Genomic DNA, 57,671 nt, shown 5'->3' on the forward strand with positions numbered 1-57,671 from the left:
GAACCGCTCCATGTCGGCGTACGCGTCGTCGTCCGGCGGCTCCTCGCTCGCGCACATGTGGAGGTACGAGAGGAACGTCCGGTCGGTTCGGATCGGGTCGGTCGCGGCCGGATCACCCTCACGCGCGACGCCGTCGGGGCCGACCCCGTCCGCGACCCCCGCGATCAGTCCCGCGGCCGACAGCGCCGACAGGAACGCGGGCGACCACGGCTCGCCGGTGAAGGGGACGCCGGCCGCGGTCCCGCCGTGGACGCCCGGACGGTCGCCGACGACGTGGAAGTCGGCGTTGGCGTCGCCGTAGCCCGGGACGAACGACGGACAGTCGGGACGCATCCCGAACGGGTTCCGGATCTGGTCCGTGACGTTCTGCACGCAACGTGATAGGCGCGCACCCGGTTATATCGCGTTCGGTCCGACGCGGGAACGCTCCCCGGCCGGCGACCCGGATCCCGGCTCCGCAGCCAGGGAGCGGAACGAACCCCCGGAGTCGGCCCGATGCGAGGCGCACGAACCGTCGTGGATACGCATAAGTTACGCAGATACCGTGGGTCCGACTGACGTTGGATACGCGTCGGTCGCCGCGCCGGGGTCGTAATTTCAGGATCGTTAATTTACGACCGAGAATCGCACGACTGCGTCGGGGTACGTTCGGTCGACCGCGCGGAAGATACTTATACGTCCCCGCGCTCGGGTCGGGCAGAAGTTCAATGTTCGACCGCATCCGCAGGGCGGCCCTGTTCGGGCTCCACCAAGCGACCGTCGCCGCCGGTATCTCGCTGTTCCCGGTGGCGGTCTTCGCGCGCCGGCGTCTCGGCATCAACATCCCCGTCGGCCGGCTCGTCGAGACCACCACCGAGGCGTTCGAGACCGCGGACGAGGAGTGATCGACCGACCGTAACGGTCCGTTTTGGCGTCGACGAACGCAGATTCCCCCGAGCGACCGCGCCGGCGGCTTCTCCGGGCGTTCCGGCCGCTGACAGCTCCTACCCGCGGGACCGACGTTGCGCGGTCGTCCGGCGGTCGCGGCCCGTTCCGGTCGGGCGGGCGAGCGGTCGTCCCCCGGCGACGGATAGGTTCGTCGGAACCGGTCGGCGGCCCCCGAAGGGTTGCCTTTATCAGCGCGCCGAGCGAATGAAGGTGTAATGCGAACACCGACTGGCGACCTCTCAGACGGCCCGGCGGCGGACCTCGGCCGCGACCAGCCCGTCTTCGGACCGGAGCTCGGCGAGTTCGAACACAGCGAGCGCCGCGCCGCGAAGGCGGAAGGCGACGGCGAGATGAAGACCGGGACGACGACCGTCGGCATCAAGGCCGAGGACGGCGTCGTGATGGCGACCGACATGCGCGCCTCCCTCGGCGGCATGGTCTCCTCGAAGGACGTCCAGAAGGTCGAGGAGATTCACCCGCGCGGCGCGCTCACCATCGCCGGATCCGTCTCGGCGGCACAGAACCTCATCTCGACGCTCCGCGCCGAGACGAGCCTCTACGAGGCCCGCCGCGGCAAGGACATGTCCATGGAGGCGCTGTCGACGCTGACAGGGAACCTCCTCCGCTCGGGCGCGTTCTACATCGTCCAGCCGATCCTGGGCGGCGTCGACGACGAGGGCGCACACATCTACTCCATCGACGCCCTCGGCGGCACGACCGAGGAGGAGTACACCGTCACCGGCTCCGGGTCGCAGTACGCGCTCGGTGTCTTGGAACAGGAGTACGACGACGGCGTCACCATCGACGAGGCGAAGACAATCGCCGCGAAGGCGATCCAGTCCGCCGTCGAGCGCGACCTCGCGTCCGGCAACGGGATCAACGTCGCCGTCGTCACCGATGACGGCGTCGACATCACCCGGTACAAGGAGTTCGACGGCCTCCTGTAAGGCCGCCCGCACCGTCGACGCAGTTCCCTGACGCGGTTCGCCGACGACTCTCATCGCGATTTTTCCGATTCCCTCCCACTCGCGAGTACGTTCTCCGGGCTCTCCGGCCGTCACCGCCGCAGTCCCGGCGGCGCGCGGATCCCGTCGCCCCAGTAGAACCGGGGGCCGAAGAGGAGGTAGCCACAGGAGAGGAACAGCAGCGCGAACGCGAACCCCTCGCCGATCCACGCGGGGAGCGCGTCCGTCGCCATGTGGCCGGCGGGGGTGAGGATCACGGCGGCCTGGACGACGCCCATCACGAGCGCGTCCTGCGCGTGGAGGTCCGGGTACGTGACCGTCGATCCCATCAGCAGCGCGAACGTCCCCGTCGCCGCGACGAGGAGAATCGGAGCGGTGTAGCCCGCAATGACGGCGGCCGCGAGCACCGTCGCCGCCAGCGTCGTCGGGACGCCGACCGTCTCGCGGGAGCCGTCCTCGTCGGCGGTGTAGAGGCCGAGGCGGGCGACCGCGGCGGCGACGAACAGCGCGCCAGCGCCGACGCCGGCGGCGACGAGGACGGGATCGGCCGCGAACGAGCGGCCGTCGCCGACGACGGCGGCGACCAGCGCGGCGGGGGCGACGCCGAAGGAGGCGACGTCCGCCAGCGAGTCGAGGTACGGGCCGGCCGGCGTCGACCCGCGGTGGCGGGCGACGACGCCGTCGAGGCCGTCCGCGACCGCGGCGAGGAGGACGAGTCGGGCCGCGAGCGCGACGTCGACCGTCGCGGCGACGACGGCGAGAAAGCCGACGGCGGCGTTGGCCACGGTGACCGCGTCCGCGAGTCCGAGCCGCCGGGCGAACCGCAGAGGCATACCGTACCGGTCGACGAGACGGGTTTTAGGGCTTGTTATCTCGTCGACCGCCCGCACGCGACGCCGTCGAGGGAGCGTCGGGGCGCGAACCGGAGTCGGGCCGTGAGCCGACCGCCGTCAGGGCACGTGCCAGATGCCGCGCCCGAAGTCGAGCCACTCCCCGACGACGACGTGCGGGAGGGCGATGACGCAGACGAAGATGGTGTAGAAGGCGACCGCGCCGGAGAGCAGCGGGCCGCCGGCCAGCGGGTTCGGCGCGACGGTCCACAGGGTGACGGCGACGGTCGCCGTGGCCAGCGCGCCGACGACGAGGACGCCCCACGCCACGACGAGCGAGACGCCCTCGGTCCGGCTGGGGCGCTCGCGCTCGACGACCATGCTTCGGGCCGACTGGCGCATCGAGTACCACAGCGGGAAGTAGAGCCCGATGGCGACGACCACGGGCACGAGCGCGAAGTACGCGACGAGCAGCAGCGTCTCGGCGGCGTCGAGGAGCCACGATCGACTCACGCCGCCGGTCGAACGCCAACTGGTCGCGAGCCCGCCGCCGAGGTGCGCGAGCACCCCGACGCCGTACGCTGCGCCGAGCGCCGTGGTGACCGCCTCGGGCGAGGAGGCGGCGGGACCCGCTAACTGCCCGTCGAAGACGCCGAGCATGATACCGGTGAAGCCGTAGAAGGTGTCGGTCCAGAAGACGGCGGGGACGACCATCACGGCCCCGCCGCGGACGAGGGCGGCGAGCGCGCGCTGCGGCCGCGTGGGGAGGTGGTCGGTGCCGACCAGCGCGTCCATCACGCGCAGGTCGCCGTGCCCCCCCTTCGCGACCGCGGTCCCGAACGCGAGCGCGAGCGCCGGCAGCGGCGCGACGACGAACAGCGTCACGAACGCCGCGACGAAGCCGACGTACAGCCCCACGTACCGCGCGCCGAACGGGAGGCCCCGCCGGCGGAGGTTCGAGAAGTGTTCGTACCCCCCGTGCGGGAGGTTCAGCGCGACCATCCCGACGAGGTACGCGATCATCTGCGTTCGGAGCGATACCTCGGTGCCGGCGGCGGACAGCGCGCCGAACCCGACCGCGAGCAGGAGCAACGCGGCGCGCGACGCACCGATGGCCGTCCGCTCCGGTTCACCGAGGAGCCGCCGTACCGGACTCGCCGTCGACGTCGACATACCAGCACGTACGGCTCTTACGGGGTTAGGGCCTCGTCGTCATTATTGGGTATTTTATATGCCGTGCGCGCGCTCGCCGCGGTCGCCAGCCGGCCGCCCCGCCGAGGGAGTGAGACGCGCTCAGTACGTGTGGATCACTTCGCCGCAGCGCGTGCACTCGATCGTGTCCGACCTGAACAGGCGCTCCTTCTTCTCCGTCGGCCCGTTACACTCGGGACAGACGCCGAGGTTCCGCCCGTCCGCGACGCGTGCGGAAAGGTCCAAGAACTGGTTTTCGAGCGTCTCGATCTGTTCGGACTGCTCTTCGACGACCGACTGGAGCTCCTCGATCGTGTCCTCCCGCTCCTCGACCGCGGTGGACAGCTCCTCGATTCGCTGTTCGTACGCGTCGATCGCCTCGACGTCGATGGTGACGTCGTCGGCCGCCTCGGTTTCGGCCTCTCGTTCCGCGGTTGTTTCGACGGTCGATTCCGCTTCCGCTTCGGCGTCATCGTCTGCCATGCCCTATCCGTGGTGCCCCAGGCTCATTACTTTCGGGCCGACAAGGTTCCCCCCGAAGGGGTGTCCGACGCCGGCGACGGCGGCCCGGACGCTGCCGCGACCAAGCGGCCGACGGCGCGGATACCTAACTGGGATGGCATCGATCTCAATAGAGTATATACTGTATGAAGATGTGGGTATGGACCCGATAGCGCTACAGGCGGGATACGACCTCCTCGGGGACGGTCGCCCCGAGACGCTTTGGTTGGGTATCGGCACGCTACTAATGCTCATCGGGACCTTCTACTTCATCGCCCGCGGTTGGGGCGTGACGGACAAGAAGGCCCGTGAGTACTACGCGATCACGATCCTCGTGCCGGGGATCGCGTCGGCAGCGTATCTGTCGATGTTCTTCGGCATCGGGCTGACGACGGTCGAGGTGGCCGGGATGGCCGAGCCGCTCGAAATCTACTACGCCCGGTACGCGGACTGGCTGTTCACGACGCCGCTGCTGCTGCTTGACCTCGCGCTGCTCGCGAACGCGGACCGCACCACCATCGGGACGCTCATCGGCGTCGACGCGCTGATGATCGTCACCGGTCTCATCGGTGCGCTCTCGCACACGCCGCTCGCGCGGTACACCTGGTGGCTGTTCAGCACGATCGCGTTCCTGTTCGTGCTGTACTACCTCCTGACGGTGCTCCGCAGCGCGGCCGCGGAGCTCTCGGAGGACGTGCAGACCACCTTCAACACGCTAACGGCGCTCGTCGCCGTCCTCTGGACGGCGTACCCGATCCTGTGGATCATCGGGACCGAAGGCGCCGGCGTCGTCGGCCTGGGCGTCGAGACGCTCGCGTTCATGGTGCTCGACGTGACGGCGAAGGTCGGATTCGGGTTCGTCCTGCTCCGCAGCCGCGCCATCCTCGGCGAGACCGAGGCTCCGGAGCCCTCGGCGGGTGCCGAGGCGCAGGCCGCGGACTGACGGTCGCCCGTCGACCGTTCCGTGATCGCATCGCATCGACCGACTTTCCACCGTTCATTTTTGACATGACTGACACAACCACCGAACAGCCGCCAGTGCTGCGTACGCGGTCCGTGATCGGACTCGCCGTCTGCCTCGCGATCGCCCTCGGCGGGATTTTCGTGATCCCCGGGTTCGAGTCGCAAGCGGGGTTCGGCGTCACGTTCTGGACGATGGCGGCGCTGGAGCTGCTCGCCATGGTCGGGGTCGCCTACTTCGTCCTCAACCTCCACGAGGAGTAGCTCCGACCCCCGGTTTCGGCCGTCTCACTCCGCCGATCGATCGGGCCCCGACCGGCCGGGGTCGGCTCGCCCGTCGCGGGTCGACGGCGACGTCTCGGCGAGGGCGCGCTCGAAGTGGTCGCGACCGACGGTCGAGTCGGTCGCCGGGCCGTCGCCGACGATCGCGTCCTCGATCGCGAGCAGCCCGGCCTCTCGGACCAGCGCCGCGAGGTCGCCGCCGCTGTACCCGGCGGTGCGGTCGGCGACGGCGTCGAGGTCGACGTCGGCCCCGACGGGCATCTCCCGCGCGTGGATCCCGAGGATCTCGCGGCGCGCGTCCCGGTCGGGGAGCGGCGTCTCGACCGCCTTCTCGATCCGTCCCGGACGCAGCAGCGCCTCGTCGATGTTGTCGGGGCGGTTGGTCGCCGCGATCACCACGACGTCGGTGAGCGGCTCCAGTCCGTCCAGCTCCGTCAGCAGCTGCGACACGACGCGCTCGCCGGCACCCGTGTCATCGCCGCGGCGCTTCGGCGAGATGGCGTCGACCTCGTCGAAGAACACCACCGCCGGCGCGTTCTCGCGCGCGGTGGCGAACAGGTCGCGGACCGCCTGCTCGCTGGCCCCGACGTACTTGTCGAGCAGCTCCGGGCCGTTCACCGGGATGAAATTCGCGTCGCTGAGGCTCGCCGCGGCCCGCGCGAGCAGCGTCTTCCCGGTCCCCGGCGGCCCGTGTAACAGGACGCCGGACGGCGGGTCGATCCCCATCTCGGCGAAGCGGTCGGCGTACTCCAGCGGCCAGTACACCGCGCGCACGAGCTCGCGTTTGGCCGGCTCCAGCCCGCCGACGTCGTCCCAGCCGACCGCGGGGAACTCCACCGTGACCTCCCGGAGGCCGGTCGGCTCGGCCTCGTCGATCGCGGCGTCGAAGTCGGTCAGCCGGATCGCGGACCGGCCGTCGCGCCGGACCGCGCGCTCCAGCGCCGCGTCCACGAGGACGGCCAAGTCAGCGAACACGTACCCGTTGAGTCGCGCGGCGATCGACTCGAAGTCGACGTCCATCGCGAGCGACGCGCCCTCGCAGAGCGCTTCGAGCGCGGCCGAGCGCTCGGCGGTCGTCAGCGGCTCGACCGCCACCTCCCGGTCGAACCGCCCGCCGCGGCGCAGCGCCGACGGCACGGCGCTCGGGTCCGTCGTCGCGCCGATCACGACCGTCCGGTCGCCGGCGCGGAGCTCGTCGACGGTCGAGCGGAGCCGGTCGGCCAGCGCGGAGCCGCCGTCGTCGGCCCCGAGCGCCTCGAGGTCGTCGAGGAGGGCCACGGTCGGCTCCCCCGCCGTGACGCTCTCGACGACGCGGTCGAGGCGGTCCGTCCGGTCGCCGGCCCGTTCGCCGCGGAGCCTGGCCGCCGAGACGCGTATGAGCGTCGCGCCGGTCGCGGCCGCGACGCCCTCGACGAGCGTCGTCTTCCCCGAGCCGCGCGGCCCGTGGAGGAGCAGGCCCAGCGTCGGGTAGCCCGCCGACTCGAAGGTGTCCGCGGCGTCGAACCGCGCCGCGACCGCCTCGCGAAGGCGCTCGAACGTCGCCGTCGGGACGAGCTCGTCCCCGACGCCGACCCCGTCCGGCCGCTCGGCGACGACGGCCGGCGTCCCGTCGTCGGCCGCGACGGTGATCTCGGTCTCGTCCGTGACGACGGCCGGCGATGACGGGGCCACGTCGCGCACGTCGAACCGGAGCGTGAGGGCACCGCCGAGGCGGGTGACCTCGAACTCGTCGCCGAGGGCGACCGCCCGGCGGTCGAGCCGCCGGCGGATCGCGTCCTCGCTCCGCTCCAAGTCGACCGACTGGCGGAGCCGGAGGGTGACGGCCGACGCGACGGGGAGGTCCGACGCCGACACGGCCGCGGTCTCGCCGGGTTCGACCCCCGCGGTCCGACGGAGCCGTTCGGGGAGGAAGACGGCCCGCGCTCCGTCGTCGACCGCGACCGCAGGGGCGACGACCCGGTGTGCGCCCCCGACGGCGACGGAGTCGCCGAGCCCGATCCCCAGCTCGGCGAGGACGGACTCCGGGAGACCGACGCGGTCCCCGGGGACCGACGTGGGCGGCTCTCGGACCGGGATACGCACCGTCATCGGTCGTCGATGCGTACCGTCATCGTTCGTCGGTCGGATCGCGGGACGCCCCGCCGGCGGCGGTCGTCGACAGCATACACGGATCGGTACGCGCATCGACCACAAAGTACCCACGGCCTGACTGGACACCGTCGCGGCCGCCGACGCGACCGCGGCCCCGCGATTCGACTCGCTCGACGCGCCCGCCGACGCGACCCGGAGCCCCGATCCGACACGTCGGAAGACTGGCAAGCATTAACCCGTGTGACTACAAACGGCTACACATGGCGAACGCTCGGGCTCTGCTCGTCCATCCGGACGAGGGGAGCGATCGGATCGAGACGGCGCTCGACGCCGCGGGGTTCGACGTGACGCGCACGGAGACCGCGGCGTCCGCCGTCGCGAAGGCGACGACGGGCGAGTACGACTGCGTCGTCAGCGAGTACGCCCTGGATGGCGACGACGGCGTCGCGCTGGCGACCGCGATCGAGGAGTCCGACGCCGGCATCCCGGTCGTGATGTTCACCGAGACGGACGAGGACGGCGTCCCGGAGGCCGCCTACGAGAACGGCGTCGACCGGTTCCTCAAAAAGAACGGCGCGGCGTCGATCGACCGGCTCGTGTCCGACGTGTCGGCCGTCTCCTCCGGCGTGCCGGACTCGGAGCCGCGACAGGACGTGTCCGACCACGAGCCGACCGCGACGGAGGTGACGCGGGCCGTCGAGGACGCGCCGATCGGGATCAGCATCAGCGACCCGGACCTCCCCGACTACCCGCTCGTGTACGTCAACGACGCGTGGCGCGAACACACCGGCTACTCGGTCGAGGAGGTTCTCGGCCGGAACCCGCGGTTCCTCCAGGGCCCGGGGACGGACCCGGAGACCGTCGAGGAGATCGCGGAGGCGATCGGCAACGAGGAGGAGGTGACCGTCGAGATACGGAACTACCGGCGGGACGGAACCCCGTTCTGGAACGAGCTGACGGTGGCCCCCGTCTACGACGAGGAGGGCGAGCTCGCCCACTACGTCGGGTTCCAGAACGACGTGAGCGAGCGGAAGGCGGCCGAGCGGCTCGCGGAGGAGCGCGCCGAGAAGCTCGCGACGGAGCGCCGGGCGCTCGACAGGCTCCTCGGTCGGGTGAACGGACTCCTCAGCGACATCAGCCGGATCCTCGTCGAGAACTGGGACCCGGACGTGATCCCCGATCGGGTCTGTGAGGTCGTCGCCGACGAGCCGGGGTACGCCGGCGCGTGGATCGGCGAGGTCTCCTCGGCGACCGGGCGGTTCGAGGTGAACGCCGCGAGCGGCGTGGCGGTCGAGCCGGGAGCGACGTTCGACGTCGCCGAGACCCCGGCCGAGGTCCGGGAGGCGATCGAGACGGAGGAGCTCCGGGGCGGCTCGATAGAGGGCGACGGCGGCGGACCGCTCTCGCCGGCGTCCGCCGGCGGGACGCAGCTGCTCGTCGTCCCGCTCACCTACGGGAAGCGCCGGTACGGCGTGTTGGGTATCTACGGGAACGGCGCGAACGTCCTCGACCGGCGGGAGCGGAAGGTGTGCGAGTCCGTCGGGAAGATGATCGCAAACGGCCTCCACTCCGTCGAGACGACGCGGATCCTCACCACCGACCGGGTCTGCGAGATCGTCGTGGAGATCCGCGACCCCTCGTCGACGCTCTCGCAGATCGCCGACGCGGTCGGCGAGGAGGTCGAACACCTCGGGACGACGCGGCTCGACGACGACGCCGGCGAACTGTACTTCCGAGTCGACGGCAGCGACGTGGACCTCGACGAGGTCGCGGCGCTGTCGGTGGTCGAGTCGATGCGGCCGGTCTCGGAGACGACCGACGCCGTCAGCTTCGCCGTCACCGTCACCGAGTCGCCCCCCCTCGCGCGGCTGGCCGACCACGGCGGGATCGTCTCAGAGGCGACCGCGACCGCGGACGCGACGACGCTGACGGTCGAGGCACCGCCCGAGCGCGACGTGCGCTCGATCCTCGACGTGTTCCGCGACGAGTACGAGGGGGTCGAGCTCCGGTCGCGCGTCGAGCGCGAGAGCCGCGACCGCACCGTCGCGGAGTTCGCGGCGGCGGTCGACGAACAGCTCACCGAGCGGCAGCGCGCGGCGCTGAAGACCGCCGAGCTGAACGGCTACTTCGAGTGGCCGCGACCGGTCGACGGCTCGGAGATCGCGGAGCGGATGGGGATCACCCGGCAGACGTTCCACCAGCACCTCCGGGCCGCCGAGCGGAAGCTGGTCGAGGCGTACGTCGACCCGCGCTCGGACGAATGACTCGGCGACCGACGGGGGGATCCGAGGAGCGATGAGCGACGACCCGTTCGCCGCGAGCGACGCGATCCTCGTCGCGGCCGACCCCGAGACCGTCTTCGCGTTCCTCGACGACCCCGCGAACCACGCGGCGATCACGCCCGGCCTCGCCGACGTGCGGGACGTCGAGCCGCTGGAGAACGGCGGGAAGCGCCTCTCGTACACCTACCGGATGGCGGGGATGGGGATCGACGGCGAGATCGTCCAGACCGTCCACGACCCGCCCGAGCGCCACGTCTTCGACCTTCGGGGACGGCTCACCGGGACCATCGACCTGCGGCTCGCGCCCGCCGAGGGCGAGACGGAACTGACGTACGCCGCGACGTACGGCCTGCCGGAGAACGCGCTCACGAGGCTCGGCGCACCCGCGATCCGCCGGTTCAACGAGCGGCAGCTCCGGGCGGCGTTAGAGAACGTCGCGGGGCGGTTCGACGACGAGTAGGCGAACCGGGGAACACGACACCGGAGGGAGTCGGCCGCCGGCGCGCGTCGACCGGGAGATGGCGGGGCGACGGCCCCCGGCGTGCGAACTATTAAGCGTGCGATGTTCCAAGTGGGGGCATGGATCCGATACCCCTCCAACTCGGTTTCGAGCTCGTGAGCGTCGGCCTGCTCGCGCTGCTTCTCGTGGTCGTCACGCTCTGGCAGTCGTTCGAGATCGTCGACGCCTACGAGAAGAAGACGCTCACCGTCTTCGGCGAGTACCGGAAGCTGCTCGAACCGGGCATCAACCTCATTCCCCCGTTCGTCTCGCGGACGTACCCGTTCGACATGCGGACGCAGACGCTCGACGTTCCTCGCCAGGAAGCGATCACTCGGGACAACTCCCCGGTGACCGCCGACGCGGTGGTCTACATCAAGGTGATGGACGCAAAGAAGGCGTTCCTCGAAGTGGACGACTACAAGAAGGCGGTCTCGAACCTCGCGCAGACCACGCTCCGCGCGGTGCTGGGCGACATGGAGCTCGACGACACGCTGAACAAGCGCCAAGAGATCAACGCGAAGATCCGGAAGGAACTGGACGAACCCACAGACGAGTGGGGGATCCGCGTCGAGAGCGTCGAGGTCCGCGAGGTCAACCCCTCGAAGGACGTCCAGCAGGCGATGGAGCAGCAGACCTCCGCAGAGCGTCGCCGCCGCGCGATGATCCTCGAAGCGCAGGGTGAACGGCGCTCCGCGGTCGAGCAGGCGGAAGGTGACAAGCAGTCCAACATCATCCGCGCGCAGGGTGAAAAGCAGTCCCAGATCCTCGAAGCGCAGGGTGACGCGATCTCGACGGTCCTCCGCGCCCGCTCGGCCGAGTCGATGGGCGAGCGCGCCATCATCGAGCGCGGCATGGAGACATTAGAAGAGATCGGCAAGGGCGAGTCCACGACGTTCGTCCTCCCGCAGGAGCTGACCAGTCTCGTCGGCCGCTACGGCAAGGCGCTCTCCGGCTCCGACGTTCAGGAGATGGAGGGGCTCGACGGGAAGGAGTTCGACGCCGACACCCGGAAGATGCTCGGCCTCGACGACATCGACGAGATCCTCGGGCAGATCGAGGAGTCCGCGGAGATGGATGTCGAGGAGCTAGAGAAGGAGGCAGAGGCCGTGAAGGCCGGCGACGCCGGCGCGAGCATCAGGTCCGCCGACGAGGTCATCCAAGAGATGGACGACGAGGAGGTGGACGCCGGAGTGGAGGCGGACGGCGAAGTGGAGACGGAGAACTGACGCGGCGCGAGACGCCGCGAGCGCCGACTTTTCGGACCGAGGTCCCCGAACGAAGTGCTTTTGTCGAGGCGTAGTCTAACGTGTAGCGTGACAGAGGGGTTCGACGGCCGGAAGCGCGAGACGCTCCGGCGGTTCGCCGCGGTCGGGGCCGCCGCGCCGTTCGTCGGGACGGCGAGCGCGAGCGACGGCGACGACGCCAACGAGACGCGGGAGGCGATCCGCGGCTACGTGCCGACGACCCCCGGCGCGCACTTCTCGAAGCTCCGCGACGACCTCCGCCTCGGGACCGGGGAGGCGCAGTACCACCTCCGGAAACTGGAGGAGGCCGGCGCGATCGAGTCGGAGAAGGACGCCGACTACCGGCGCTTTTTCCCGGCGGACCGGTTCGACGAGACGGACAAGCGCGCGCTCGGCTACCTCCGCCGGGAGACGCCGCGCGGGATGATCCTCACGCTGTTGCGCGACCCGGAGGCGACCGGGGCCGACCTCGCGAGCGCGCTCGACGTCTCCCGGCCGACGATAAGCGCCGCGGCCGCCGACCTCGAGGCCGCGGGGCTGTTGGACCGGAGCGACGGCTACGCGCTGACGGAGCCGGAGCGACTGCTCACCCTCGTCGTCCGGTACGCGGACTCCTTCGACGCCGAGACGGTCGCGTTCGCCGACGACGCCGCGTCGCTGGTCGCGTACGACCCGTGACGCGCGCCGCGGGTGAAAGGGTCGACCGAACCGCGAGGGCGACCGCCGGTCAGGCGGTGACCATCCACGTCGTGCCCGACGAGTAGCCCCACTTCTCCACGTCGACATCGGTGGCCGCGTCGGCGACGGCTCCCATGTTCGCGCCGACCTCCTTCGCCGAGAGGTCGAGGTCGTCGGCGATCAGCCGCGACTTGAAGTACGTGCGGTCGGCCGCGTTCTCGCGGAGGTACCGCAGGATGCGGGCCTGCTTCGCGGAGAGGCCGGCCGATTCGGCTGCGACCGCGTCCGGGTGGGCAGTGCTCATACGCGGATCAGGTCCGCGTCCAGCATAAGGCGGTTGGTAGGTCGGGTTAACACGACGCGGTCGGGCGGTTTTGCCGAGATCCAAGGCGGGGAGCGACGGCCCGACCCCCGCGTTTAGGTACGGTCTTCGAACCCGTTCGGCCGGGGGTCGGGTCAGTACAACTCCGAGACGAACGGACCGAGCGCGCCGCTCACCGCGGCCGCGAGCGCCTCGGCGCGGTCGACGCGGCCGGCGGTGAGCGCGCCCGCCGCCCCGCCGCGCGTCGCGACGCCGTCCGTGCCGAGTCGGTCGTCGATCACGGGGCCGAGCTCCTCGCCGTCGTCGATCCGGGCGGCGACGTCCGCCGGGAGCGCGAGACTCGGCCCGGCGGCGCGCCCGACGCGGTCGCCGTCCGTCACCGCCGCCCACATGATCAGGTAGCGGCCGTCGGCCCCGTCGAAGCCGGCGACGCCGCCCTCGATCCCGACGCCGAGGTCGAACGCCGCGGGGTCGTCACCCCGCAGTCCCGCGGTTTCCTCCTCCGGTTCCGCTTCGAGGACCGCCGCGGCCCGGTTCTCCGCGCCGGCGACGGTCTCCGCGTGGCCGGTCGGCTGTTCGCTCACGCCGGAGTCGACGGGCACCGACTCGATCGCGACGCCCGTCGGGTCGCCCGGGAGGTCCGCGTCCGCCGCGGCTCCGAGCGCCAGTTCGACCGCGCGCCGCTTCACCGGGTTCCCGCTGCCGACGCCGACTCGCAGGGTCGTCATGCGCGGTCGTCGTCGCCGGGGGGCGAAAACGCCTCGGGATGGAGCAACCGCGCCAGCCGCTCGACGCCGTCGAGGAGGGCGGGGCTCGGCTGGTTGAGGAGCGAGTCGTCGATCACGCTGACGGGGGCGTCGATCCAGTCGCGCGACGCCACCGTCTCGGGGTCGACGCGGTCGCCGTGCCCGCAGACGTGGACCACGACCCGCTCGGGGTCGGCCCGCTCGACCGCGCCGGGGTCGACCTCGCGGGAGCGCTCGCCCGAGTCGACGAACGGGTAGCGCCCGCCCGCGGCGCGGACCGCGTCGGGGACCCAGTTGCCGGCGGCCATCGGCGGGTCGGACCACTCCTCGCAGTAGACGGTCGGGCGGGGGCGGTCGGCGACGGCGTCGGCGATCCGGTCGAGTCGGTCGCGCGCGTCGGCCGCGAGTCGCTCGCCCGCCTCGGGGCGGCCCACGTCGCTCCCGCGGGCGGCGAACCCGTCGACGGCGTCGTCGAGGGTGGCCGGCTCGCGGTGCGCGACGTCGAAGCCGCGGTCGCGGCAGTCGGCGGCGAGGTTCTCCTGAAGCGCGTCGCTCGTGAGGACGACGTCGGGGTCGAGGGCGGCGACGCGGTCGAGGTCTGGGTTCAGCCACCCGCCGACGACGGTCGCGGGATCGTCGCCGTGCGCGGAGCCGCCCGGCGCGTCGTCGGGGAGGTCGCAGTGGGCGGTGACGCCGACGAGCCGGTCGGCCGCGCCGAGCGCGGCGACCGTCGCGGTCGCGCTCGGGGCGAGCGAGACGACGCGGGGCGTAGACATGCCGTTCGCTCCGGCCGCGACCGTCTCAACGGTTTCGGTCCAGACGGGGGCGGGCGGCCCCGAGCGCGGACGCCGAAAACACGTGATAGATCGTGTCCTTTCGTCGGGTTTCGAGCGACACGTTCCGGTCGTTTTAAGTTGTGTTCCGTCGACGGTAAACTAAGATCGCTCTCGGGCAGTTTCAGTTTCCGGGGGCAACCGAGCTATGAGTGAACGACTACACACACGGGGGAGTCGCTCCCGAACGGAGACGAACGAGGAGGAATCGGAAGACACCGACGAGACGCTGAGCTGTCCGGAGTGCGGCGGGCACGTCATCAACGACGAGGAACACGGCGAGACGGTCTGTAGCGACTGCGGGCTCGTCGTCGAGGCGGACTCGGTCGACCGGGGGCCGGAGTGGCGCGCGTTCGACTCCCGCGAGAAGGACGAGAAGAGCCGCGTCGGGGCCCCGACTACCAACACGATGCACGACAAGGGGCTCTCGACGAACATCGACTGGCGCGACAAGGACGCGTACGGGCGCTCCCTCGGCGCGCGCCAGCGCCAGAAGATGCAGCGGCTCCGCAAGTGGAACGAGCGGTTCCGCACCCGCGACTCCAAGGAGCGCAACCTGAAACAGGCGCTCGGCGAGATCGACCGCATGGCCTCCGCGCAGGGGCTCCCGGACAACGTCCGCGAGACGGCCTCGGTCATCTACCGCCGCGCGCTCGACGAGGATCTGCTTCCCGGCCGCTCCATCGAGGGCGTCTCCACCTCCTGCGTGTACGCCGCCGCGCGGATGGCCGGCGTCCCGCGCTCGCTCGACGAGATCGCCGACGTGTCGCGCGTCGAGAAGGCCGAGATCGCCCGGACGTACCGCTACGTCGTCCGCGAGCTCAAGCTCGAAGTGAAGCCGGCCGACCCCGAGCAGTACGTCCCCCGGTTCGCCTCCGACCTCGAACTGTCGGAGGAGTCCGAGATGCGCGCGAAGAGCCTGCTCCGCAACGCGAAGGAGAAGGGCGTCCACTCGGGCAAGTCGCCGGTCGGACTCGCCGCGGCCGCCGTCTACGCCGCCGCGCTGCTGACGAACGAGAAGACGACGCAGGCCGCGGTGTCGGAGGTCGCCGACATCTCCGAGGTCACCATCCGGAACCGGTACCACGAGCTCCTCGAAGCCGAGGACGGCCTCGTCGCGTAAGTCGATCGCACTTTTCCGACCCGTTTCGACCCCGCCGACCGTTCCAACCCGACCAGCTAAGTCGCCGGCCGCGGAACGGCCGCGTATGTTCGAGGAGTTCGTTCTCGCCGCCAGCACGGCCGACCTCTCGGAGGAGCCGGCGGCCCGCGAACACGCCGACGCGGTGGAGTTCCGGATGGACCTGGCGGACGCGCCGCTCGACCAGCTGGCGGCCTACGACGGCGACCTCCCGCTGCTCGTCACGAACCGCGCGTCGTGGGAGGGCGGCGAGGCCGACGGGCTCGGTCGGTACGACGCGCTCTCGGACGCGATCGGGAACGGCGCGGTCGCCGCCGTCGACGTCGAACTCGCGGCGCTGCGCGGGACGCACCCGGACCCGGCCGAGGCGTCGCACGCGACCGCGCTGCGCGAGGCGGCCCGCGAGGCCGGCGTCGACGTGGTCGCCTCCGTCCACGACTTCGAGTCGACCCCCGAGCCGGCCGCGCTCGTCGACCTGCTGACAGAGGCCGCGAGCGAGGGCGACGTGGGGAAGTTGGCGACGACCGCGACCGCCCCGCGAGACGCGCTCGCCATGCTGGAGGCCACCCACGAGGCGACCGCCGCCGGCCACCGCGTCGCGACCATGTGTATGGGCGAGGCGGGTCGCCACACCCGCGCGGTCGCGCCCGTCTACGGCTCGAAAATCGGGTACGCGCCCGTCGACGCCGCGGACGCGACCGCGCCCGGCCAGTACCCCCTCGCGACGCTCCGGCGGCTCGTGGACGACCTGAGAGGTGGCGACGCGGAGATACCCGACGGCGACTGAACCGACTTCCGCGGTGGCGCGTGCCTGCGAGCGCCCGAAGGGCGCGAGGAGCACGCGCGAGGGAGTCGCGAGCGCGCGGGCGACCGAAGGGAGCCCCGAGCGAGCGACGAGGCTGGGGAGGCGTGAGGTGCGGGGCTGTGCCGGGTGGGACTCGAAGGGGCAGCCGCGAGGCGGGCGTAGACGACGCAAGGACCGCAACGAGGGAGCGACAGCGACCGAGTGAGGACCACAGCGAGTGTACGTCCGCCTCGCGGCTGGGGCTTCGGCGGTGTTCGCGCCGATCGGAGATTCACAACCGGTTACACTCTCTTACAGCTGATCGACTGGAGCTTCGGAGGCGTTCACGGGTGTGTTACCGGGGTTTTCTTTTCAGCCACCACGACGGCCGCTAACTGTCGCTCAGAAGACCGAGTAAAGAGCCAAACCGCTTTACGACCGCCCCCGTAAGAGTCGCCAATGGCGACGTGCGACGTGTGCGGGGAGTACGAGAACCTCCCGTACCAGTGTAAACGGTGCGGCCAGACGTTCTGCGCCGAACACCGACTGCCCGAGAACCACGACTGCCCGGGCCTCGCCGAGTGGGACGACCCCGGCGGCGTCTTCGACAGCGGCTTCGACGAGAGCGTCGAAGGCGACGACGGCGGCGGCACGGTGGGGGGAACCGGCCGTGCCGCCGGTGGCCGCGCTGGCGGCGTCGTGAGCCGGTTTAAACGGCGGGTCGACCGGGCGACCGGGACGGGCGGACTGGTGAGCTACTTCCGCAACAACGCGACGTACGCGATCCTGCTGGCGATGTGGGTCACCTTCGTCGCCCAGTTGGTCACGCTGTTCTTCGGCGGCCCCGCGCTCCATCAGACCCTGTTCGTCCTCCACACGGACGCGCTCGGCAACGTCTGGACGTGGGTCACGTCGGTGCTGTCGCACTCTCCGGTAAATCTGTTCCACATCATCGGCAACAGCATCGTAATCTTGTTCTTCGGCCCCCTCGTCGAGCGCGCGGTCGGGTCGAAGAAGTTCGTCGCGTTCTTCTTCGCGTCGGGGATCGTCGCCGGCCTCGGCCACATCCTGTTCGCGATCGGGATGGGCGCGTCCGCCGGCGTCCTCGGGGCCAGCGGTGCCGGCTTCGCGATCCTCGGCGTCCTCACCGTCTGGCGGCCGAACATGCAGGTGCTCCTCTTCTTCGTGATTCCGATGAAGATCAAGTACCTCACGTGGGGGATCGCGGTCGTCTCGGCGGTGCTGGTGATCCAGAGCGTCCTGAGCGGCGGAGCCGGAAGCGCCGGCGGTATCGCGCACTTCGCGCACCTGATCGGCTTCGCGATCGGACTCGCGTTCGGCAAGCGCAACGAGGGGCTGGCGCGCTCCGCGGGCGGCATGGGCGGCGTCTCGATGGGCGGCGCGAGCGGCCCGCGCGGCCCGGGCGGTCCCGGCGGCCCGGGCGGTCGGTTCTGATGGACCGCGCGCGGCCCGACCTCCGGCCGGACCCGTCGCTCTCGCGAGCGGAGATGGAGGATCTCCAGCGCGAGATCGCGGCGGCCGCGACGTTCGACGACGACCACGCGCTCGACCCGGCCGCGGTCGCGGTCGACGAGGCCCCCTCGCTCGCGGACGGACTGCCGCCGGCGCGCGACGGCCCGCAGGAGCGACTCGGAACGGGCTCCGGCGCGGGGGACGACCACGACCCGGAAGCCGGCGCGGGGGACGACCACGACCCGGACGCGCCCGTCGTGGTCGGGATCGATCAGGCGTTCCTGACCGACCGCGGCGACGCCCCCGACGCCGCCGTCTCCGCCGCGGTCGCGTTCCGCGACGGCGACGTGATCGAGTACGCGAGCGCGACGACGCCGCTGTCGATCCCGTACGTTCCCGGGCTGCTCGCGTTCCGGGAGGGCGACCCGATACTGGCCGCGCTCGACGCGCTCGCCGCCGACCCGGATCTCCTGATCTGCGACGGCTCCGGGCGGATCCACTTCCGCGAGGCCGGCCTCGCGACGCACGTCGGCGTCCTCCGCGACGCGCCGAGCGTCGGCGTCGCGAAGAACCTCCTCTGTGGCGAGCCGGACGAGCCGACCGAGGAGCGCCCCGAGGGCTGGCGGACGCCGGTCCGCGCCGACGGCGCGGTGACGACCGCGGAGCCGGGGACCGCGATCGGCCACGCGTTCCAGTCGCGGCAGTATCCGACGAGCAAGCGGGTGAACCCGCTGTACGTGAGTCCGGGCCACCGCGTGTCGGCGGAGACCGCGGTCGACCTCGTCGCGGCGCTTTGCGCGGGGTACAAGCTCCCCGAGCCGACGCGGTTCGCGGACGCGCACGCGGACGCCGCGAAGCGAGACGCGGACTGAACGCTCCGGGGCGAGACGGTCACCGAACGGTCGGACGAACCGCGGCGACGGATCCGTGTCAGGAGTTGTCACGGTCGGGCGGTTTTTAGACGGTCGGCGGCGAACGCGATCGCATGGGAGACGACGACGCGGAGAGTCCGATGTCCGCCGAGGAGTTCCGGTCGCTGACGGACGGCCTGGTGCGCCAGAGTTCCGGCGGCGGGACCACCGTCTACAAGAACGCGGCGGGGGTCGGCTGTCCGAACCCCGACTGCGACCGCGGCGTGTTCCAGACGCTGTTCGTCAGCGACCACGGCTGGCAGCAGATCGGCGCGACCCGCGACGGGATCGACCTCTGTTTAGTCAACACCGAGTCGAAGCGGCTCGTCTTCATCCACGACGAGTGAATCGAGATGCGGAGACGGCGGCGTCCGCAGTCAGTCGTCCGCCGCCGACGGCTCGTCCGGCTCGGCCGCACAGCGGTTCGGTCCCAGCTCCAGTTCGATCGCCGCGGTCTCGTCGGGCGGCGACTCGACGCCGCGGTTGGCCGCGATCACGGACTCGTAGTTCGGCGGCTTCTCCGGAAGCGTCCGCGTAATCTTCTCGACGAACGCCTCCCGGTCGAGTCCGAGGACGCCGATCCCGCGGCGGGCCTCGCCGATCGTCGTGACGACCGGCTCGCCCGGAACCACGTCGCCGGTCGTCCCGTCGTTCGCGACCGCGAAGTGACCGGGACAGGCGACGACGGCGTCGGGTTCCGCGAGCAGCGTGCCGTGGAGCGAGTCGTAGAGGTCGCGGGCCGCTTCCGCGGCGGGCGCGTCCGGTCCGACTTCGTCGCCGTCCCGGTCACCGGCAGAGAACTGGAGTTCCGTCCGCCCGACGCTGTCGGTGAAGAGGGTGTCTCCGGTGAGGACCGCGCTCCCGCCGACGAGGTAGCTCGCGCCGTCGGCGGTGTGGCCGGGCGTCGCGAGCGCCTTCAGGTCGACCCCGCCGACGTCGAGCGTCTCGTTGCGCTCGATCGGCTCGAACGCGTGGGCCACGTCGCGGTCGGCGGCCGCGGCGGGCAGGTAGTAGGGAACGCCGAGGTCGTCGGCGAGCGCCCGGCCGCCCGAGAGGTGGTCGGCGTGGACGTGCGTGTCGAGGACCGCCGCGATCGACGCGTCGCGCTCCGCGGCGGCCTCGACCCACTCGTCGCCGTGTCGGGAGACGTCGATAGCGACGGCGACGCGGTCGGTGCCGTGGGAATCTGCGGGGGCGTGATCGGCGTCGCCCGCCTCGCGTCCGCCGACGGCGAGGTATCCCAGACACCCCTTCGCACGACGCTGGATCTGAACGAGGTCGAGCGGCGGGGCGGAATCCGGCGCGTCGGGCAGCGGCACCGCGGTCCGGTCGTAGACGGCGGACCAGCCGCGCATGCCGTCGTCGACGACGAGCACGTTCTCGTACCCCGCCGCCTCGAGTTCGGCGGCGAAGTCGTTCGAGGCCTTCCCCTTGGCACACAGCGTGACCACGCTGTCGTCGGGCGAGAGGCCCGTCTCGCGCTCGAAGTCGTCGAGGTCGAACTCGTGGAACGGCTTGTGGAAGTAGTTGACCGCGTCCGCCACGTGCCACCCCGCGAAGCTCTCTTCCGGGCGCGTGTCGACGAGGGAGAACGAGCGGTCGCCGCGCCGTCGCGCGTCGATCATGTCGCGGAACTCGTCGGCGGAGATTGTTTCGACCATACCTGTGTCTCGGTCCGCGCGATCAAAAGCGCTCGGTGGGCGAAGCGGAGAGTGGAACGTCGGCGGCGGGGTCTGCGATGAAGACTGGTGCTCCCCGACGGTTCACTTATAAATAGCAGCTACGGCTGCGGTGAACATCGGCGTCGGTCGCTTGAGTGTAAATCACGGACAGTAGATCGACACGAACACCGCCGAAGTCCCAGCCGCGAGGCTGTGAGTTATTGCTTATAAATCGCTGACCGACACGAACACCGCCGAAGCCCCAGCCGCGAGGCGGGCGCACACTCGTTGCGCTCCTCAGTCGCTCACTCCGTTCGCTCCTTGCGGTGCTTACGTCGTCTGCGCCCGCCTCGCGGCTGCCCCTTCGAGTCCCGCCCGACCGCACGGCACCGCCGGAAGACGGTCGCCTCGCTTCGCTCGGCGCTGCGTCTTCCGTACTCCCGCTCGCTCCCTCCGGTCGCTCGCGGGACCGCAGCCTCACGCCTCCCCAGCCTCGCCGCTCGCTTCGCTCGCGGCATCCCTCGCGCGTGCTGTCTCGCGGTCGCCGATGGCGACCGCTCGCAGGCACGCGCCACCGCAGTTGATCCTCGGGTTGATTCGCCTCGACCGACGATGGATAGGTTTTAGCCCGACGGACCGGAGAGCGGGCGTATGGTCGAGGCGTTCGCGGTCGCCAGCGGGAAGGGCGGCACGGGGAAGACGACGAGCACGCTCGCGCTCGGGATGGCGCTCGCCGAGGACCACGACGTGACGGTCGTGGACGCCGACACGGGCATGGCGAACCTCCTCTTTCACGCCGGGCTCGACGACGCGGCGGTCACCCTCCACGACCTGCTCGTCGCGGGGACCGCGACGGACGTGAGCGAGGCGGTCTACGAGCGGTTCGGCCTCTCCGTCGTCCCCTGTGGCACCTCGCTCGCGGGCTTCGAGGCCGCGGAGCCGGAGCGGCTCCGCGACGTGGTGGCGGAGCTGGCCCGCGACACCGACGTGCTCTTGCTCGACTCGCCGGCCGCGCTGGGCTCGAAGTCGGCCGTGCTGCCGGTCGTGCTCGCCGACCGCGTCGTGGTCGTCGTCGAGCCGACGATCCCCGCGCTCTCGGACGGGCTGAAGGTCCAAGAGTACGCGCGCTCGTACGGCACCGAGACCGCCGGCGTCCTGTTCAACAAGGTCCGCGGCGAGGCCGACGACGTGGCGGCGCAGGCGGAGCGCCACTTCGGCGGGCCCGTCCTCGCGAACGTCCCCGAGAGCGACGCGGTCCGGGCGGCGCGTCGAGCCGGGAAGCCGCTGCTCGCGCACGCGCCGGAGAGCGCGGCCGCGGCGCGCTACCGACGGGCCGCCGACCGACTCGACGTGCGCCACGGCGACGGCGGCGCGGTGGCGGACCGGTTCCGCAGCGCGGTCGTCCCCGACACGCCATGAGCGGAGAGTCGGCGGAGTCGACCGCTGAGCCGGCGACGCTCACCATCCCGCGGGGGACCCTCCTGCGCTCGCGCGTGGTCTCGGACGTCGGGACGACGCTGTCGCGCGCGCTCGACCGCGAGCTCACCGGCTACGCGACGCTCGTCCCGCAGGAGACGCTGCTGCTGTCCGGCGAGGCCCGCGGCGTGATCACCTTCGAGGACGGCGTCCCCGTGCTGGCGTACAACACCGTGACGGACAGCGGCGGCCCGGACGCGCTCGCGGAACTGGCGGTCCCGGGCCCGTACCGCGTCGAACTGTACGCCGTCGACGCCGGGGAGCTGGCCGCGGCCCACGAGGAGGACGCGCTGTGCGTCGCGCCCGACGCGGCCGCGACCGAGGTGGCCGACGACGCCGACCTCGCCGAGCGGACCCGTGAGGCGGCCCCAGACGACCGCCTCCGGGACGGCGCGGACGACGACGACGCGGTCGCCGCCTTCCTCGCCGACGACGACCGGATCGAGGCGATCCGCGAGCAGGCGCGGTCGGAGGCCCGCGACCGCGCCGCGGAGTGGGGCCTCGACGACGCGCTCGACGATCCGGAGGTAGCGGAGGGATCGGAGGGCGTAAATCCCGGAGAGAGCGGTTCTAACGACCCGTTCGACTCGATCGACGCGGGAGACGACGACGGCTCGAACGGGTAACGCGGGACCGCGACCGAATTCGACGCGCGTTTGAAACGCTCGATTCACCGGTAATTTTTTGCCCGACGGCCATGTGAAGATATAACATGTCATTCGGAGGGAACGTGGAGGCGGAGAACCGAGCGTCCGGGGGCGGACCGGAGGCGACCGACTCCGGGGGCGAACCGGAGGCCGAGGGGCCGGCGAGCGGGGAGGGGCGGAGCGCCGACGCGGACGCGGCCGAACCGAACGCGGAGGACGGATCCGCGACGGGAGGCGGCGGTAGCGCGGGGGGAAACGGCGACGCGAGAGCGGTCGACGGCGACGGCAGGAGCGTCCGCGCGAACGAGCTCCTGGAGCTGCTCGGGAACCGCCGTCGCCGGCTCCTGTGGCGACACCTCCGCGCGGAGGAGGCGGAGACGGCGCTGTCGGACGCGTCGCGGCGGATCGCGGCGTGGGAGAACGACGTCGACCCCGCCGACGTCGAGTACGACCAGCGCAAGAGCGTGTACACCTCGCTGCGGCAGTTCCACTGCCCGAAGATGGCCGACGCGGGACTCGTGGAGTTCGACGAGCGCGACGGGACGGTGCGCCTGACCTCGGACCTCCCCGACGAGCTGGTGATCGAGATCGAACCGGACACGGAGAACGTCAGGCGGACCGCGCTCGGTGCCCTCGCGCTCTCGACCGGAGTCATCCTCGGTTCGTGGGCCGCCGGACTGCCGGTGTTCGGCCCGCTCTCGTTCGGCGGCGTCGCGTTCGCCGTCGCCGCCGCGGTCGCCGCCGCCGGACTCGTGTACGCCGTCGCGGTCCGCTCCGACCACGGCGTGTCGCTCGGTGACGCGCTGGCCCGCGTCGACGGCTGATCGGACGGCGCTGACCGAGCGATTGCGCCCGGCGCGCCGGGGGCTCGGTTCGCCGGCCCGCCGGACGCGGCCCGAACGGTTATCTCGCCTCGGTCCCTTCGATCCGTATCACGGTCCTCCGACTCCTGCGGCTGACGACGCCCGCCGACTTCGCGGAGTGGTACGCGGCCGGCCGCGCGTACACCGCCGGGGTCGCCGAGGGAATGGGATTCTCGGGCGTCGACGCCGTCGACGCCGACCGAATCGCCCGTCGACTCCGAACCGCGCCCGGGGACCTGACGCCCGACGAGGCCCGGTCGGTCGGGGCGACGCTGCTCGCGGACGGCGCGTTCTCGGAGCCGTACTGCGAGTGGCTGCCGACGTGGTACGAACTCGCGCTGATCGCGCCCGTCCGGTACTGCGACTGGCGGCTCCGGCGGGTCGTCGACGCGATCGCGGAGGCTGCGGGAGTGACCGCGACCGCGCCGCGGTTCTCGCGGCCGACCGACGTCCGCATCGACGGCGCACCGGCGCTGTCGCGGGTCGACGGCTTCCGCGAGCGGTTCCTCCTCGCCGACTCGCTGCTCCACCTGGAGTGGTTCGACCACGTCGCGGCCGCCGACGGGATCGACGTCCCCGCCGACCTCGTCGACCGGACCCGCGAGGAGTCGCTCTCCTACTACGGCGGCGAACGCGACCGCCTCTCCCCCGACGTGCGCCGGTTCCAGCGTCACCTGTTCGCCGACGACCGGTGGGTCCGACGCGTCAACGAGGCGTACGGCCTCGACAGCCGGCTGTTCGGACTCTGGGAGCGACTGCTGCGCGACGAGCGGCGACGGCTCGAAGCCGACTGAGGGCGACGGCCGGTGCGTCTGACGCTTCTTCCGCCGGGGTTGATGTTACAGAGCCTGTAACGAGTTACAGCATCCGACCGCGAAACGGGAGATAAGTATAGACGGAAACGACCCCTCTGAAAGGACACGAACCGCAGGTCGGTTCGCTGTCCCCGACGCTTCGGCCCCCATCTCGGTCGCGGCCGCGAGGGTTCGTCGCCGCTCTCTCCCGTTCTCGTTCACCCCATAGCCGACGCTCGGCGAGCGCGCGTCGGTAAAAGAAAATCCGCGTCGGAACGGGCGAGCGCCCGTCAGGCCGCGGGGGCCGCGACCGGCGCGAGGTCGGGCTGAGTGCCCGCCGCCGTCTCCTCTTCTTCCGCCGTCGTGTCGGCGTCGGACGACGCGGCCATGCTCGCGGCCTCCTCGACGGAGTTCGCGAACAGCGTGCGGCCCGCGTCGGTGAAGTCGTCCGGATCGTCGTGGAAGAAGTCCATCGCGATCGCCGTGTTCAGGACCTCGTTACGGTCCTCGTCGATCGCGACGCCCGGACCCTCGAACTCGCCCTCGTCGCTCGGGCTGAAGTCCGAGTGACCGAGCACCTGCCCGTCGTAGTCGTTGAACCACGAACCCCAGGTGTTTCCGGAGTCGACGACCGGGACCGACTCGCCCTCGCTGCCGACGCCGTCGAAGATCGGGTGGTCGGACTGGACGTCGACCTCGACGGGCTGGCTGTCGGCGTCGAGCGAGACGGAGTCGCGCTCGGCCGGGTCCTCGCGGACGTCGTTCAGTCGGTAGACGCCGTCCGCGTACGCCTCGGCGGTTCCGCCCTGGTAGGAGTCCAGGTAGACGACCGCCTGGTCGTCGGCGAGCGCGTCCGCGAAGTCGGACGCCAGCGAGTCGCTGCCGAACCGCTGGACGACGAACACGTCGTACCCGTCCATCTCGTCGAGCAGCCCGTCCGCGGTGAGCGTGTCGACGGTGGTGTAGACGTCGTCGTCGAGCTCCTCGGAGAGCGCGCTCGCGATGGCACCCTCGTGGTAGTCGTTCTGATCGACGACCGCGACCGAGACGTCCTCGGGCTCGCTCGGTCCCTCGCCCGGACTCTCGCCCGGCGGCTGCGGGGCGGTCGGGGTCTCGGGATCGAGCAGCGCGCGGTAGTCGTCGATCGTCGGGTCCCGCTCCAGCTCGGAGAAGAGGGTGTAGCCGTCGCCCTCAGCGCCGATGCCGACCCAGTAGCCACCGAACGGGTTGACCGTCGAGTCGGCAACGGTCCCGTCGCCGACGTGGCCGTCGGCGTGGGTCTCGGCGACCATCCACGTGCTCGGCGTGTAGTAGTCGCCGTCGCCCTTGTTCGTGCCGTCGGTCCAGAAGGCGTACTCCTCGTCGTGGTACGCCGACGGACTCACCAGGTTCCACCCGTCGTGGAGGTCGACCTGTCCCGGGCTGGCGGGCTCGTCCCCGGACTGGAAGTCGAAGGTGGCGTAGGTGTCCTCCTCCGCGACGACGAGGACGGCCGAGAGCGCGCTGAGGCTGTCGTTCGCCGTCAGCATCTGCCAGTCGCCGATCTCGGCGTCATAGCCGTAGATGGCACCCTCGAACTCGTCGTCGAACGCGTCGCCGACCGTCTGGTCGGTGGCCGCCGGGACGCCGACGGTGTAGGTCTCGTTGGCCTCCATCGTCAGGTCCACGGCGATCTGGGTCGTGTTCGTGTCGACCTCGCCGAGGTTGGCGGTGAGGAACGGCGAGTACCGCACGTCGCCCTCGACGCCGTTGTTGGCCTGCGGACCGTCCGCACCGAACCAGTTGAGTGGGGCCTCGAAGGTCCCGCTCTCGGCGGCCATCGCGGTCTCGGTCTCGGCTAGGTCGTTGAAGTGGAAGATGAGGTCGCTACCCGCGTCGGACGCCAGCACGCCGGTCGTGGCGTTGACGTCGTTGTTCGCGAACTCGCCGCTCGTCGCGCCGCCGGAGAACATGAAGCCGGTGGTGGCGTTCGTGATCTCGTTTCGCGCGGCGTTGGCGACGGCGGCACCGCCCTCCGCGGCGATGCCGTACTCGCTGTCACTGACGGAGCCGTCGGTCAGGTTACCGACCGAGCCGCCGTCGACGCGGACGCCGTAGCCGGCGTCGGTCACCGTCGCGTCGGTGACGTCGACGCCGCTCGAACTCATCGACGCGATCCCCGCCTCGGCGGCGGTCTCGACGGACGCGGCGGCGACGTCGGTGTCGGTCGCGCCGTCGAGCATCACGCCGTACGAGACGTTCGTCGCGGTGGGCGCGTCGACGGTGACGTTCGCGCTGTCGGCGATCCGAACGCCGGTGCCGGCGTCGGTCGCCTCGGCGTCGGTGACGTCGACCGCCTCGCTGTCGGCGACGTGGATGCCGTTGGCCGCGGCTCCGACGGCGCTGACGTCGCTCACGCTCACGTCGCTGCTCTCGACGACCTGTACCGCGTCGGACGCGCCGGTCACCGAGACGTCGGCGACGGTGACGTCGCTCGCGCCGGAGACGCCGACGCCCGCGAGGGCCGCGGGCGTCTCGAGGTCGAAGCCCTCGAATTGGGTCCCGGCGGCCTGGATGTCGACGTGCGCGTGGCCGTCGTCGGCGCTCGAGTCGGGCGCGACGATCGTGGCGTTCTCGCCGGTTATCGTGAGGTTCTGCGTCCCCTCCACCGAGACCGTCTCGGCGTAGGTGCCCTCGGTGACCTGGATCTCGGTCCCGGCGGGCGCGAGATCGACGGCCTCCTGAATGGTCTCGACGTCGCCGTCGTCGCCGACCGTCAGCGGCGGGTCGTAGACGGCGGTCGGTCCGGTCGTGATCGTCACTTCGTGGGAGTCCTCGGGAGCGATGTCCCCGCCGTCGCCCACCGCGTCCGGGCTGTCGGCGAAGGTGAACGTCGTCTCCAGAACGACCGACCCCACGGTGTCCTCGCTGGGTTCGACCTCGATCGTGAATTCATCGTCCGTCAGCGAGCCGGGGTAAGCGCGCCACTGGTCCCAGGCGTTGACCGACCCGTTGACGTAGAGGTCGAGCTCTGACTGGTTCGCGGTGCTGTCCTCGTGGAGCGACACCTTGACCTGCTCCAGCTGCTGGACGCTGTACTCGGAGCCGAACCGCTCTCCGGGGGCGTTCTGCGCGGGCTGCCCCTCGTTCAGGACGACCGGCGGCGTGGTCGCGGCCCACGAGGCCGCGTTCGCCAGCACGGCGTCCGCGTCGTCGCTGTAGTCGCCGGGCTCGACGAAGGCGGTGGAGCCGAACGTCGAGAGGAGCACCTCGCGCTCCTGCCCGTTCGTCGCGGCGGCGGGACCGTCCGTCACGCCGCCGGCCTGGACGTAGCCGACCGTCCGGAAGTCGGTGCCCTCGAACCAGGCGTGGTCGGAGAATCCGGCGGAGTGGATGCCGAAGGTGTCACCGACCTCGCCGACGCCCTCGAAGATCGGGCTGTCGGCGACGATCTCCATCTCGGGGTTCGGCGAGGCGAAGCTGTCGTCCGTCTCGGCCGGGTCGCCGAGCGCGCTCGACCGCGCGGGGACGCCGGTGCTCCCGCTGCCGAACTGGTCGAGCCACACGACGCCCGTCGAAGCGCCCGCGGTGTTCGACTTCAGGTCCTCGACGTGCGTCTCGTCGATGTCTTGGACGACGTACGCCTCGTGCTCGTCGTTCGCCGCGGCGTCGACCGCCTCGCTGCCGGTGAGCAGCGATATCTCGTACGACCCCGGCAGCTGCGCCGTGAGCCGGTCGACGACGGCGTCGCCGTAGGAGTCGTCGTCGACGACGGCGATCGGCGTGAACTCGGAGAACACGTCGGTCGGGCCGGTCGTCACGGAGACCGTGTCGCCCGCGCCGGAGAACGTGTGATCGAGCGCGAGTTCGCCCTCTGTGTTCGCCTCGGTGGTGACGGTGAGGGTGGCGGTCCCGGAGATGCCGCCGAGCGAGACCTCCTCGCCCTCCTCGATCTCGTCGCCGTTGAGTTCGAAGGTCAGGCTCCCGTTGTAGCCGCTCGCCCGCTCGACCGAATAGCTGTCGAGGTTGGCGACGTTCACCTGAACGTCGAACTGCTGGCCGCCCTCGATCGACTCGGGCTGCCCCGCGACCGGCTCGACGCCGAGCGCGTCGGCCAGCGTGATGTTCTGTTCGACGAACGTCTCGTCGTCCGGGACCGAGACGCTCTCGCTCGTCTCCTCGTAGCCGAAGCCGCTCGCGGTCACCGTGTAGTTGCCGGGCGGCGAGAGGACCGTGTACTCCCCGTCGGGGCCGGTCTCGGCGGCGAAGCCGCTCTCCTCGACCGCGACGGTCGCGCCCTCGACGGGCTCGCCGTCGCTGTCGGTGACGGTGCCGGTGACGCCGCTGTCGAGCGCGACCTGGTCGGCGGCCGCCTTGGCGTCGATGATGCCGACGCCGTACCGGGTGTCGGGGGTGCCCGGCGGCTCCGGCGCGTCGTCCGGCTTCCAGGCGGTGTCCTCGACCGCGTCGATCGCCGTCTGCCGGTCGAGGTCGCCGCCGGCCGCGGAGAGGATCAGCGCGAACGCGCCCGTCTTGTGCGGGGCCGACATCGACGTGCCGGAGATAGTGTTGTAGTCGCCGTCGTTCCACGAACTCAGCACGTCCACGCCGGGTGCGGCCGCGTTCGGCACGACGTACTCGTCGGGCCAGTCGTCGGGTGCGTCGCTGCCCCACGCCGAGGACGTGTCGACCGTCTCGCCGCCGGAGAAGGACGCCACGTCGGCGTCTTCGTTGACCGCGCCGCTCGCGAAGTTGGGGTAGACGTTCCCCGGCGATCCGGTGTTGCCGGCCCCGCCGTTGCCGGCGGACGCGACGAGGATGACTCCCGCGTCGCGCGCGTTCTCGGACGGCTCGATCATGTTAGCGTTGTAGCCGGACCCGCCGAGGCTCATCGAGATGATGTCGACCTCGGCGGTATCGACGGCCCACTCCATGCCGGCGGCGACGCGGGTGAAGGTACCGCTCCCGTCGTCGGCCAGTACCTTCCCGTGGTACAGTTCGGCCTCGGGTGCGACCCCGAACGCGGGGGTACCGCTGCCGTCCGGGTCGTCGGAGCCGACGACGGTGCCGGACGTGTGAGTCCCGTGTCCGTCGCCGTCGTTCGGCTCGCTTTCGACCGGGTTGCCGTCGCCATCCCACGACTGCCACTGCTCGTCACTGAGTTCCGGGAGGTCGGGATGGTCCTCGTTGACTCCGGTGTCGAGCACGGCGACCTCGACGCCCTCGCCCTGGGAGTTGTACGCGTCCCAGACCTCGGTCGCGTTGATCATGTCGAGACCGTACGTCGTCGAGTAGTTCTCGGTCCGCATCGACGACGGGGCAACCAGCTCGGTGTCGGCCGTCGCGTCCTCGGAGGACGTCTCGTTCGCCGACATGTCCTCCGACGTCTCGTTCGTCGGCGCGTCGCTCGACGTTTCCTCCGACGTCTCGTTCGTCGGCTCGTCGCTCGACGTTTCGTTCGTCGGCGTGTCGTCCGACGTGCCGTTCGTCGAGCCGTTGCCGCCGCTCGCCTGCGCCGTCGTGACCTCGAAGTTCACATGTAGGCGCTCGACGCCCTCCGCGGACGCGATCTCCTCCAGGCTGATCCGGTCGGGGTTCACTTCGAGGAGCACGGCGTTCGTGATCCAGAACTGCCGTTCGAGCTCGACGTGCTCGGACATCTGGGCGAAGCGAACGACGTTCTGTTGGGTCTCGGCGGCGTGGTCTTTCAGCGTATTGACCGTCGCCTCCTGCCCCTGAACGCCGCTCGTGTCGGCTGGCGAGAGCCTGACGACGACGTCGACCGTGCCGCCGGTGGACTCCGCGTCCCCCTCGAACTTGCGTTCGAGCGCGGGGTCGATCTCGACGTCGCTCGCGTCCTGCTGTTCGAACTCGCCGTCGCTCGTCTGTTCGTACGATACCTCGTCGGAGAACGCCGGCGACGCGCCGGCTCCCTCCATCGTTGGTGTGGCGTCGCCCGTGTCCGCGGCCACGGCAGCTCCGGCGGCCGGAGCCATCATGGAGACGACCATGAGAACCGCGAACAGCGCGGCGAGCGCCTTCGAGTAGTCGATGGTGCGTATCATGTCTTCTCGCTTCGGAGCACCTCCCCCTACGGGAGGATGTCGAGGCAACGGCGCGGTTCGCCCGTAGTTATTAACGCAATGTGCGAACGCAACGCGCGGTTGCGACGTCGAAATCGCCGGTGTCGACGCCGCGGACTCCGCCGATCAGCGCCGTAATGACTCGTGGCGGCGCGACGTGTCACGTATCGAACGCGACGAGGGGCGGGAGGTTCCCGGCGTAATCGCTCGTTACGGCGCGGGCACTCGGCCGATCGCCGAGGCCGGAACGGACGGATATACACATCAGTCCCCGGAGTCGATCATTCGCCGACGGCCCCGGTTTCGGGTACTCGGTAACGCGATCTTACCGCCAGGCCCCGATGCGCCCGGAAACGGTTACGACGGGGCCAAGAACGACATGGCAGCGTGCCAAGAAGTTATATACATTGAAGATAATTGAAACGTAGTCATGCGCCTCCGGGATCTGGATCCGAGAGACTCGACCGGTGACGATCGGAACGGAACGGGCGCAGGCGGCGACGGTCGGAGCGAACGGGAGCAAAGCTCGCCACCGGTCCGCGACTCGGAGGAGGCGACGGTCGCGCGGCCGGCGAGCGCGACCGACCGGCTCGCGGCGGACGAGGGCGAGTCTCCGGCCGACGACGGATCCCGCTCGGCCGCCGGCGTGGCGGCCGACGACCTCCTCGAACTACTGAGCAACCGCCGACGGCGGTACCTCTGGCGCGCGCTGCGTCGCGAGGGAGCGGAGCTGGAGCTGTCCGACGCGTCGCGCCGGATCGCGGCGTGGGAGAACGGCGTCGACATCAAGGACGTCGAGTACGACCAGCGCAAGAGCGTGTACAACTCGCTCCACCAGTTCCACTGCCCGAAGATGGCCGACGCGGGGCTGATCGAGTTCGACAAGCGGAGTTCGACGGTCCGGCTCGCGACGGAGCTCCCGCCGCAGCTAACCGTGACCGTGGAGCCGGACACGGAGGACGTCCGCAACACGGCCTGCGGGGCGCTCGCGGTCGCTGGCGGCGTTGTCCTCGGCGCGTGGGCCCTCCGGCTCCCCGTCTTCGGGACCCTGTCGCTGGCCGCGGTCGGTCTCTCGCTGGGTATCGGCGCGACCGCGGCCCTCCTCGTCTACTCGCTTTTCGTTCGAACCGAGTACGGGCTGTCGCTCGCCGACGCGCTCAGCCGCGTCGACGGCTGACGAACCGCTCAGCGTCGACGAGCGAGCAGCGCGGCACCGAGCGCCGCGAGCAGCGCCGTGAGGACGCCGAACCCGGGCGTCTGTTCTTCGAGGATCGGCTCGTCGCCGTCGCCGCCGGTCCCGTCGTCGGTCCCGGACGACGAGTCGTCGCCGGAGTCGGACGATCCGTCGGAGCCGTCGCCGTCCGTCGAGTTCGAACCGTCGCCGTCCGTCGAGTCCGAGTCGCCGGCGTCGGCGTCGTCGGTCGCCTGCGAGACGGCGAAGTACGAGAACCCGGGCGTCTCGGCCGTGTAGACGCCGTCGCCCTCGTGAGTCGTCTCCAGTTCGGTCCACTCGCCGTCGACCAACCGGAACAGCCGCACGTCCGCCGGCTCCGCGCCGAGCGCGTCGGCGTCGGCGGTGAACGAGACCGTGGCGTCCGCGACGGCGTCGGACGAGGCGTTCGTCTCGAACTCGAGGTACGAGGCCGCTTCCTCGCCGGACGCGGGCGACCCCGCCGGAACCGCCTCGGCGTCGACCGACCGCGCCTCGACGGTGAGCGAGTCGACCGCCGCCGCGGTCTCGACCGTCAGCCCCTCGACCGCGACGGTCTCGTCACCGACCGCGTCGCCGAAGTCGGCCTCGACGGTCGAGCCCGCGTCGACGTCGGTCGCCGAGAGGGTCGCGCCGCCGTCGACCGGCGTCACGTCCGCGTCGACTGTCGCCGCCTCGTCGTCGCTCGACGGGGCGGTTCCCCCGGTTCCGCCGTCGCTCCCGTCTCCCCCGTCGCTTCCGTCACCGCCATCGCTTCCGTCCCCGCCATCGCTTCCGTCTCCGCCGTCGCCGCCATCTCCACCGTCGCTACCGTCTCCGCCGTCGCCGCCATCTCCACCGTCGGTTCCGTCTCCGCCGTCACTTCCGTCACCGCCATCGCTTCCGTCCCCGCCATCTCCACCGTCGCTTCCGTCGCCACCGTCGCTTCCGTCTCCGCCGTCACTTCCGTCACCGCCGTCACTTCCGTCACCGCCGTCACTTCCGTCACCGCCATCGCTTCCGTCGCCACCGTCGCTCCCGTCACCGGCGAGGGTGACGCCGTCGCGCACGAGGTTCGTGACGTCTTCGGGTTCGCTCGTCGTCACGAGGGAGTCCTCGGCGACGAACGTGACATCGGTCGGTTCCTCCGGCACCGCGAAGACGAGCGTCGCCATCGTCGGCGCGTCGCTTCCCGACGAGATGTTCGCGGCGACCTGATTGAAGTTCACTGAGCCGTTCTCGTTGTCGACGTTCGTCACGGGATCGGCCGAGAACGCCCCCTCGCCCCCGGAGACGCTCTGGACCGCAGTCGAATCCGGGTCGAACGTCAGGTTCGCCTGATAGCCCGCGACGTCGTCGACCGTCGTCGAGAGCGTCACGGTCACCGTCTCGTCGGTCTGGTTCGTTGTGGTCAGCGTCAGTTCGCCCGTCGGCTCCGTCTGGTCGGTGGGCGCGGTCCCTATCGCGGCGGCAGCAGTGCCGGCTGTAAGCGGTGCGATCGCGACGAGCGCGACGAGGAGGTAGACGAGCAGTCGTCCGCGCGTGGTGTGAGTCGTCATGTGGTGTGTTCGCCGTGGTGTGTAGCCGTCAACGCGTCAGTGCGTCTGCGGGCGCGAGCCCGCGCCGTCGGGGCCCGGGCATGGATCCGGGCCGGCTTCCGTGTTCGAAAGTCGGTGCGGCCACCGCTGGTATAAAAGCCGCCGCCGAGGCGGCGATGGGTCGGTGGCGTGTCTATGCGAGCGCGGTCGCTGCGGCGAGCGAGGCCGGACCGTCCGCGACCGCCTGCAGCAGTTCGGGCTCCGTGGGTTCGCCGCTCGCGTCGACCGACTCGCTACCGTCGTCCTCAACGACCGTCACGGCCGTCGACGCCGTGTCGTCGACTGCGGGGTCGGGGTCGTAGAGCGGGTTCACGTCCTGACCGGCGACGTGCGTGACCGTGATCTCGTCGCCGGGCTGAATGGAGACGCCGTCGATGTCGTCGAACGACTGGATCGTCCCGAGGTTCAACTGGAGCGTCGCCGACTCGTTCGGGGCGAGCGGTCCGACGGTGAACTCGTTGCTGTCCGTTGGAGCGAGCACGACGGCTCCCTGGAACCCGGGTCCGGTCACCTCGACGACGTTGTCGACCGTGCCGTTGGCGTCCCCGACGTTGGTGACCTCGGCGTCGAGCGTGAGCGAGTCGTTGAGCGTCGCGTTCGACGGACTCACGTCGAAGGCGGTCACCGCGAACTCGGCTTCCGCCGGGTCGGTGACGACGATCGTCGCCGTCTGACCGTCGTCCTCGGTGAAGATCCCGTGTTCGTACTCGCCCGGCTCGGACGGCAGCGTCACGTTCTCGAAGCCGACGCTCTCGCTCGCGCCGGCCGCCAGCGTCACGTTCTGCGACGCGACGACGCTGCCGTTGAACACGAACTCCACGGCCTGCGTCCCGTTCGCGTCGCCGTCGTTTGTGACCGTCGCGTTCACGTCGATTTCAGCGCCCGGCTCCGCTTCCGCTGGCGCGGCGAGATCGCTCACGGAGAATGCCGGACTGTCGGCGGGGTCACCGACGACGATCGTCGCCGTCTGACCGTCGTCCTCGGTGAAGATCCCGTGTTCGTACTCGCCCGGCTCGCTCGGTAGCGTCACGTTCTCGAAGCCGACGCTCTCGCTCGCGCCCGCCGCCAGTGTGACGTTCTGTGACGCGACGGTTTCACCGGCGAACGCGAACTCAACGGCCTGCGTCCCGTTCGCGTTCCCGTCGTTGGTGACCGTCGCGTTCACGTCGATCGAAGCGCCCGGCTCTGCCTCAGCCGGCGCGGCGAGATCGCTCACGGTGAACTCCTCACCGGTCACGGTGAACGGCGAGGTGCCCTCGTCGTCGATGACCGGATCTGGACCCTCATCTGGGTTGAGGCTCTCGCCGACCTGCTGGACACCTTCCAGCTCGTCACCGGGGCCTAGGTCGACATCGCCAAGCGCGGCGTTGAGTCCCTCTATCGAGGGGAACTCCGTCTGAAGCGTCGTCGACTCGCCCGGGTCAAGCGTCACAGAGCTCGGCGGGAAGTAGACGAAGGTGTCGTTTCCGCCGGTCGCCGCGTCTTGGATCGCGGTGATCGTCTGCGTCTGGCCGGACTGCTGACCGACGTTCGTCACCGTGGCCTCGACCAGAATCGGCTCGTCGGCCGTCACCGATTCAGGTGTCTCGACGCTCTCGACCTCGAACTGGGCCGGACTGAGCTCGTCGACGACTTCGGTCGGACCGGTCTCGACGACGATCTGTTCGCCGTCCTCGTGGCCGTCCGCCGGAGTGACGCCGCCGTCGGCCGCCGCTTCGGCGACCGCGTCGACGCCCTGCGCGTTCGAGAGCACCGTCGCGGCGCTCTCGTCGTCGCCGACGAGCTGTTCGAGGATCAGGATGACGTCGGATGGGGTGATGGACCCGCTGTCGTCGACGTCGGCGAGCGACTCGTAGAAGTCGCCGTTCGGATCCTGATCGGCGATGAACTGCTGGGTCAACACCGCGTCGAACGGCGTGATCGCTCCGTCGTCGTTGACGTCGCCGGGGATTCCGGCGGACCAGGTGACCGTCTCGCCGACGGTTTGGAGGTCGCCGTCCGCGGCCGAGACACTCGTACCGTTATCGGCCACTTCGACGTCTGTCTCGTCGCCCTCGTCGCCGACGAAGGTGAACTCGACGTTCGCGAGGGTCGGCTGGTCGACGCCGTTGGCTTGCGCGTTGGCGATCGACAGCGTGCCGTTGTCGTTGTCGAGGTCGGTGATCAGTTCGCTCCCGACCTCGCCGCCCGAGACGCTCACTACCTGTAGCATGTCGGGGTCGAAGTCGATCGCGGCCTGGAACCCGGCGACATCGTCCGCGTCGGTGGACAGCGCCACCGACCTCGTCTCGCCCGCGTCGAAGACGAGTCCGTCTTGGAAGGAGACGGCCGCCTCAGCGTCCGGATCGTCCGGATCGTCCGGCCCGTCGGGCAGTCGCTCGAAGGTGTGTTCGAGCGCGACCGTCGATTCGAGGTCGGCGTCGTCGTCCACCGAGACCGTGAGCGTCACGGTTCCGGTGAGTCCGTCCGTCTCGATCGGCTCGCCGATCGGGACCTCGTCTCCACCGACGGACAGCGTCAGGTCGTCGGGGTCGACGGTGGCGTCGTCGGCGAGGGCGACCGTCAGTCGATCGAGGTTGGCGACATCGACGACGACATCGAAGGAGCCACCCTGCTCGACCGCCGTCGGCTGTCCGTTAACGAGGTCGACGACCAGCTCGCTGTCGAGCTGGACGTCGGTCGTCTCGCCGCCCGAGACGTTCAGGGTCTCGCTCTCGTACCCGAAGGCGTCGACGGTGAGCTGCGCCGGGTCCGTCGTGGTCGGGAGCGAGTACGTACCGTTCTCGTCGGTCGCGGTGAGCGCGCCCGCGGCCGTTTCGACGGTGGCTCCGACGACGGGGTCGCCGTCGGCGTCGGTCACCGTCCCCTCGATCGTCTGCCGATCGTCGAGGGTCTGCGCGGCCGCGTAGACGTCGATGATCCCCGTGCCGTAACGGATGTCTCGTCCGTTCAGCTCGGTGAAGTCGTTTTCGGGCTTCTCGGCCGTCTCCGCCAGCGCGGATTCGAGGACCGCGGCATCGAGATCCTCATCGGTGTACGACTGGAGGAGCGCGATGGCCCCCGTGTAGTGCGGCGCGGCCATCGACGTGCCGCTGGCGTACGAGTACGTAGCATTGGCATCACCGATACCGCCGCCAAGCGGGCCGGAGCTCAGGACCTCGTTGCCGGGAGCCGCGACGTCGGGTTGGATGTACCGGCGCGGGAACCGATCGGGGAGCGTCTCGTCGCCCTCGATGCTGTTCTCGTCGATCACCGCGCCGCTGGAGAACGTCGCGATGTCCCCTGCCTCGGTCGAGGCGGCGACGGCGACGGAACTGAAGCTCGTCGCCGGCGCGGAGACGGGCCCGCCCGCATCGCCGCTACCGGAGTTTCCGGCGGACACGACCGCGGCGGTCCCCGCGGCCCTGACGTCTTCGATCGCGTCGGCGTACTGGAGACTGAACGTGGACTGACCGGTTTCCGACGGGAGTCCGAGGCTGAAGCTCGCCGCGTCCGCGTCGTTCTCGGCCGCCCACTGCATCGAGGCGATGATGTCCTCGGTGAACGCGCCGCCCGCGAACACGTCCGCCATCAGCAGGTCGGCCTCGGGTGCGACGCCGTACCGCGGCACGTCGCCGGCCGGATGGGCCGCGCCGGTCGCGGTGCCGGCAGTGTGTTCGCCGTGTGCGCCGGCGTTACCGCCGACGAGAGTCCCCTCCTCGACGGTCCCGTTCTCGGCGATCGCTTCTTTGGCGAACTCGAGGTCGGGATGCCCCTCCTCGGGGTTCGAGATACCGTCGTCGCCGATCATGACGGTAGCGCCCTCGCCTCGGACGCCGAACTCGTCTTCGAGCTCGGGAACGTTGATCTGTTCGAGTCCATACGTGTACTCGCCGTCGTGGTTTACGGGCGTGACCCCTGCGTCGCTCCCAGTCGCCGGCGGGTCGGGCCGCTCGTACTGGACGTTCGGCGACACGGAGCTCACGCCGTCGATCGACGCGATCTCCTCGACGTCGTTCTCGTCGAGGTCGACGTCGACCGAGATGACGTTCCCGGCCCAGAACGTGTTGCGGATCTCGGCGTCGAAGCCCGCTTCGAGCGCGTCGATGACGGGTGCCTGTGTCGCTTCCGCGTCGGCTCTGAGTTCGTCCAACGCCGACGCATCGTCCATCGCCGCGAGCCGTGGGACGTCGACCGTCCGGTCGACGGTCACGATCAGCGTGGTCTCGCCGCTGGCGTCGTCGAGCGCGTCCGAGACGGTGCCGGTCGTCTCCGCGTCCGGTACCGCCTCGACGACGCGCGTTTCGTCGCCCGTGGAAGCGGACTCGGTTTCGTTCGTCTGATCTGTCGTCTGTGGCTGTACGTCCGAATCGACGTCGGCGACGCCGGCGTCGACCGCGTCACCGCCCGTCGCGTCCATGGCCGCCGCCGCACCCGCGGTCGGCGCGAACATGGACGCGACCATGACGGCCGCGAATAACGTCGCAAAGAGTTTCTTCCGATGTACCATCGATAGTTCGCCTCCACCGTGCGGAGGTGTCACGTCACAGCGGCCGGTCGGACGTGGTTATTCAGAATATAAGCCGTTCCCGCGGCGTGAAAATCCCACAAAGAGTCGTGTCTACCGGTGATTTTCGTCGGTATTCTGCGACGGCGGCTGATGGCCGAGAGCGGCCGGTCGGCGGTGTGAAAGACCGGCCAGACGGTCCTCGCGGAGTTCAGATCCACCTGCGAACCGAGGCTGTCGGAGCCAACGGGCGAGGCGAAGCGGTCGGGACCGGCGTGAGCTATCGGAGTCGGCGGAGGACTTCGTCGAACTCGACCGCGGGGGTCGACCTGAGGACGCTGTAGTAGAGGGAACACGCGACCGCGACGGCGATACCGAGGGAGACCGCGAGCGCTTCGAGCGTGAGCGCGCCGAACACCGGGAGCCCGAGTCGCCACGCGCCGACCGTGACGAGCGTCGACAGGCCGACCGCGCCGAGGACGGTGGCTCCCACCCGTCGTCGGTCGGGTTCGAGTTCCACCACGGGGTTCGACCCCTCGCAGGGGGAGACCCGGGCGGCGCGGCGGTCGAACTCGATCAGCCCCGCGTCGGCCATCTTCGGACAGTGGAACTGGAGCAGCGAGGTGTACACGCTCTTGCGTTCGTCGTAGGTCACGGCCGACGGCGGCTTGTCCAGTTCGCGGGCCGCGACCGCCCGGGACGCCTCTTGGAGCGGTATCTCGCTGTCTTCTCGCCGGAGATGCTGCCACAGGTACCGCCGGCGCGCGTTGGCGAGCAGTTCGATGAGCGCCTCGGACCGGTCGGGAGCGGGATCGTTTGCGTCTGGCGACGCCTCTCCCCGTTCGTCGTCGTCGAACGCCGTCCGTTCGGCGTCGGGAGTGCGGGAAGATGCGGGCTGATGTGCCACAGTGAACAACAGGTAGCAGTTTTTATTTAAGAAAATTGTGTATATGATGCTGTTCTCGACACAGCACCTGTAACATCTCGGCGCGCCCGACGCGGCTGAAATTCGGGAGATTCACGGTCACAACTCGGACCCGAGTTGTGTTTTATTCATTGTTACGCCCGCCGGAAGCTTCATACGTCGCCTCGCGGATCCTCCGAGTACACGAATGGCAGTACTCTTGCTGGAGGACGTCAACGCCGACGACGTCGGGACCGTCGGCGGGAAGGCCGCGTCGCTCGGCGAACTCATCGGTGCGGGGCTCCCGGTGCCGCCGGGGTTCGCCGTCACCGCGGGCACGTACCGAACGTTCATCGAGGAGGCCGGGATCGACGAGGAGCTGTTCGACGCGGTCGACGTCGACCCCGAGGACTCCGGGGCGCTCCGCGAGGCCGAGGCGACCGCGGAGCGGCTGATCCTCGAGACGCCGTTCCCGGAGGCGGTGCGCGAGGAGATCCTCGAGCGATACCGGGCGATGGGAGAGGACGGCGAGGAGGCGTTCGTCGCGGTCCGCTCGTCCGCCACGGCCGAGGACCTCCCCGACTCCTCGTTCGCCGGCCAACAGGAGACGTTCCTCAACGTCCGCGAGGAGGACCTGCTCCGCCGCGTCAAGGAGTGCTGGGCCTCGCTTTTCACCCAGCGGGCGATCTACTACCGCCAGCAGCGCGGCTTCCCGCACGCCGACGTCGACATCGCGGTCGTCGTCCAGCGGATGGTCGACGCCGAGAAGTCCGGCGTGATGTTCACGAGCCACCCCTCGACGGGCGAGCCGCAGGTCACCATCGAGGCGGCGTGGGGGCTCGGCGAGGCCGTCGTCTCCGGCACCGTCTCGCCGGACAACTACGTGTACGACCGCGAGCGCGGCGCGGTCGACGAGGTCACCGTCGCGGACAAGAAGGTGGAGATGGTGAAAGACGCCGAGACCGGCGAGACGGTCCAGCTCGACGTCGACGAGGAGCGACGCACGGCGCGGGTGCTCTCCGACGCCGAGATCGGCGACCTCGTCGCGCTCGGCGAGCGCGTCGAGGACCACTACGGCTCGCCGCAGGACGTCGAGTGGGCGATCTACGACGGCGAGATATACATGCTCCAGTCGCGCCCGATCACGACGATCCGCGAGGACGCCGGGGACGAGGCGGCCGCGGGCGGGGGCGACGCGAACGAGACGGGCGTCGGCGCGGCGACCGGCGACGGCGGCGCGGCGACCGGGGGCGTGACCGGGACCGGTTCGAACGGGAGCGAAGACGACGACGCCGACCTGCTCGTCGACGGGCTCGGGGCCAGCCCGGGGGCCGTCTCCGGCACCGTCCGGATCGTGCGCAAGCTCGACCAGCTCGACCAGGTACAGGAGGGCGACGTGATGGTGACGGAGATGACGATGCCGGACATGGTGCCGGCGATGAAACGCGCCGCCGGCATCGTCACCGACGAGGGCGGGATGACGAGCCACGCCGCGATCATCTCCCGCGAGCTCGGCGTCCCCGCGGTCGTCGGGACCGGCAACGGGACCCGCGTCCTCGAAGACGGCCAGCACGTCACCCTCGACGGCGACAAGGGAACCGTCCGAGCGGGCGAAGACGAGTCGGCCGAGCCGGGCGAGGAGTTCGAGCCGGTGGAGGCGGCGCGGCCCGAGACGCCCGTCAAGCCGATGACGGCGACGGAGGTGAAGGTGAACGTCTCGATCCCGGAGGCGGCCGAGCGCGCCGCGGCGACCGGCGCGGACGGCGTCGGGTTGCTCCGGATCGAACACATGGTGCTGTCGCTCGGGAAGACCCCCGAGAAGTACATCGCCGACCACGGCGCACAGGCGTATCAGGACGAGCTCATCGAGGGCGTGCGGCGCGTCGCCGACGAGTTCTATCCGCGGCCGGTCCGGGTGCGGACCATCGACGCGCCGACGGACGAGTTCCGCGAACTGGAGGGCGGCGAGGGCGAACCGGTCGAGCCGAACCCGATGCTCGGCTGGCGGGGGATCCGGCGGAGCCTCGACAAGCCCGAGCCGTTCCGGCAGGAGCTGGCCGCGTTCGCGCGGCTCCACGAGATGGGGTACGACAACCTCGAAGTGATGTTCCCCCTCGTCAACGACGCGGCGGACGTCGAGGGGATCAAACGCCACATGCGCGAGGCCGGGATCGACCCCGAGACGCACCGGTGGGGCGTGATGGTCGAGACGCCCGCGAGCGCGCTCCAGATCGAGGACCTCGCCGAGGCGGGGATCGACTTCGCCTCCTTCGGCACCAACGACCTCACGCAGTACACGCTCGCGGTCGACCGCAACAACGGCCACGTCGCCGACCGGTTCGACGAGCTTCACCCGGCCGTGTTGCGCCTGATCGGCGACACGATAGAGACGTGCCGGGAGCTCGGCGTCGACACCAGCATCTGCGGGCAGGCCGGCTCGAAGCCCGAGATGGTCGACTTCCTCGTCGAGAAGGGCGTCTCCTCAATCTCCGCGAACATCGACGCGGTCCGCGACGTCCAACACGAGGTCAAGCGGACCGAACAGCGGCTGCTGCTCGATTCGGTCCGCTGAGGCCGTCGGAGCCGGTTCCCCCTCCGCCGCGGCCGGGAGCGGAACGGGTAAGAGCCGCCCCCGGCAATAGGAGGCGAATGCAACGGCCGGAACCGGAGCCGCAGTCGTTCGATCGGGTGCTCTCCTCGATGTGCACCGAGCCGCACTCCGACGCGCGGGCGGCCGCCGAGCGCTTCCTCGCCGCGAACCCCGGCGACCCCGCCACCTACGAGACCGTGGCCGCGCTCGAGGAGCGGGCGGTCGAGCGGCTCGCGACGCTCGCCGAACACCCGATTCCGAGCGACGCTGCGGGGTACGTCACCTCGGGCGGCACCGAGGCGAACGTCCAGGCGGTGCGGTCGGCGCGGAACCGACACGACGGCGGGCGCGACGACCGCGGCGTCAACGTCGTCGCCCCGGAGAGCGCGCACTTCTCGTTCACCAAGGCGGCGGAGCTGCTCGACGTGGAGCTGCGGACCGTCCCCGTCGACGACGACTACCGGGCCGACACCGACGCGGTCGCGGCCGCGGTCGACGACGCCACCGCGCTCGTCGTCGGCGTCGCCGGCACCACGGAGTACGGCCGGGTCGACCCGATCCCGGAGCTCGCCGCGATCGCCGCGGAGGCGGGCGCGCGGTTCCACGTCGACGCGGCGTGGGGCGGGTTCGTCCTCCCGTTCACCGACCACGACTGGTCGTTCGCCGACGCGGCGGTCGACACGCTGACGATCGACCCCCACAAGTTCGGGCAGGCACCGGTGCCGGCGGGCGGGCTGTTGGCCCGCGAGGACGCCGCGCTCGACGCGCTCGCGGTCAACACGCCGTACCTGGAGTCGCGGTCGCAGGCGACGCTGACCGGGACCCGGAGCGGCGCTGGCGTCGCCGGCGCGGTCGCGGCGATGGACGCGCTGTGGCCCGACGGCTACCGCGAGGCCGCGGATCGGGCGGCGGACCACGCCGACTGGCTCGCCGCGGAGCTCGCGGACCGCGGGTACGACGTGGTCGACCCCGAACTCCCGCTCGTCGCCGCCGCGGTCCCGGAGTCGGAGTTCGCAGCGCTCCGCGACGCGGGCTGGAAGATATCGCGGACCGGGACGGGAGAGCTCCGCGTCGTCTGTATGCCGCACGTGACGCGGTCGACGCTGCGGGCGTTCCTCGACGATCTGGACCGGATCCGCGGGTGAGAACGCAAGTAAATCCGCGACCGTCGCGGAGCTGTTTACTTGTAAAAGACTGTGCGGTGGCGTCGCCGGCGGCTTCGCCGCCGGCTGCCAGAGGCGCGTAGCGCCTCACTGCGCGCCGCCGAGCGCGCCGCCGAAGGCGGCCGCGAGGGGCACGCGCGAGGGAGTCGGTCGCCGGAGCAACGCGGAGGCGACCGACGAGGCCGGAGAGGCGTGAGGTGCTGTGCGGAGCGGTGCGGGGTGGGACTTGAAGGGGCAGTCGCGAGGCGGGTACAGGCGAAGTAAGCACTGGAAGGAGCGAGCGCAGCGAGCGACTGAAGCGCGCAACGAGCGTGTGCCCGCCTCGCGACTGGGGCTTCGGTGATGTCCGCGTCGATCGGCGTCTTATAAACACTCACCGCGCCGTACGGCCGAGCGACTGGGGCTTCGGTACCGGTCACCCCCGGGCCACAACTGTATATAAACAGTCGACAGAGTACCGTGGTTCGGTTTATAAATAACCGCGTGACGGCCGAAAGTGGAACGGAGCCGCCGACCCCTCGGTCTCGAATCGTCGTCGACGCCGCGTTCGGATCAACATATTCACTACGGGTCATCACGAACCGGGCAGTATGAGTTCGGACGACGTCTCTCGGCGCGCGTTCATGCGGACGGCCGGCGGTGCGGCGGCCGCCGCCGGCGCGGCGACGGCGACGGCGGGGACGGCGGCTGCACAGGAAGTGGAACCCGACTGGCCGAGCGCCGCCGTCGGGAACGTGGGCTCGTACACGGACGCCCGCGGGCAGGACTCGGTGACCATCTCGGTCGGCGCGGGCGACCAGGGGCTCGCGTTCGACCCGACGCTGGTGTGGGTCGACGAGGGGACGACGATCACCTGGGAGTGGACCGGAAACGGCGGCGACCACAACGTCCAGACGGTCGAGGGCGGCGGCCCGGCCAGCCTCGACAGCGGCGACCCCGTCGGCGAGGAGGGAGCCACCTACGAGTACGAGACGTCGAGCGAAGACGCCGGCATCACCCACTACCACTGCGTCCCGCACACCGCGGTCGGCATGCACGCTGGCCTCGCCGTCGGTGAGGACGTCGCCACCGTCGACGTCGGCGGCGGAAGTTCGGACGCGGTGTTCGTCCCGGACGCCGCCCGAGCGCTGGGCGTCGCGACGTTCATCGCGATGGTGAGCACGCTGGGACTGGCGTTCGTCTTCATGAAGTACGGCGGGTCGATCACCCGGCAGGAACAGGCGTAACGCACGACGCAGTCACGTTTTCGCCGTCGACCGCCGCGAGCGGTCGAAACTATTTGCCGAGGCTATTCGTCGCCGATCAGGTCCTCGTACAGCGTGACGTAGCGGTCGATCACCGCGGCGTGGTCGTAGGCGGCGAACTCGCGGTCGACCGCCCGGCGTTCGAGGTCACCGACCGCGACGAACTCGTCGGCCAGCTCCGCCGGACTCGTCACGAGCCGCCCGCGCTCGCGCCCCTCGACGAGTTCGTGGGCGCTCGAATCGGCCTGGTACTCGACGAGGGCGACGCAGCCGCACGCGACCGCCCACAGCAGATCTGTGGCGAACGTCTCCCACGTGGCGGTCGCGACCGCGACGTGGGTTCCCTTGAGTATCGGGAGCCGCTCCTCGACGGGAAGGTCGCCGAGGAACTCGACGCGGTCGTCGATCCGGAGGTCGCGGGCGGTCGCCTCGACGCGCCCGCGCTCCGGGCCGTCGCCGATCACGGCCGCGGTCCAGTCGCGGCCGCGCAGCTCGGCGAGCCCGAGGAGGAACGTCTCGACGTTGGCGTGGCGGTCGAGCCGCCGGGAGTACACCGCGTCGAAGCGGTCGTCGACGCCCGCCGACTCGACGGCGTCGAAGTCGATGCTCTCGGGGAGGACGCGCACGTCGTCGCCGTCCGCGCCGTGTTCGCGGACGCGGGTCTTGGTGGTCCGCGAGGGGGTCGTCACGGCGTCCGCGCGGCGCGCGAGCGGCCGGTACCAGCGGCGGGCGTCGGCCGGGTGGTCGCGCCACCAGTCGACGACGACCGGAACCCGGGAGAGCGACCCCGCGACCGTGGCCGCGAGCGCCGGCGTCGGCGGGCTGTTGACGGCGTGGACCACGTCGGGGGCGACGCGCCGGAGCGCGAGGGGGAGCTTCGCGGCGAACGCGGTCGGTGCCGGCTCGGCGGTGACCGAGCGGTACTCGATCCCGTCGTCGTCGAAGGCGTCGTGGTCGCCGCCCCACCAGCGGGCGCAGAGCCAGACCACGTCGTGCCCGCGGTCGGCGAGCCCGCGGGCGGTTCGGAGCGTTCGCGTCCGCGCCGGGGTCTCCCCGTGACCGGGGGCGAAGAGCGAGACGAACGCGACGCGCATACGCCGACCGCACGGTGGCGGCCGGTAAAAAGACACGGCATCCGGCCGGGAGGCCGGTCGCGTCGGCGGCCGAGGAGTGGTTGTCGGGTCGACGGCGGCGGAATCGGAGCCGCGACCGCGGCCGGGGTTCCGTCACCCGAAACGGTTTCCGGTCACGCGCGGAACCGGGTGGCATGCGACAGTACGACATCGAGCGCTACCTCAACGTGCGGAACGCGGGCGGCCCCGACCTCGGCCCCGACGGGCGACTGTCCTTCCTCCTCGACACGACCGGGACGGGACAGGTGTGGTCGGTCCGCGAGGCGGAGTCGTGGCCGGAGCAGCACACCTTCTTCGAGGAGTCCGTCTCCTTCGTCGACTCCTCGCCGGAGCGGTCGGAGGCCGTCTTCGGCATGGACGAGGGGGGCAACGAGCGCGCGCAACTGTACCGGCTCGACTACGAGTCGGGCGCGATCACGGAGCTGACGGCGATGCCCGAGGCGAAACACCGGTGGGGCGGGTGGGACTCGACCGGCGACCGGTTCGCGTTCGCGTCGAACCGCCGCGACGAGGCCGTCTTCGACGTGTACGTTCAGGGGCGCGACGAGACCGGCGACGACGCCGAACTCGTCTTCGAGGGCGACGGCTGGCTCTCGGTCGCCGGCTGGTCGCCGAGCGACGACCGCCTGATCGTCCACGAGGCGCACTCCTCGTTCGACCACGACCTCTACACGCTCGATCTGTCGACCGGCGACCTGGCCCACCACACGCCCCACGAGGGCGACGTGCGGTACTCCAGCCCCGAGTGGGGACCGGACGGCGAGGGGGTCTACCTCGTCACCGACCGCGACAGCGACACGCTCCGCTTGGAGCGGCTCGATCTGGAGACCGGCGAGTTCGCCGTCGTCGCCGAGGGCGGCGAGTGGAACGTCGACGGCGTCGCGATAGACGAGGACTCGCGCCGGGTGGTCTACTCCCGGAACGTCGACGGCTACACCGAACTCACGGTCGGCGAGCTGACGGGTCCCGGCCGGATCGACGAGCTCCCCGAGCCGGACCTCCCGGACGGCGTCGCCGGCGGCGTGAGCTTCGGTCCCGAGGGCGAGCGGTTCGCGGTGACCGCGACGGGCAGCACGCACAACGCGAACGTCTACGTCGTCGACGCGACCACCGGCGAGGCGGAGCGGTGGACGCGCGCCTCGACCGCGGGGATCCCGCGCGACTCGTTCGTCGAGCGCGAGCTGGTCCACTACCCCACCTTCGACGGCCGCGACATCCCGGCGTTCTTCTCCGTGCCTGAGACGGAACCGCCCGAGTCGGGATACCCGGTCGTCGTCGACATCCACGGCGGGCCGGAGTCGCAGCGGCGGCCCTCCTTCGCCTCGGTCACGCAGTTCCTGTTGAACAACGGGTTCGCCGTCTTCGAACCGAACGTCCGCGGCTCCTCGGGGTACGGGAAGGCGTACTCCGCGCTCGACGACGTGGAGAACCGGATGGACTCGGTGAAGGACGTTCGGGAGGGGGTCGGCTGGCTCCACGACCACCCGGAGGTCGACCCGGACCGCGTCGTCGCGATGGGGGGCTCCTACGGCGGGTTCATGGTGCTCGCGTCGGTGACCGAGTACCCCGACCTGTGGGCCGCGGGCGTCGATATCGTCGGCATCGCGAACTTCGTCACGTTCCTCGAAAACACCGGGGACTGGCGGCGCTCGCTGCGCGAGGCGGAGTACGGCTCGCTCGCCGAGGACCGCGAGTTCCTCGAGTCCGTCTCCCCGATCAACAACATCGACCGGATCGAGGCACCCCTCTTCGTCCTCCACGGCGAGAACGACCCGCGAGTCCCGGTCGGCGAGGCCGAACAGATCGTCGAGAAGGCCCGCGAGCAGGGCGTCCCCGTCCGGAAGCTGATCTTCGACGACGAGGGGCACGGCTTCGCGAAGCTGGAGAACCGCATCGAGGCGTACCGCGGGATCGTCGAGTTCCTCGCCGAACACGTCTGACGGGCACCGCCCGTCCCTCGTCGCCGCGCTCACGACAGCCATACCCGTCGCCGTGGCCACCGGAGGGCAGCGCGACGCTGCCACCAAAGTCGGGCCCGGTGTGGACGGGGCGGCCGTCACCGTCGATCGGTTCTTCGATCTCTCCAGAGCGGATATAGCTCCCAGAGCGCGATCAGTGAGATCACCACGCCCGCCACCAACATCAGCGTGTCCGGGTCGATGTCACGCATAGACGTAGTACGGTCCTCGGACTCAAATCGTTTCGTGCGGTTCACAAGTGAGCGGGCCGGCCCTCGACGGTCAGAGAGACACGCTGCCGCTCGTCCGGGGTCGCCCGTGTCAGTGCCGATGGGGCCCGGTCGCCGTCGACACCCACGTACATTAGCCTGAAGACCGTACCGTATGTATGCTTCCGAGTCCGGTCAATGCCGTGGTAGATGACGAGCGCGCGTTCGCGACCGTCATGATCGTACTGTCGGTCCTGATATTCGTGCTCGTGTTCCGGAGAGAGCGGTCCGGGTCGTCGTGACACCGCCGGCGGCGACGTGAGACGAACGCGGCCCGGAGCGGGACCCACAGCAAGGAAACACATATCACCGTCTACAGCATTAACTACCTGTGAGCGACACAACAGAAGAGACGGCGGTCGAGGTAGTCGAAGAGGTCGACGGCGACGGACTCGGACCCGCGGTGTTCGCCGCAGTGGGTTCGGTGGCGCTCGCGCTGTACTTCTACTACGTGCGGGGTGACAAGCAGCGCGGGCAGTTCGTCGGTCTGTGGCCGGTGACGATACTCGGTCTCGCGTCGTATTTCAAGCTGGAAGAGATCCGGGAGGCCCTCTCGGCGAGCGACGACTAAACGGAGTCCACTCGTACCGGCCGGGCGCGTCCCGTCGCGCCGTGGTCTTTCCCGGTACCGCGGTTCGTCCGTGATCTCCCGACGGAGCCGGACAGCCGTGACGATTATACGCACACGCACACGAACTGGAGGGGATGAACGGGTCCCAGCCGCACAGGCTGCTGCTCGATCAGGCCCAAGACAAGGTCGCCCTCTTGGACGAGGGGGGCGTCTACACGTACGTCAACGGGGCCGTAAAGCGGATTCTCGGATTCGATCCGGACGAGCTCGTCGGGACGAACGTCTTCGAACACGTTCACTCCGACGACCGGGAAGACGTGCGGCGCACCTTCCGCGGGGCCGTCCGGAGCGACGAGTTCACGGAGGTCACGGCGGAGTACCGACACCGGACCCGAGACGGGTCGTGGGTGTGGTTGGAGAGCCGCATGTCGAACCTCACCGACGACGCGCTCGACGGCTTCGTCGTCAGCTCTCGGGACATCACCGACCGCGTCGAGGCCGAGCGAGAGCGGGCGGAGGTCGCCTCGCACCTTCGAGAGATCGCCGCCGTCTCCAGCGACGTGCTCTGGATGTTCGACGCCGACTGGTCGGAGCTCCTCTTCGTGAACCCCTCGTACGAGGAGATCTACGGAACGTCGGTCGCCGAGCTGCGGGGCGACCCGGACGCGTTCCTCGACGCGATCCACCCCGACGACGTCCCCGCGGTGAGGGAGGCGATGGAACGGCTCTCCGAGGGGACCCCGGTCGACATCGAACACCGGGTGAACCCCGACGAGGATTACAACCGCTGGGTGTGGATCCAGGGCGAGCCGATCACCGTCGACGGCGAGGTCGTCCGCATTACGGGGTTCTCCAGAGACGTCACGGACCGGCGGCGGCGCGAGCGACAGCTGGTCGTGATGGACAACCTGCTCCGACACAACCTCCGGAACGACCTCAACCTCATCCTCGGCACGGTGGAGACGATCGAGTCGGCGGTCCCGGACGCGACCGAACACACCGCGGTGATCCGCCGCGTCGGCGAACAGCTCCTCGCGACCGCCGAGAAGGAGCGCGAGGTAATCGAGCTCATCACCGACCACCGGGACGGCGAGCCGATCGCCCTCGACGAGGTGATCGAGGAGTCCGTCGAGCGCGTCGGCGAGCGGTTCCCGGCGGCGTCGATCGAGGTCGGGTCGCTCGATCCGGTCGTGACCGACGGGCGCACCGAACTGCGGTCGGCGGTGACGGAACTCCTCGAGAACGCGGTCCGACACGCCGACGACGACGCGCCGACCGTGACGGTCGAACTCCGCCGCACGGCGGACGGGGGCGAGATCGTCGTCCGAGACGACCACGCGCCGATCCCGACGGTCGAGGCGAACGTCCTCACCGGCGACCACGACATGACCGACGTCTACCACAGCAGCGGGCTGGGGTTCTGGCTCGTCTACTGGAGCGTGGAGCTGTCGGGCGGCTCCGTCGCGGTCGAGTCGAGCGACGAGCGGGGCAACGAGATCACGATCCGGCTCCCCGCGGGCGGAAAGTGAGGGGAGACGGTCTTGCTATACACCGGCCGGTATGAGTCGGAGCGACCGCGACCGAGAGGGCGGTCCTACCAGTCCGGGCCGAAGTCGGGGTTCAGCTGCCGGTCGGTGCGGCCCAGTTCGTCGATCGCCGCGACGTCCTCGTCGTCGAGTTCGAGGTCGAGGCTCGCGAGGTTGTCGCGGATGTGGTCGATCCCGGTCGCCTTCGGGATGGCGGTGACGCCGGACTCGCGGAGCCACGCGAGGCTTACCTGCGCGGCGCTGACGCCGTGTTTCTCGGCGATGTCGACGACCTCGGGGTCGTCGAGGATCTCGCCGCGGGCCAGCGGCGAGTAGGCGACGAGTTCGACGCCGTTGTCGTCGGCGTACTCGCGGAGCTCCTCCTGCCGGAGCAGCGGGTGCATCTCGACCTGGTTCGCGAACGGCGTCTCGCCGAGCGCGTCCGTCGCCGCGTCGAGGTGGTGCGGCTCGAAGTTGGAGACGCCGATCCGGTCGATCAGGCCGTCGTCGCGCAGTTCGGCGAACGCCGGCAGCGTCTCTTCCGGCTCGTACTCTCCGGCCGGCCAGTGGACGTAGAGGAGGTCGACCGCGTCGACGCCGAGCTTCTCCAAGCTCTCGCGGGTGGAGGCGGCCACGTCTTCGGGCGACAGCTGGTCGATCCACACCTTCGTCGCGAGGAAGATGTCCTCGCGGTCGACGTCGCTCCGCGCGATTCCCTTCCCGACGGCCGCCTCGTTGCCGTAGATCTGGGCGGTGTCCACGTGGCGGTAGCCGGCGTCGAGCGCGTTCGCCACCGATTCGGTACACTGCGCCGGGTCGTCGTTCTCCCACGTGCCGAGGCCGAGGACCGGCATCCCGTTCCGGGTCGGCGTCGCGGGCTGCTGCTGTTGGTCTGTCATCGCTCTCGCCTACTCGCGTGAGCCGAAAACAGTTTGCGGTAGGGGCGGACGCGGCCGCGTCGCGGGCGGCGGCCGCAGGACGCGCCGCCGGTGTCAGTCGAAGGCGTCGGCGACCGCGAACAGGTACCCGATGACCGCGACGTCGAGCGCGAGCTCGCCGATCGGTGACCGGAGCCCGCCGCCGGTGCCGACCGCGAACAGCAGTTCGGCCGCCGACACCGCAGCGCCGAACCCGAAGAACAGCACCGCGAGGCCCAGTCCGTGCGCTCGGAACCGGACGAGTTCGACGGCGGCCAACCACTTCGCGGCCCCGATCGCGCCGATCGGAACCGCGAGGAGGAGCAGCGCGTCGAGCGTGAACGCCACCGCGGTCAGCAGGTCCGTCAGCCCGCTGAGGAACGCCAGCGCCGCGACGAGCGGCACGCCGGTCGGGCGGGCGGGGCCGTCGTCCGCGGCGTCGTCGGGGTCGGAACGGTCCGGGTCTCGGTTCGTCGCGTCGTCTCGGCGGGACCGACGCTTCTCGGCCTCGTGGAGGGACATGCGCGGCGGATCGGCCGCCGGCGAGAAGTGCCTTCGGGCGGGCGGTCGGGCGCGGCCGCGGCGAGCGCCGTGGCTCAGTCCGACAGCAGCGCCCGCGAGGAGTTCGTCACCACGAGCAGGCTCGACGCCCCCATCGCGACCGCGGCGAAGAGGGGGTTGAGCAGGCCGGTCGCCGCGAGCGGGATGGCGACCGCGTTGTAACAGAACGCCCAGCCGATGTTGCCCTTCACGCGCCGCCCGGCCGCGCGGGCGAGTTCGAAGACGGTCGCCACGGAGCCGAGGTCGTCGTCGACGATGGCAACGTCGGCGGCGTCGGCCGCCATCGCGGTGCCGCCGCCGAGCGCGACCCCGAGGTCGGCCGCGGCGAGCGCCGGGGCGTCGTTGGTCCCGTCGCCGACCATCACGGTGACGCCGCGCGCCTTCAGCCGCTCGACCGTCTCGGCTTTGCCCTCCGGGGGCACGCCGGCGAACACCGACGAGACGGCGTCGTGGTCGGCGAACACGGTCGCGGCGCGCTCGTCGTCGCCGGTGAGGACGATCACCTCGACGCCCGAGCGATCGAGCGCCGTCACCGTCTCCTCCCAGCCGTCGCGCAGTTCGTCGCCGACGACGACGAACCCCTCGGCGGCACCGTCGCGGCCGACCGCGACCGGGACGCGCCCCACGTCGCGCGCGTCGGCGACCGCCTCGCGGACCGCGTCCGGGACGGTCCACCCGCGCTCGTCGAAGAGGTCCGGGTGGCCGACGACGACTTCGACCCCGTCGACGACGCCGGAGACGCCGCGGGCGTGGCTCTCGAAGGACTCGACGGTCGGTCCGAGGGCGTCCGATCCCCCGCCCGGCGCGTCCGTCGCCGCCGCGCCGCCGTCCGCGACCGCCGGGGTCGCGCCGTCACCGGGCGTCTCGCCCGGGCCGTCGTCGACCGCATCGGCCGCGTCCCGCGCCGCGGCGATGGCCTGTCCGACCGGATGCGCGGACCGCGATTCGAGCGCGGCCGCCAGCCGGAGGAGGTCGTCGTCGACCTCGCGGGCGGTCAGGCGCATCTCGCCGGTCGTCAGCGTCCCCGTCTTGTCGAAGACGACGGTGTCGGCCTCGCGGATCCGCTCGAAGACGGTGTCGTCGAAGACGACGATGTTGCGCTCCAAGGCGTCGCGGATCCCGGCGGCGACCGCGAGCGGGGTCGCCAGCCCGAGCGCGCACGGGCACGAGACGATGAGCACCGTGAGTCCGACGAGCATCGCGTCGGTCCCGGTCCCGCCGAGCGCGAGCGACGCGGCGGCGGCGACGGCCGCGATGACGAGGACGGCGGGGACGAACACCGTCGCGAGCCGGTCCGCGAGCTTCTGGACGCCGTGGTTCCCGCTCTGGAGGTCGTACACCAGTTCGGCGACGCGGTCGAGGCTGGAGGTCGCGTCCGGGCCGACCGCGACCGTGAGCGACCCGTCGGTCACGACCGAGCCGCCGACGACCGCGTCGCCGGCGACCTTCCGCACCGCGAGCGACTCGCCGGTGACGACCGACTCGTCGACCGCGGCGTCGCCGTCCACCGCCTCGCCGTCGACCGGGATCCGCTCGCCGGCGCGCACGAGGAGGCGGTCGCCCGGTTCGAGCGCGTCGACGGCGACCGATTCCGTCTCCCCGTCTCCGGTCAGTCGGCGCGCGTCGTCGACCTGGACCGCGGTGACCTCGGAGAGCAGTTCCGTCGCGCGGTCCTTCACCGAGTCCTCGTAGTGGTTGCCGACCGTGACGATCACGACGATCGCGACGGTCACGTCGTAGTAGATCGACGGGGAGTCGACGAAGATCACCGCGAGCGTGCTGTAGAGGTACGCGCTCACCGCGGCGATGGCGACGAGGAGATCCATGTTCGGCGAGCGAGTCTTGGCGCTGACGTACGCGCCGCGCAAGATTGGCTTGCCGGTGAAAAAGAGGACGATGGTCGTCAGCACGGCGATGACGATGAAGAAGTACGTGCCCGAGGTCGACGCCAACGCCTCGTCGAGGTACGAGAGGGTCCGCTCGTTGTAGAAGGGGAACGCGAAGTACGTCGGGTAGATGAGGACGATGTACTGCAGCATGACCGCCATCCCGACGATGACGCCCGCCGCGAGCCGCGCGGTCGCCATGTTGCTCGCCTGTCGGCGCGAGAAGGCGTCGTCGCGGGCGTACGCGCTGTACCCCAGCCCGCTGACCGTCTCCGTGAGGTCCGCGACCGTGACCGCGTCCGGGTCGTGGTCGACCCGCACCGTGTCGGTGACGTAGCTCGCGCTCGCGGCGCTGACGCCGTCGGCGTCGGTCGCCACCGTCTCGATGAACGCCTCGCAGGTGGCGCAGTGCATCCCGTCCACCTCGAGGAACGTCGCCTCGTGGCCGTCCGGCACGTCGCGGTCGGCGTCGCCCGCGGCGTCCGGGTCGGCGGCGTCTCTCCCGTCCGCGTCGCCCGCGGCGTCCCCGCGCTCCCGTCGGCGCTCGCGGACCGCGTCGGCGTCCACGTCGGCGTCGCCGAGGGCGGCGTACACGTCGCGGCAGCCGGTACAGCAGAACTCGTTGCCGTCCTCGTCGGTGACGTCGACGCCCTCGGTCGGCAGTTCACAGAGGGTACAGGCTCCGGAGTCGTCGACCGTTCCCGCGGCGGGGGCGCTCCCGCTCATCTCACATCCCCCCGTGGCCCGCGCCGGCGACGTCGAGCGGGTTCCAGAACGGGAGCCGCGGGTGCGGCACGTGAACCCCGACTGCCATCAGCCCGTGCGCGAACAGGACGTAGCCGAGCGCGACGAACGCGACCCCGAGCAGCCGGTGGATCCGGCGGCGAGAGGCGGGGTCGACGCTCTCGATCAGCGTGCCGTACGCGAAGACGGCGGGGATCGTCCCCAGCCCGAGCGCGCCGAGCGCGACGCCGCCCGCGACCGCGGAGCCGCTCGCGAACGCGTACAGGTACGCCGGGTAGAGGATCGGGCAGGGTAAGAGTCCGTGGACAGCGCCGAGCGCGACGATCCCCGGCCCGTTCGCGAGCCGGTCGACGCGGCCCGTGAGCCAGCCGGTGACGCGTTCGAGCCCGGGGAGGTGGACCCCGCCGGTCGCGCCGCCGAGGAGGTAGCGGACGCCGACGGCGATCACGGCCGCGCCGACGAGGAGGCCGACCCCGCCGCGGACGGCCTCGGCAGCGCCCGTCAGGGTCGCGGTGGTGACGAGGACCGCGCCGCCGAGCGCGCCGAGGAGGGTCCCGATCGTCGCGTAGCTCGCGGCGCGCCCGAGGTTGAACAGGGCGTGCTGGCGGACCTCGTAGGTGGTCAGGTGTCCCTCGCGACCGGTCGCCGCGCCCGTGCCGCGGCCGGCGTCCGCCGCGCCGCCGTCGGTCCGGCCGGCGTCGGGGTCCATCCGGCTCGCGTAGACGGTGACGAGCGGGCCGCACATCCCGATACAGTGCGCGCCGCCGAGCAGCCCGATCGCGGCGAACAGCAGCACGTCGGTTCCGAGGAGCGACGGGAGGGACATCGGGGCGGCTCACTCCTCCACGATCACGGTCCCGTACATGCCGCCCTCGCGGTGGGGGATACAGACGTACTCGTACGTGCCGGGGACGGTGAAAGTGTGCTCGAAGCGGTCGCCGCTCTCCAGGATGCCGCCGAAGTCGGACTGCCACCCGGACAGCGCGGACTCGTAGTCGCCGAAGCCGCCCGAGGCGAAGAACTCGGCGGCGTCCGGGATCCCGCCCGGAGTCGCGGTGACGGTGTGGGCCCGCGCGCTCGTGTTCTGCCAGACGACGGTGTCGCCGACCGAGACCGTGATCTGCCGCGGCTCGTACGCGGTGGCGAGCATGCCGACGTCGTGGTCGGGCTCGCCGCCGACGCCCGCGCAGCCGGCGAGCCCGACGGTCGTCGCCGCGCTCCCGACGGCACCGGCCCGCCGAAGGAACCGTCTGCGGTACATACCCCACCTCGGGGCTTGGACGGTTTCAATATCGCGGTCGGCCCCGTCGCGTGAGAAGGGGACGTGCCGTCGCCGGCCGACCGCGCCCGACCGCGCCCGCCCTCACCCGCCGACGAGGTCCTCGAAGACGCGCCGCTGCGCCGCCGCGAGGTGTTCCGAGAAGGTGGCGCGGGCGATGCCGATGGCGTCCGCGACCTCCGTCGCGCTCGCCCCGCGCGGGTGTTCGAAGTAGCCGAGCCGCTGGGCGGTCCGGATCACCTCCCGCTGTCGCTCCGTGAGCCGTCCGCGGTCGACGACGACCGGATCCGACCGGGTGTCGGCCCCGCCGGAGCTGGTGAGCCTTTCGAGCCGCACCGACCCGCCCGTCGCCTCCAGCGCGTCGATCACCTCGCCGAGCGGGTCGGCGGCCGGCAGCGACAGCCCCAGTCTGACGCGGTCGGGTGCCGTCCGGACCGTGACCGACGAGACCGGATAGCCGAGCGCCTCGACGGCGTCGGCGGGGAACGGACCCGCCGCGCCGCTCCGGCAGCGGTACACGAGTTCGTCGCCCCCGTCGAAGACGAGCTCCGCGTCGACCCGGCGGTCGGCGCGGAACTGCGAGACGACCGCGCCGTCGACGCGGACGCGGTCGACGTCCTCTGCGACCGCCCCCGGCGGCAGCGCCTCCGCGACCGGGGCGGGCGTCGGGTCGCGGACCACGACCTCGACGCGCACCCCGGCGTCGCCGCACGCCGCCGCGGTCGACGACGCGTCTGAAGCGCCCCGCACCGGGCCCGCGTCGGCGTGGCTGTCGCCGTCGGCGTCGGCCGAGCCGGCGTCAGCGGACTCCGAGTTCGTCGATCCGGCGTCCGGGGACCCGGCGTCGGGCGCGCTCGAACCGGCGACGCTGTCGGACCCCGCCGAGCCGTTCGCGCCGGAGTCGACGGCGCTGGCGGGCGTGGAATCAGACGACTGCGACCGCCGTCCCATACCTCGATCGTGCGGTCGAACAGGGAAAAAAAGCGAGCCGAACGAGTACGCCTCGGGGGCGGTCGGCGATCGGTCTCATAAAATCCCGACGAGAGTTGGCAACGACTCACACGGGACGAGCCCGTACCGCACACATGAGCGACGAGGCACTCCGCGGGCAGTCGGTGGGAGTCGTCGGCGGCGGCATCGGGGGGCTCTCGGCGGCCGCGTACCTCGCGGCCGCCGGCGCGGAGGTGACGGTGTACGAGCGCGCCGAGCGCGTCGGCGGGGTGGCCGGGCGGCTCGAAGTCGACGGGTTCCGGTTCGACACCGGGCCGTCGTGGTACCTGCTGCCGGAGCTGTTCGAGCGGTTCTTCGACGACTTCGGTCGGTCGCCCGCGGAGTTCTACGAGTTAGAGCGGCTCGACCCGCACTACCGCGTGTTCTGGGACGACGGCGACCGCGCCGACGTGCCCGCCGACCCGGCGGCGGCGGCCGACCTGTTCGAGTCGTACGAGCCGGGGGCGGGCGACGCCTTCCGCGAGTACCTCGACGACGCGGAGCGAGCGTACGACGCCGGGATGAACCGGTTCGTGCTCCCCGGCCGGTCGCGGTTCCGCGACTACCTCTCGCTCGACGTCGTCGCCGGCGGGCGGGAGCTGGATCTCCTTTCCAGCCTCGACGAGCGGGTGCGCTCGTACGTCGACCACCCGAAGCTGCGACAGCTGCTGGAGTACACGCTCGTGTTCCTCGGCGGGTCGCCGCACAACACGCCGGCGCTGTACCAGCTGATGAGCCACGTCGACTACGGGCTGGGCGTCTACTACCCGCAGGGCGGGATGTACGAGGTCGTCGAGGCGGTCGAGACGGTCGCGCGCGACGCCGAGGCGGACGTTCACACGGGGGTCTCGGTGACGGGACTGGAGCCGCTCGACGACGGCGTCGGCGTCGAACTCGGCGGGGACCGGTACGTCCACGACCGGGTGGTCTGTAACGCGCCGCCGGCGCACGTCGAGCGCGAACTGCTCCCCGAGGGGACGGTGCCGCGGCTCGGCGACTACTGGGAGCGGCGGACGTACGGACCCGCCGCGCACCTGCTGTACCTCGGCGTCGAGGGCGAGCTACCGGAACTGGAACACCACACGCTCGCGCTCCCGACGGACTGGGACCCGCACTTCGAGGCGATATTCGACGACCCCGCGTGGCCGACCGAGGACACCGAGCCGGTGGTGTACGTGAACGTCCCGTCGCGGACGGACCCGTCGGTCGCGCCCGACGGCCACGAGGCGGTCGTGACGCTCGTCCCGCTCGCGCCGGGGCTCGACGACACGCCCGAGCGGCGGCGGGCGCTTCGGGACCGGGTCTTAGAGGCGGTGGCGTCGCGGACCGGCGTCGACCTCCGCGGCCGGATCGTCGTCGAGGAGTCGGCGTGCGTCTCCGAGTTCGCGGACCGGTTCGATCAGCCCGGCGGGAGCGCGCTCGGCCTCGCGCACACGATGCGACAGACCGGACCGCTCCGACCGGGACCGCGCGTCCGGGGGACGGACCGGCTCTACTACGTCGGCGGGAGCGCTAATCCGGGGATCGGCGTGCCGATGTGTCTGCTCGGCGGGGAACACTGCGCGGACGCGGTCGCGGCCGACGTCGCCGGTGGGCCGCTCGACCGCCTCCCGCTGGTCGGACGGTGAGCAAGAAAGGACGTTCGTCTACTCTTCCCCGGAGAAACCGGATCATTTCGAATAAGCACCGCAGAGATCGGAATCAGTCAAGAAACCCTTACCAGTCAGGTTAGTACATTTAATAAATTCGCCACGTTGGTTTCGAACGACGCATGATCGAAACAGCAGCGGCTGACTTACTCGCAAGCGGAACAGTCCCGCTCGAAATGACCCAAACAGAGATATTCCAGTTCATTCAGGACAACACCCTCCTGAGCGCGTCGCTGTGGGTGAACATCGCGCTCGCGGGCCTCTCCATCCTCCTGTTCGTCTACATGGGGCGGAACGTCGAGGACCCGCGCGCGCAGCTGATCTTCGTGGCGACGCTGATGGTACCGCTGGTGTCGATATCCAGCTACACGGGCCTCGTCTCCGGACTCACAGTGGGATTCCTCGAAATGCCGGCGGGTCACGCGCTCGCGGGGATGGGGGCCGGCCCGGAGGGCGGCGTGTTCACCCCGTGGGGGCGCTACCTCACGTGGGCGTTCTCGACGCCGATGATCCTGATCGCGCTCGGCCTCCTCGCGGGGTCGAACATGAGCAAGCTGTTCACCGCGGTGGTGGCCGACGTCGGGATGTGTATCACCGGGCTGGCGGCCGCGCTGACCACCTCCTCGTACCTCCTTCGGTGGATCTGGTACGGGATCAGCTGCGCGTTCTTCGTCGTCGTCCTGTACATCCTGCTCGCGGAGTGGGCGAAGGACGCCGAGGTCGCCGGCACCGCGGACATCTTCAACACGCTGAAGGTGCTCACCGTCGTCCTCTGGCTCGGCTACCCGATCTTCTGGGCGCTCGGGGCCGAGGGGCTCGCAGTGCTCGACATCGCGATCACCTCGTGG

At 70.7% G+C, this 57,671-nt stretch carries 45 protein-coding genes and 1 pseudogene (1 of these 46 running past the window's edge); 26 read left to right on the plus strand and 20 right to left on the minus strand.

Annotated features, from left to right (window positions below; translation table 11 throughout):
- Positions 1-372: pseudogene (locus C472_RS10365) on the minus strand (uracil-DNA glycosylase); the annotation flags it as partial.
- A 335-nt stretch (positions 373-707) separates the two neighbouring features.
- Between C472_RS10365 and C472_RS17550 the strand changes: the two are divergent.
- Complete coding sequence (locus C472_RS17550) at positions 708-884, plus strand: hypothetical protein (RefSeq protein ID WP_006629784.1); 177 nt, start codon at positions 708-710, stop codon at positions 882-884.
- Positions 885-1,142: 258 nt separating this feature from the next.
- Complete coding sequence (gene psmB, locus C472_RS10370; RefSeq protein WP_006629785.1) at positions 1,143-1,874, plus strand: archaeal proteasome endopeptidase complex subunit beta; 732 nt, start codon at positions 1,143-1,145, stop codon at positions 1,872-1,874.
- Positions 1,875-1,984: 110 nt separating this feature from the next.
- On the opposite strand, the gene C472_RS10375 is transcribed toward psmB, so the two are convergent.
- The 3 genes from C472_RS10375 to C472_RS10385 form a co-directional block, all read right to left on the minus strand.
- Positions 1,985-2,725 carry a protein sorting system archaetidylserine synthase gene (locus C472_RS10375; protein WP_006629786.1) on the minus strand — a complete coding sequence of 247 codons (741 nt, stop codon included), beginning with the start codon at positions 2,723-2,725 and terminating at the stop codon, positions 1,985-1,987.
- Positions 2,726-2,842: 117 nt separating this feature from the next.
- Entirely contained in the window at positions 2,843-3,895 is a 1,053-nt protein-coding gene (locus C472_RS10380; RefSeq protein WP_006629787.1) for a Brp/Blh family beta-carotene 15,15'-dioxygenase, read from the minus strand.
- 120 nt (positions 3,896-4,015) lie between these two features.
- Positions 4,016-4,396 (minus strand): SlyX family protein, encoded by a 381-nt coding sequence (locus C472_RS10385; protein ID WP_006629788.1) that lies wholly within the window; start codon positions 4,394-4,396, stop codon positions 4,016-4,018.
- A gap of 178 nt (positions 4,397-4,574) precedes the next feature.
- Between C472_RS10385 and C472_RS10390 the strand changes: the two genes are divergently transcribed.
- A complete protein-coding gene (locus tag C472_RS10390; protein ID WP_082238251.1) occupies positions 4,575-5,357 on the plus strand; it encodes a bacteriorhodopsin in 783 nt (260 codons plus the stop codon).
- Between the two features lie 65 nt (positions 5,358-5,422).
- A complete protein-coding gene (locus tag C472_RS10395) occupies positions 5,423-5,638 on the plus strand; it encodes a hypothetical protein (protein WP_193788345.1) in 216 nt (71 codons plus the stop codon).
- A gap of 24 nt (positions 5,639-5,662) precedes the next feature.
- Here C472_RS10395 and C472_RS10400 read toward each other — a convergent pair whose 3' ends face one another.
- Positions 5,663-7,744 (minus strand): AAA family ATPase, encoded by a 2,082-nt coding sequence (locus C472_RS10400; protein WP_006629791.1) that lies wholly within the window; start codon positions 7,742-7,744, stop codon positions 5,663-5,665.
- A gap of 263 nt (positions 7,745-8,007) precedes the next feature.
- Between C472_RS10400 and C472_RS10405 the strand changes: the two genes are divergently transcribed.
- From C472_RS10405 to C472_RS10420, 4 genes are all read left to right on the plus strand, one after another.
- Positions 8,008-10,011, plus strand: a complete 2,004-nt coding sequence (locus C472_RS10405; protein ID WP_006629792.1) for a bacterio-opsin activator domain-containing protein — start codon at positions 8,008-8,010, stop codon at positions 10,009-10,011.
- Between the two features lie 31 nt (positions 10,012-10,042).
- On the plus strand, positions 10,043-10,489 hold the full coding sequence (locus C472_RS10410) for an SRPBCC family protein (RefSeq protein ID WP_006629793.1): 447 nt from the start codon (positions 10,043-10,045) through the stop codon (positions 10,487-10,489).
- A 119-nt stretch (positions 10,490-10,608) separates the two neighbouring features.
- Positions 10,609-11,757 carry an SPFH domain-containing protein gene (locus tag C472_RS10415; RefSeq protein WP_006629794.1) on the plus strand — a complete coding sequence of 383 codons (1,149 nt, stop codon included), beginning with the start codon at positions 10,609-10,611 and terminating at the stop codon, positions 11,755-11,757.
- A gap of 87 nt (positions 11,758-11,844) precedes the next feature.
- Positions 11,845-12,453 carry a winged helix-turn-helix transcriptional regulator gene (locus tag C472_RS10420; protein ID WP_006629795.1) on the plus strand — a complete coding sequence of 203 codons (609 nt, stop codon included), beginning with the start codon at positions 11,845-11,847 and terminating at the stop codon, positions 12,451-12,453.
- A gap of 49 nt (positions 12,454-12,502) precedes the next feature.
- Here C472_RS10420 and C472_RS10425 read toward each other — a convergent pair whose 3' ends face one another.
- The 3 genes from C472_RS10425 to C472_RS10435 form a co-directional block, all read right to left on the minus strand.
- Complete coding sequence (locus C472_RS10425; RefSeq protein ID WP_006629796.1) at positions 12,503-12,757, minus strand: DUF7123 family protein; 255 nt, start codon at positions 12,755-12,757, stop codon at positions 12,503-12,505.
- A 152-nt stretch (positions 12,758-12,909) separates the two neighbouring features.
- Entirely contained in the window at positions 12,910-13,503 is a 594-nt protein-coding gene (locus C472_RS10430; protein WP_006629797.1) for a DUF84 family protein, read from the minus strand.
- Positions 13,500-14,297, minus strand: a complete 798-nt coding sequence (locus C472_RS10435) for a cobalamin-binding protein (RefSeq protein ID WP_006629798.1) — start codon at positions 14,295-14,297, stop codon at positions 13,500-13,502. The genes C472_RS10430 and C472_RS10435 overlap by 4 nt, the downstream gene beginning before the upstream one ends.
- A gap of 205 nt (positions 14,298-14,502) precedes the next feature.
- Between C472_RS10435 and C472_RS10440 the strand changes: the two genes are divergently transcribed.
- The 5 genes from C472_RS10440 (at position 14,503) to C472_RS10460 (ending at position 19,010) form a co-directional block, all read left to right on the plus strand.
- Positions 14,503-15,477 carry a transcription initiation factor IIB gene (locus C472_RS10440; RefSeq protein ID WP_006629799.1) on the plus strand — a complete coding sequence of 325 codons (975 nt, stop codon included), beginning with the start codon at positions 14,503-14,505 and terminating at the stop codon, positions 15,475-15,477.
- Between the two features lie 85 nt (positions 15,478-15,562).
- The gene (locus C472_RS10445; protein WP_006629800.1) at positions 15,563-16,282 is read left to right on the plus strand and encodes a type I 3-dehydroquinate dehydratase; all 720 of its coding nucleotides are present in this window, start codon (positions 15,563-15,565) and stop codon (positions 16,280-16,282) included.
- Positions 16,283-16,738: 456 nt separating this feature from the next.
- Positions 16,739-17,734 carry a rhomboid family intramembrane serine protease gene (locus tag C472_RS10450; protein ID WP_006629801.1) on the plus strand — a complete coding sequence of 332 codons (996 nt, stop codon included), beginning with the start codon at positions 16,739-16,741 and terminating at the stop codon, positions 17,732-17,734.
- The gene (locus C472_RS10455) at positions 17,734-18,624 is read left to right on the plus strand and encodes an endonuclease V (protein ID WP_006629802.1); all 891 of its coding nucleotides are present in this window, start codon (positions 17,734-17,736) and stop codon (positions 18,622-18,624) included. Before C472_RS10450 ends, C472_RS10455 begins: the two co-directional genes overlap by 1 nt.
- Before the next feature lie 113 nt (positions 18,625-18,737).
- Positions 18,738-19,010, plus strand: a complete 273-nt coding sequence (locus tag C472_RS10460) for a DUF7385 family protein (RefSeq protein WP_004596496.1) — start codon at positions 18,738-18,740, stop codon at positions 19,008-19,010.
- A gap of 30 nt (positions 19,011-19,040) precedes the next feature.
- On the opposite strand, the gene C472_RS10465 is transcribed toward C472_RS10460, so the two are convergent.
- On the minus strand, positions 19,041-20,324 hold the full coding sequence (locus C472_RS10465) for an MBL fold metallo-hydrolase (RefSeq protein ID WP_006629803.1): 1,284 nt from the start codon (positions 20,322-20,324) through the stop codon (positions 19,041-19,043).
- 651 nt (positions 20,325-20,975) lie between these two features.
- On the opposite strand from C472_RS10465, the gene C472_RS10470 reads away from it, so the two are divergent.
- From C472_RS10470 to C472_RS10485, 4 genes are all read left to right on the plus strand, one after another.
- Positions 20,976-21,743: a nucleotide-binding protein gene (locus C472_RS10470; protein WP_006629804.1), complete on the plus strand. Its 768-nt coding sequence runs from the start codon at positions 20,976-20,978 to the stop codon at positions 21,741-21,743.
- Positions 21,740-22,426, plus strand: a complete 687-nt coding sequence (locus C472_RS10475) for a hypothetical protein (RefSeq protein ID WP_006629805.1) — start codon at positions 21,740-21,742, stop codon at positions 22,424-22,426. The genes C472_RS10470 and C472_RS10475 overlap by 4 nt, the downstream gene beginning before the upstream one ends.
- 86 nt (positions 22,427-22,512) lie before the next feature.
- A complete protein-coding gene (locus C472_RS10480; RefSeq protein WP_162832666.1) occupies positions 22,513-23,271 on the plus strand; it encodes a DUF7344 domain-containing protein in 759 nt (252 codons plus the stop codon).
- 203 nt (positions 23,272-23,474) lie between these two features.
- Positions 23,475-24,104 carry a hypothetical protein gene (locus tag C472_RS10485; protein ID WP_006629807.1) on the plus strand — a complete coding sequence of 210 codons (630 nt, stop codon included), beginning with the start codon at positions 23,475-23,477 and terminating at the stop codon, positions 24,102-24,104.
- A gap of 290 nt (positions 24,105-24,394) precedes the next feature.
- Here the strand turns inward: C472_RS10485 and C472_RS10490 are convergent, their stop codons facing one another.
- Entirely contained in the window at positions 24,395-30,148 is a 5,754-nt protein-coding gene (locus C472_RS10490) for a S8 family serine peptidase (RefSeq protein WP_006629808.1), read from the minus strand.
- Between the two features lie 448 nt (positions 30,149-30,596).
- Between C472_RS10490 and C472_RS10495 the strand changes: the two genes are divergently transcribed.
- Complete coding sequence (locus tag C472_RS10495; RefSeq protein WP_006629809.1) at positions 30,597-31,343, plus strand: DUF7344 domain-containing protein; 747 nt, start codon at positions 30,597-30,599, stop codon at positions 31,341-31,343.
- An 8-nt stretch (positions 31,344-31,351) separates the two neighbouring features.
- On the opposite strand, the gene C472_RS17815 is transcribed toward C472_RS10495, so the two are convergent.
- From C472_RS17815 to C472_RS10510, 3 genes are all read right to left on the minus strand, one after another.
- Positions 31,352-32,914, minus strand: a complete 1,563-nt coding sequence (locus tag C472_RS17815; protein ID WP_006629810.1) for a PGF-CTERM sorting domain-containing protein — start codon at positions 32,912-32,914, stop codon at positions 31,352-31,354.
- A gap of 172 nt (positions 32,915-33,086) precedes the next feature.
- Positions 33,087-37,397 (minus strand): S8 family serine peptidase, encoded by a 4,311-nt coding sequence (locus C472_RS10505; RefSeq protein WP_241432968.1) that lies wholly within the window; start codon positions 37,395-37,397, stop codon positions 33,087-33,089.
- A 322-nt stretch (positions 37,398-37,719) separates the two neighbouring features.
- Complete coding sequence (locus tag C472_RS10510) at positions 37,720-38,346, minus strand: DUF7344 domain-containing protein (RefSeq protein ID WP_006629812.1); 627 nt, start codon at positions 38,344-38,346, stop codon at positions 37,720-37,722.
- A gap of 205 nt (positions 38,347-38,551) precedes the next feature.
- On the opposite strand from C472_RS10510, the gene ppsA reads away from it, so the two are divergent.
- From ppsA to C472_RS10525, 3 genes are all read left to right on the plus strand, one after another.
- Entirely contained in the window at positions 38,552-40,915 is a 2,364-nt protein-coding gene (gene ppsA, locus C472_RS10515) for a phosphoenolpyruvate synthase (protein WP_049906524.1), read from the plus strand.
- Between the two features lie 77 nt (positions 40,916-40,992).
- Positions 40,993-42,078 (plus strand): tyrosine decarboxylase MfnA, encoded by a 1,086-nt coding sequence (gene mfnA, locus C472_RS10520; protein WP_006629814.1) that lies wholly within the window; start codon positions 40,993-40,995, stop codon positions 42,076-42,078.
- 608 nt (positions 42,079-42,686) lie between these two features.
- Positions 42,687-43,322 carry a halocyanin domain-containing protein gene (locus C472_RS10525; protein WP_006629815.1) on the plus strand — a complete coding sequence of 212 codons (636 nt, stop codon included), beginning with the start codon at positions 42,687-42,689 and terminating at the stop codon, positions 43,320-43,322.
- Between the two features lie 62 nt (positions 43,323-43,384).
- Here the strand turns inward: C472_RS10525 and C472_RS10530 are convergent, their stop codons facing one another.
- The gene (locus C472_RS10530; protein WP_006629816.1) at positions 43,385-44,434 is read right to left on the minus strand and encodes a glycosyltransferase; all 1,050 of its coding nucleotides are present in this window, start codon (positions 44,432-44,434) and stop codon (positions 43,385-43,387) included.
- A 173-nt stretch (positions 44,435-44,607) separates the two neighbouring features.
- On the opposite strand from C472_RS10530, the gene C472_RS10535 reads away from it, so the two are divergent.
- From C472_RS10535 to C472_RS10545, 3 genes are all read left to right on the plus strand, one after another.
- Positions 44,608-46,413: a S9 family peptidase gene (locus C472_RS10535; protein ID WP_006629817.1), complete on the plus strand. Its 1,806-nt coding sequence runs from the start codon at positions 44,608-44,610 to the stop codon at positions 46,411-46,413.
- Positions 46,414-47,031: 618 nt separating this feature from the next.
- Entirely contained in the window at positions 47,032-47,271 is a 240-nt protein-coding gene (locus tag C472_RS10540; protein WP_006629818.1) for a hypothetical protein, read from the plus strand.
- Positions 47,272-47,405: 134 nt separating this feature from the next.
- Positions 47,406-48,800: a PAS domain-containing sensor histidine kinase gene (locus C472_RS10545; RefSeq protein WP_006629819.1), complete on the plus strand. Its 1,395-nt coding sequence runs from the start codon at positions 47,406-47,408 to the stop codon at positions 48,798-48,800.
- Positions 48,801-48,865: 65 nt separating this feature from the next.
- Here the strand turns inward: C472_RS10545 and C472_RS10550 are convergent, their stop codons facing one another.
- From C472_RS10550 to C472_RS10575, 6 genes are all read right to left on the minus strand, one after another.
- Positions 48,866-49,651 carry an aldo/keto reductase gene (locus C472_RS10550; RefSeq protein WP_006629820.1) on the minus strand — a complete coding sequence of 262 codons (786 nt, stop codon included), beginning with the start codon at positions 49,649-49,651 and terminating at the stop codon, positions 48,866-48,868.
- A 138-nt stretch (positions 49,652-49,789) separates the two neighbouring features.
- Entirely contained in the window at positions 49,790-50,236 is a 447-nt protein-coding gene (locus C472_RS10555; protein ID WP_006629821.1) for a hypothetical protein, read from the minus strand.
- A 74-nt stretch (positions 50,237-50,310) separates the two neighbouring features.
- A complete protein-coding gene (locus C472_RS10560) occupies positions 50,311-52,887 on the minus strand; it encodes a heavy metal translocating P-type ATPase (protein ID WP_006629822.1) in 2,577 nt (858 codons plus the stop codon).
- Between the two features lies 1 nt (position 52,888).
- Positions 52,889-53,731, minus strand: coding sequence for a sulfite exporter TauE/SafE family protein (locus C472_RS10565; RefSeq protein WP_006629823.1), 843 nt, complete (start codon positions 53,729-53,731; stop codon positions 52,889-52,891).
- 9 nt (positions 53,732-53,740) lie between these two features.
- Complete coding sequence (locus tag C472_RS10570) at positions 53,741-54,166, minus strand: cupredoxin domain-containing protein (protein WP_006629824.1); 426 nt, start codon at positions 54,164-54,166, stop codon at positions 53,741-53,743.
- A 102-nt stretch (positions 54,167-54,268) separates the two neighbouring features.
- Positions 54,269-55,135 carry a helix-turn-helix domain-containing protein gene (locus C472_RS10575; protein ID WP_006629825.1) on the minus strand — a complete coding sequence of 289 codons (867 nt, stop codon included), beginning with the start codon at positions 55,133-55,135 and terminating at the stop codon, positions 54,269-54,271.
- Between the two features lie 134 nt (positions 55,136-55,269).
- On the opposite strand from C472_RS10575, the gene C472_RS10580 reads away from it, so the two are divergent.
- Complete coding sequence (locus tag C472_RS10580) at positions 55,270-56,802, plus strand: phytoene desaturase family protein (protein ID WP_006629826.1); 1,533 nt, start codon at positions 55,270-55,272, stop codon at positions 56,800-56,802.
- 197 nt (positions 56,803-56,999) lie between these two features.
- A protein-coding gene (locus C472_RS10585; RefSeq protein WP_006629827.1) for a bacteriorhodopsin crosses the window boundary here: on the plus strand, positions 57,000-57,671 show its 5' portion. It continues 147 nt past the right edge of the window; 672 of the gene's 819 nt are visible here — the first part of the coding sequence; the start codon lies at positions 57,000-57,002; the stop codon falls past the right edge of the window.

Source organism: Halorubrum tebenquichense DSM 14210, from assembly GCF_000337415.1.
Taxonomy (GTDB): Archaea; Halobacteriota; Halobacteria; order Halobacteriales; family Haloferacaceae; genus Halorubrum; species Halorubrum tebenquichense.

Excerpts from the sequence above, each read along its gene's own strand:
- C472_RS17550 (WP_006629784.1), top strand. The coding sequence starts at position 708 with ATGTTCGACCGCATCCGCAGGGCGGCCCTGTTCGGGCTCCACCAAGCG.
- psmB (WP_006629785.1), top strand. The coding sequence starts at position 1,143 with ATGCGAACACCGACTGGCGACCTCTCAGACGGCCCGGCGGCGGACCTC.
- C472_RS10375 (WP_006629786.1), bottom strand. The coding sequence starts at position 2,725 with ATGCCTCTGCGGTTCGCCCGGCGGCTCGGACTCGCGGACGCGGTCACC.
- C472_RS10380 (WP_006629787.1), bottom strand. The coding sequence starts at position 3,895 with ATGTCGACGTCGACGGCGAGTCCGGTACGGCGGCTCCTCGGTGAACCG.
- C472_RS10385 (WP_006629788.1), bottom strand. The coding sequence starts at position 4,396 with ATGGCAGACGATGACGCCGAAGCGGAAGCGGAATCGACCGTCGAAACA.
- C472_RS10390 (WP_082238251.1), top strand. The coding sequence starts at position 4,575 with ATGGACCCGATAGCGCTACAGGCGGGATACGACCTCCTCGGGGACGGT.
- C472_RS10395 (WP_193788345.1), top strand. The coding sequence starts at position 5,423 with ATGACTGACACAACCACCGAACAGCCGCCAGTGCTGCGTACGCGGTCC.
- C472_RS10400 (WP_006629791.1), bottom strand. The coding sequence starts at position 7,744 with ATGACGGTGCGTATCCCGGTCCGAGAGCCGCCCACGTCGGTCCCCGGG.
- C472_RS10405 (WP_006629792.1), top strand. The coding sequence starts at position 8,008 with ATGGCGAACGCTCGGGCTCTGCTCGTCCATCCGGACGAGGGGAGCGAT.
- C472_RS10410 (WP_006629793.1), top strand. The coding sequence starts at position 10,043 with ATGAGCGACGACCCGTTCGCCGCGAGCGACGCGATCCTCGTCGCGGCC.
- C472_RS10415 (WP_006629794.1), top strand. The coding sequence starts at position 10,609 with ATGGATCCGATACCCCTCCAACTCGGTTTCGAGCTCGTGAGCGTCGGC.
- C472_RS10425 (WP_006629796.1), bottom strand. The coding sequence starts at position 12,757 with ATGAGCACTGCCCACCCGGACGCGGTCGCAGCCGAATCGGCCGGCCTC.
- C472_RS10430 (WP_006629797.1), bottom strand. The coding sequence starts at position 13,503 with ATGACGACCCTGCGAGTCGGCGTCGGCAGCGGGAACCCGGTGAAGCGG.
- C472_RS10435 (WP_006629798.1), bottom strand. The coding sequence starts at position 14,297 with ATGTCTACGCCCCGCGTCGTCTCGCTCGCCCCGAGCGCGACCGCGACG.
- C472_RS10440 (WP_006629799.1), top strand. The coding sequence starts at position 14,503 with ATGAGTGAACGACTACACACACGGGGGAGTCGCTCCCGAACGGAGACG.
- C472_RS10445 (WP_006629800.1), top strand. The coding sequence starts at position 15,563 with ATGTTCGAGGAGTTCGTTCTCGCCGCCAGCACGGCCGACCTCTCGGAG.
- C472_RS10450 (WP_006629801.1), top strand. The coding sequence starts at position 16,739 with ATGGCGACGTGCGACGTGTGCGGGGAGTACGAGAACCTCCCGTACCAG.
- C472_RS10455 (WP_006629802.1), top strand. The coding sequence starts at position 17,734 with ATGGACCGCGCGCGGCCCGACCTCCGGCCGGACCCGTCGCTCTCGCGA.
- C472_RS10460 (WP_004596496.1), top strand. The coding sequence starts at position 18,738 with ATGGGAGACGACGACGCGGAGAGTCCGATGTCCGCCGAGGAGTTCCGG.
- C472_RS10465 (WP_006629803.1), bottom strand. The coding sequence starts at position 20,324 with ATGGTCGAAACAATCTCCGCCGACGAGTTCCGCGACATGATCGACGCG.
- C472_RS10470 (WP_006629804.1), top strand. The coding sequence starts at position 20,976 with ATGGTCGAGGCGTTCGCGGTCGCCAGCGGGAAGGGCGGCACGGGGAAG.
- C472_RS10475 (WP_006629805.1), top strand. The coding sequence starts at position 21,740 with ATGAGCGGAGAGTCGGCGGAGTCGACCGCTGAGCCGGCGACGCTCACC.
- C472_RS10480 (WP_162832666.1), top strand. The coding sequence starts at position 22,513 with ATGTCATTCGGAGGGAACGTGGAGGCGGAGAACCGAGCGTCCGGGGGC.
- C472_RS10485 (WP_006629807.1), top strand. The coding sequence starts at position 23,475 with ATGGGATTCTCGGGCGTCGACGCCGTCGACGCCGACCGAATCGCCCGT.
- C472_RS10490 (WP_006629808.1), bottom strand. The coding sequence starts at position 30,148 with ATGATACGCACCATCGACTACTCGAAGGCGCTCGCCGCGCTGTTCGCG.
- C472_RS10495 (WP_006629809.1), top strand. The coding sequence starts at position 30,597 with ATGCGCCTCCGGGATCTGGATCCGAGAGACTCGACCGGTGACGATCGG.
- C472_RS17815 (WP_006629810.1), bottom strand. The coding sequence starts at position 32,914 with ATGACGACTCACACCACGCGCGGACGACTGCTCGTCTACCTCCTCGTC.
- C472_RS10505 (WP_241432968.1), bottom strand. The coding sequence starts at position 37,397 with ATGGTCGCGTCCATGTTCGCGCCGACCGCGGGTGCGGCGGCGGCCATG.
- ppsA (WP_049906524.1), top strand. The coding sequence starts at position 38,552 with ATGGCAGTACTCTTGCTGGAGGACGTCAACGCCGACGACGTCGGGACC.
- mfnA (WP_006629814.1), top strand. The coding sequence starts at position 40,993 with ATGCAACGGCCGGAACCGGAGCCGCAGTCGTTCGATCGGGTGCTCTCC.
- C472_RS10525 (WP_006629815.1), top strand. The coding sequence starts at position 42,687 with ATGAGTTCGGACGACGTCTCTCGGCGCGCGTTCATGCGGACGGCCGGC.
- C472_RS10530 (WP_006629816.1), bottom strand. The coding sequence starts at position 44,434 with ATGCGCGTCGCGTTCGTCTCGCTCTTCGCCCCCGGTCACGGGGAGACC.
- C472_RS10535 (WP_006629817.1), top strand. The coding sequence starts at position 44,608 with ATGCGACAGTACGACATCGAGCGCTACCTCAACGTGCGGAACGCGGGC.
- C472_RS10545 (WP_006629819.1), top strand. The coding sequence starts at position 47,406 with ATGAACGGGTCCCAGCCGCACAGGCTGCTGCTCGATCAGGCCCAAGAC.
- C472_RS10550 (WP_006629820.1), bottom strand. The coding sequence starts at position 49,651 with ATGCCGGTCCTCGGCCTCGGCACGTGGGAGAACGACGACCCGGCGCAG.
- C472_RS10555 (WP_006629821.1), bottom strand. The coding sequence starts at position 50,236 with ATGTCCCTCCACGAGGCCGAGAAGCGTCGGTCCCGCCGAGACGACGCG.
- C472_RS10560 (WP_006629822.1), bottom strand. The coding sequence starts at position 52,887 with ATGAGCGGGAGCGCCCCCGCCGCGGGAACGGTCGACGACTCCGGAGCC.
- C472_RS10565 (WP_006629823.1), bottom strand. The coding sequence starts at position 53,731 with ATGTCCCTCCCGTCGCTCCTCGGAACCGACGTGCTGCTGTTCGCCGCG.
- C472_RS10570 (WP_006629824.1), bottom strand. The coding sequence starts at position 54,166 with ATGTACCGCAGACGGTTCCTTCGGCGGGCCGGTGCCGTCGGGAGCGCG.
- C472_RS10575 (WP_006629825.1), bottom strand. The coding sequence starts at position 55,135 with ATGGGACGGCGGTCGCAGTCGTCTGATTCCACGCCCGCCAGCGCCGTC.
- C472_RS10580 (WP_006629826.1), top strand. The coding sequence starts at position 55,270 with ATGAGCGACGAGGCACTCCGCGGGCAGTCGGTGGGAGTCGTCGGCGGC.